The sequence below is a fragment of the Amycolatopsis sp. NPDC003865 genome, from assembly GCF_053605345.1.
Map to the genome: position 1 here is coordinate 1 of NZ_JBSGJA010000025.1, position 54,702 is coordinate 54,702.

A 54,702-nucleotide genomic window follows, 5' to 3' on the forward strand; every position below is an offset into this window, starting at 1 on the left:
GGCTACACACCTACAATCACCACCGCGGACACACCGCACTCGCAGGCCACCCACCCGCCAGCCGCGTCCCCAACCTCACAGGGCAATACACCTAGTCGGTGACCTGCAGCGTCCCCGCGACGCGGTCGAAGACGTCCTCCTGGCCCGACCTCTCCTGCTCGGCCGGGACGGTGACCGACAGGATCCACAGGCTCGACCCGGCCTGCACCATCTTCACGAACGTCACGCGCGTGCCCCCGCTGCCGTCGCTCTGGGGGAGCGCGCCGCCCTCGGCCAGGCGGTAGGTCAGCAGCACGCTCTTGTCCGGCTGGGGCCACGGCCCGTACAGCTCGAACGAGTTCTCCGGGTAGGCCTGCCGCAGCCAGTTCGTGTAGCTGTCGTAGCCGTCGGTCTGGTCGAAGTACTTCGCCAGCCGCTCCAGGCGCAGCGACCGGCGCCCGTCCGGGGAGACGTACTGGACGACCAGGCTCAGCCCGAACTTCGTGTTGTGCGGGGCGACGAACTTCTGCCAGCCCTCCGGCACGTCGAGGGCGTACTGGCCGCCGTCGTTGGTGAGGTAGCTGCCGTTGCCGGTCTGGTGGACCAGGGTCGGCGGCGGCACCTGCGTCGGCCCGTTCGACGGGGGCGCCGGCTCGGCGGCCGGGGGCAGCAGCGACTGCCCGCCGACCGTCCTGGCCAGCGCGAACCCGCCGCCCGCGGCCAGCAGGAACAGCAGGATCGCCACGGCGACGAGCACGGCCGTCGCCCGCGCGGTGCGCCGCCCGGCCCGCGGCGGCGCGACGAACAGCGTGGCCGGCTCCGGCGAACGCGACGGCGACGGCGACGGCGCGGGGGACGGCGGCGGCGCCGGCGGCCGCAGGAACGGCAGCGGACCGGGGTCCGTGGCGAGCTCGCTGCTCGACTCCTCGGACTTCTTCTCCGGCAGGACGGTCTTGATCACCTGCGTGTCGGTGGCGTCCGGCTGCGCGGACGTCTTCTTCCCGTCCGGGGTGCGGAACAGCTCGGGCCCGAACAGGTCGAGTGCCGTCTTCGACTGCAGCGGGTACAGCCGGTGCCGGACCTCGCGCAGGGTGATCCGGTCGCCGGGCTCCTTCTTCATCAACGCCGTGATGACGTCGGCCAGCGGGCCGGCCTTCGGCCTCGGCACCTTGCCGTTGACGACCTTGCCGACGGTTTCCAGCGGGTCGCCGTCGGCGTCGTACGGCGGGGCGCCCTCGACCGCGGCGAACAGCGTCGCGCCGAGGCCCCAGAGGTCGGCGGCCGGGACGACCGCGCCGCCGGAGGCGACTTCGGGCGCGATGTAGGCGGGGGAGCCGAGCATGATCCCGGTGCGGGTCATGGTCGCCTCGGAGACGTTGCGGGCGATGCCGAAGTCGGTCAGCTTGATCCGGCCGTCGCTGGCGACCAGGACGTTGCCCGGCTTGACGTCGCGGTGGGTGATGCCGGCGGCGTGCGCGGCCTCCAGCGCGGAGGCGACGGCGATGCCGACCGCGGCGGCCTGCTCGACGGTCAGCGGCCCGTGGTCGCGCAGGATGTGCGCGAGGCTGCGCGAGGGCAGCAGCTCCATCACCACGAACGGCTGGTCGTCCTCGCGGGCGACGTCGTGCAGGATGATCACGTTCGGGTGGGAGAGGACGGCGATCGCGCGGGCCTCGCGCAGCGTCCGCTCCCGCAGCTCGTCCGCCTGGGACGCCGGGATGCCCGGCGGCACCTTCATCTCCTTGACGGCCACCTGCCGGTGCAGGAACTCGTCGTAGGCGGACCAGACGGTGCCCATCGACCCGGAGCCGAGCACCGAACGCAGCCGGTAGCGACCGGCGACCACTCGTGTCTCTTCGCTGGAGGGGGGCACCCCCTGATTGTGTCGTACCCGAATCACCCCTGACTGCCTAGGGGCGCGACTAGAGTCACAGGTCGGACGCGGCCCGTGCCTCTACCATCACTGGGTATGACTGAAGTGGCCGGTCCGGAGTCAGTGCCGATCTCCGAACTCGACCTGGCGGCCGAGTTCCCCCAGGCGACGCACGAGCAGTGGCAGGAGCTCGTCGCCGGTGTCCTGCGCAAAAGCGGCAGGCTCCCCGAAGACCCCGCAGCCTTCACGGGTGCCCCGGAGAGCAAGCTCGTCACGCGGACCTACGACGGGATCGAGATCCAGCCGCTGTACACGGCCGAGGACGTGCCGGGCGACGCCGGCTTCCCCGGGCTGCCGCCCTACGTGCGCGGCGCCCGGCCGGAAGGCCAGGTCAGCACCGGCTGGGACGTCCGGGCCCGGTTCACCGGCGACGACACCCGCGAAGTCAACAAGGCGATCCTCGCCGACCTCGAAGGCGGTGTGACGTCGATCTGGCTCTCGGTGCCGCCCGCGTCGCTCGCCGACGCGCTCAACGAGGTCTACCTCGACCTGGCGCCGGTCGTCCTGGACGCGGGCGCCGCGTACGAAGAAGCCGCTTCGGAACTGCTGACGCTGTTCGACGAGCGCGAGATCCCGGCGAGCGAGGCCACCGCGGTGCTGGGCGCCGACCCGATCGGGCTCGCGGCGCGCACCGGCTCGCCCGCCGACCTCGGACCGGCCGCCGCGCTCGCCGCGCGTGTCGCCGCGAAGTACCCGAAGGTGCGCACGATCGTCGCCGACGGCCTGCCGTTCCACGAGGCCGGCGGGTCGGACGCGCAGGAGCTGGGCGCGCTGGTCGCCGCCGGCGTCGCCTACCTGCGTGCGTTGACGGACGCGGGGCTGGACGTCGAGGCCGCGGCCGGTCAGCTGGAGTTCCGGATCGCCGCGACCGCCGACCAGTTCTCGACGATCGCCAAGCTGCGCGCGGCCCGGCGCCTGTGGGCGCGCGTCGCCGAGGTCTGCGGCTTCTCCTCGCCGATGCGCCAGCACGCCGTGACGTCGCCGGCGATGCTGACCCGGCGCGACCCCTGGGTGAACATGCTGCGCACGACCGTCGCCTGCTTCGCCGCCGGCGTCGGCGGCGCGGACGCGGTCACCGTGCTGCCGTTCGACGCCGCGATCGGCAAGCCCGACGCCTTCTCCGCGCGGATCGCCCGCAACACCCACGCGGTGCTGCTGGAGGAGTCCAAGCTGGCCGGCGTGGTCGACCCGGCGGGCGGCTCCTGGTACGTCGAGAAGCTCACCGACGACCTCGCGCACGCGGCCTGGGCCGAGTTCACCGCCGTCGAGGGGGCCGGTGGCCTGGTCGCCGAGCTGTCCTCGGGTGCTCTCGCCGAGCGGCTGGCGGCCACGTGGGAGAAGCGCTCGAAGCGGATCGCCACCCGCCGCGACCCGCTCACCGGCGTCAGCGAGTTCCCGAACCTGACGGAGAAACCGGTGGTCCGGACGCCGGTCCAGTCCCCTGTGGACGGTGGGCTGCCGCGGCACCGGTACGCCGAAGGCTTCGAGGCGCTTCGTGACGCGTCGGACGCCTACCTCGCCGAGCACGGCGAGCGGCCGAAGATCTTCCTGGCCACGCTGGGCCCGGTCGCCGCGCACACCGCGCGGGCCGGGTTCGCCGCGAACCTGTTCCAGGCCGGCGGGATCGAGGCCGTCAACCCGGGCGCGACCGACGACCTGCCCGGCGCGTTCCGCGCGTCCGGCGCGAAGATCGCCTGTCTCTGCGGCACCGACGACGCCTACGCCGAGCACGCGGCCGAGGTCGCCGCGTCCCTCGGCGCCGAGTTCGTGGTGCTGGCGGGCAAGGGTACTTACGACGGAGTGGACGCCAACGTCTTCGCGGGCTGCGACGCCCTCGACGTCCTCAACGGCCTGCACGCCAAGCTGGGAGTCACCCGATGAGCATCCCGAACTTCGCCGGTCTCGACCTCGGCACGCCGACGCCGGGTGACCGCGACGCCTGGGCCAAGGCCGTCCAGGAAGCCACCGGCAAGGGCCCCGACGCCCTGGCCTGGGAGACGCCCGAGGGCATCGGCGTCAAGCCGGTCTACACCGCCGCCGACCTGTCCGATGTGGACTTCCTGGGCACGTACCCCGGCATCGCGCCGTTCCTGCGCGGCCCGTACCCGACCATGTACGTCAACCAGCCCTGGACCATCCGCCAGTACGCCGGGTTCTCCACGGCCGAGGAGTCCAACGCCTTCTACCGCCGCAACCTCGCCGCCGGGCAGAAGGGTCTGTCGGTCGCGTTCGACCTGGCGACCCACCGCGGCTACGACTCCGACCACCCGCGCGTCTCCGGCGACGTCGGCATGGCGGGCGTGGCGATCGACTCCATCTACGACATGCGGCAGCTCTTCGACGGCATCCCGCTCGACAAGATGTCGGTGTCGATGACGATGAACGGCGCCGTGCTGCCGGTGCTCGCGCTCTACGTCGTCGCGGCCGAGGAGCAGGGGGTGAAGCCGGAGCAGCTCGCAGGGACCATCCAGAACGACATCCTCAAGGAGTTCATGGTCCGCAACACCTACATCTACCCGCCGCAGCCGTCGATGCGGATCATCTCCGACATCTTCTCCTTCACTTCGCAGCACATGCCGAAGTACAACTCGATCTCCATCTCCGGCTACCACATGCAGGAAGCCGGGGCGACCGCCGACCTCGAGCTGGCATACACGCTCGCCGACGGCGTCGAGTACATCCGCTCGGGCGTCGACGCCGGGCTGAGCGTGGACAAGTTCGCGCCGCGGCTGTCGTTCTTCTGGGCCATCGGCATGAACTTCTTCATGGAGGTCGCGAAGCTGCGCGCGGCGCGCCTGCTGTGGGCGAAGCTGGTGAAGGGCTTCGACCCGAAGTCGCAGAAGTCGCTCTCGCTGCGCACGCACTCCCAGACGTCCGGCTGGTCGCTGACCGCGCAGGACGTCTACAACAACGTCGTGCGCACCTGCGTCGAGGCGATGGCCGCGACCCAGGGGCACACGCAGTCGCTGCACACCAACGCCCTCGACGAAGCCCTCGCGCTGCCGACGGACTTCTCCGCGCGGATCGCCCGCAACACGCAGCTGCTGCTGCAGCAGGAATCCGGCACCACGCGCGTGATCGACCCGTGGGGTGGCAGCGCGTTCGTCGAGAAGCTGACCTACGACCTCGCGCGCAAGGCGTGGGGCCACATCAGCGAGGTCGAGCAGGCCGGCGGCATGGCCAAGGCGATCGACGCGGGCATCCCGAAGCTGCGCATCGAGGAGGCCGCGGCCCGCACGCAGGCGCGCATCGACTCCGGCCGCCAGCCCGTCATCGGCGTGAACAAGTACCAGGTCACCGGCGACGAAGACATCGAAGTCCTCAAGGTCGACAACGCCGGGGTCCGCACGCAGCAGCTGGAGAAGCTGCGGCGGCTGCGCGAAGAGCGCGACGGGCGGGCGACCGAGGACGCCCTGCGGCGGCTCACCGAAGGCGCCGGCAACGGCGGCAACCTCCTGGAGCTGGCGATCGACGCGGCCCGGGCGAAGGCCACGGTCGGTGAGATCTCCGACGCGCTGGAGAAGATCTGGGGCCGCCACTCCGGGCAGATCCGGACGATTTCGGGCGTCTACCGCGAAGAGGTGGGTAAGTCGCAGAACGTCGAGCAGGCCCGTGAGCTGGTCGAGAAGTTCGCCGAGGAGGAGGGCCGCCGTCCCCGCATCCTCGTCGCGAAGATGGGCCAGGACGGCCACGACCGCGGCCAGAAGGTGATCGCCACCGGCTTCGCCGACATCGGCTTCGACGTCGACGTCGGCCCGCTGTTCTCCACCCCGGCCGAGGTCGCCCGCCAGGCGATCGAGGCGGACGTGCACGTCGTCGGCGTCTCGTCGCTGGCCGCCGGGCACCTCTCGCTGGTGCCCGCGCTGCGCCACGAGCTCGCCGAGCTGGGCCGCGAGGACATCATGGTCGTCGTCGGCGGCGTCATCCCGCCGGGCGACTACGCGGCACTGCGCGAAGCGGGCGCGGCCGCGATCTTCGGGCCCGGCACGGTGCTCGCGGACGCCGCCATCGACCTGCTCGGCCAGCTGACGGCGCAGGAGTCCTGACCCTTGCCGCGCAAGATCGACGTCACAGCCTACGCCAAGGGGGTGCTGGCGGGCGACCGCGGGACGCTGTCGAAGGCGATCACGCTGGTCGAGTCGCAGCGGGCGGACCACCGGGCGCTGGCGCAGGAGCTGCTGGTCGAGCTGCTGCCGTCGGCCGGCGGCTCGCGCCGCATCGGGATCACCGGCGTCCCCGGTGTCGGCAAGTCGACATTCATCGACCAGCTGGGCACCGACCTGACCGCGGCCGGCCACCGCGTCGCCGTGCTCGCGGTCGACCCGTCGTCGACGCGCACCGGCGGCTCGATCCTCGGCGACAAGACCCGCATGGCGCGCCTGGCGGTCGACGAACGGGCGTTCATCCGCCCGTCGCCGACGTCCGGGACGCTCGGCGGCGTCGCGCGCGCGACCCGCGAGACGATCGTGCTGATGGAAGCCGCGGGCTACGACACCGTCCTGGTCGAGACCGTCGGGGTGGGACAGTCCGAAGTGACCGTCGCGAACATGGTCGACTGCTTCCTGTTCCTGACCCTCGCCCGCACCGGCGACCAGCTCCAGGGCATCAAGAAGGGCGTGCTGGAGCTCGCCGACGTCATCGCCGTCAACAAGGCCGACGGCGACCACGAGCGGGACGCTCGCAAGGCCGCCAGGGAGCTCTCGGGCGCCCTGCGGATGATCTACGGGCCCGATGCGTCGTGGACCCCGCCGGTGCTGACCTGCAGCGGCCTGCACAACCTGCGTCTCGACGAGGTCTGGGGCGCGATCGAGAAGCACCGCGACACGCTGTCCGAGTCCGGCGAGCTCGACGCCCGCCGCCGGCAGCAGCAGGTCGACTGGACGTGGGCGATGGTCCGCGAACAACTGCTGAGTCGCCTGGCGGCGCATCCGGACGTGCGAACGGTCGTTCCCGACGTCGAACGGGCGGTGCGGGACGGTGAGCTGACGGCTACCCTCGGTGCTCAGCGGATCCTCGACGCGTTCAGTCCACCCGCTGGTGGCTGACGGGCGCGCGGTCCGCGGGCAGAATGCCTGGTGTCGGCGAAGGGATGACATGGCGAAACTGCGGGGTCTGGTCCTGGTCGGCGTGCTGGGCGCGGTGCTGTTCACCGCGTCGCCGGCGTCCGCCGGACCGGTGCGTCCGGCGTCCGTGACGGTCTCGGTGGCGCACGCGCCCGCCGCGCTCGTCCCGGTGCAGACCCAGCCGCCCGGCCCGGTCCTCGACCCGGCCCAGACCGACAAGGCGAACAGCGAGAAGACGAAGAACAAGCTGATCGCGGGCGTGGTCGCGGTCGCCCTGCTCGGCATCGTGATCTGGGGCAGGCGGATCCGCTCGAAGAAGGCCAAGGGATCCTGACGCGTTCGGCTTTGCCGAACTACTGCACGCCGTTCAACGCAGATCCGGTACCGGCCATCTAGGGCGGCCGTTTTCGAGGCGCGCGTTGCCGCCTGCATGGTGCACGATCGTCTGCAAATGCGTACGACAGATCGATCGGCACGTTGCGTGACCCCAGCCGCTGCCCGGGTTACCCGTGTTGCGGGAGGAGGTGCGGCGTGACGGTGCTGGATTCACGACCGGACGTTCCAGGCGACCCCCATGGGCGCATCATCAACCCCATGGAGGGGTCCGAAGCGCTCATTTCCGAAGCCGGCGTAAGCATGGCTCCCGTGGAGGACCTTGGTGCGGGCCGCGGCCCGTTCTGGCTCGACGACTGGCTGCGCGCCAACGCGACCGACGTGCTGGCCTGGCGCCGGCACATCCACGCCCACCCGGAGCTGTCGCGGCACGAGTTCGCGACCACCGAGCTGGTCGTCACGCTGCTGCGCTCGGTCGGGCTCAAGCCGTGGGTGCTGCCCGGCGGCACCGGTGTCGTCTGCGACATCGGCAGCGGCGAGCGGTGCGTGGCGCTGCGCGCGGACATGGACGCGCTGCCGCTCACCGAGGCGACCGGGCTGCCGTTCGCCTCGACCGTCGACGGCGCGGCCCACATGTGCGGCCACGACGCCCACACGGCGATCCTGCTGGGCGCCGCCCGCGCGCTGGCCGGCGCGCCGGAGCTGCCCGGCCGCGTCCGGCTGGTCTTCCAGCACGCCGAGGAGGTCATGCCCGGCGGCGCGCTGGACATGATCGCGGCGGGCGCGCTGGACGGCGTCGAGCGGATCTACGGCCTGCACGTCGACCCGCGGCTCGAGGTCGGCAAGGTCGGCATGCGCGTCGGCGCGCTGACGTCGGCGGCGGACCTGATCGAGCTGCGCCTGACCTCGCCGGGCGGGCACACGTCCCGGCCGCACCTGACGGCCGACCTGGTCCACGCGCTGGGCACGGTGATCACCGGGCTGCCGGCGCTGCTCTCGCGGCGGGTCGACCCGCGCTCGGGCACGGTCCTGGTGTGGGGCGCGGTCCACGCGGGCCAGGCGGCCAACGCGGTCCCCCAGGACGGCGTCCTGCGCGGGACCCTGCGCACCGCGGACCACGAGGTCTGGACGGCGCTGGAGCCGCTGGTGGCCTCGTCGGTCGAGTCGCTGCTGGCGCCCACGGGCGTCGGCTTCTCGCTGGACTACCGCCGCGGCGTCCCGCCGGTGGTGTCCGACCCGGACTCGACGGCCCTGATGCGCGCGGGCGCCGAAGCCGCGCTGGGCGAGGGCGCGGTCGCGCCGACGGAGCAGTCCTCCGGCGGCGAGGACTTCGGCTGGTACCTGGAGCACGTCCAGGGCGCGTTCGCCCGGCTGGGTGTCTGGCCCGGCGCGCCGGACCCCCAGTCCGACATCCACCGCCCGACCTTCGTCCTCGACGAGCGAGCCCTGCTGTGCGGGGTCCGGACCCTGGTCCACACCGCTTTGACCGCCCTCGCCTGAGCAGGGTTGTCCACAGCTTTCCCCAGTTGTCCACAGGCCGTGAACCGGCCCTTCCCCTGATCGGGGGAGGGCCGTTTTGCGTGTCCGCGATCATGGCGGCAAACTGGACGGCGGCCTGGCTCCCAGAGCCCGGTCTACCTGCTGTTTTCCTTGTAGCGCAACGTGAATCGCGCTCGCGTGACAGCGGCCGGAAACCGGCGCGCCAGCTCCGGCGCGCGTGATCACCGGGGTGCCCGTGCCATCCGGCAGGGGGCCGTGGTAGTGCTCAGGCGGCCGAGTTGTCCACAGGGTGTGGAGTCAGCCCGCGATGCCGGAACAGGGCCGGGTGCGCAGGTCGTCGACGTAGTCCGCCGGGGCTCCGGCCGCCTCCGCGGCGTCGGCGAGCACGCCCAGGTACCGCGCGGACGGGAGACCGCCCTCGTAGGCGTCCAGGACGTACAGCCAGGCCAGCGCCGAGCCGTCCATGGTCTGGACGCGCAGCCGGATCTTGTTGTGGATCCCGAGCTCGCCGCCTTCCCAGCGGTCCAGCCCGGTCTCGTCCAGCGACGTCACGTCGTACAACACGACGAAGACCCGGGAGCCCGGGTCCTCGACGATCGTCGCCAGGGCACCTTCCCAGCCGAGGTCCTCGCCGCCGAAGGTCAGGCGCCACCCCTCCAGCCAGCCGGTGCCGGCCATCGGAGAGTGCGGCGCGCGCTCCAGCATCTGGGCGGGCTCCATGTTCGATCCGTACGCGGCATACAACGGCACGCCGACAGCGTAGCGACACCTCGCTCACCCGAGTGGACGCACTCGCCGTGTTCGCCCACTTCGGTGTCCGGTCACCTTCGCCGCGTACGGTGAGAGCACCGCACGGACTGCCTTGAGGAGGACCCAGGTGACCAGGATCGTGATCATGGGCGGGGGCCCGGCCGGCTACGAAGCCGCGCTGGTCGCGGCCCAGCACGGAGCCGACGTCACGATCGTCGAGCGGGACGGCCTGGGCGGCGCGTGCGTGCTCTACGACTGCGTCCCCTCGAAGACGTTCATCGCCAGCTCCGGCGCGCTGGCGAAGATGCACGACCTCGGCGAGCTCGGCATCAACACCGACCTGGCCGACACCAGCGTCGACCTCCCGACCGTGCACGGCCGCGTGAAGGGCCTCGCGCTCGCCCAGTCCGCCGACATCCGCGCCCGCGTCCAGCGCGAAGGCGTCCGCGTCATCGCCGGCGAAGCCCGCTTCTGCGACGAAGAGCCCGGCCTGGCCACGCACAAGGTCGCCGTGACGACGGCCGAGGGCACCGAGAAGCTGCCCGCCGACGTCGTCCTGATCGCCACCGGGGCCACCCCGCGCGTCCTGCCCGGCGCGGTGCCCGACGGCGAGCGCATCCTCGACTGGCGCCAGCTCTACGAGCTCCAGGAGCTGCCCGAGCACCTCGCCGTGATCGGCTCGGGCGTCACCGGCGCCGAGTTCGCGTCCGCCTACACCGAGATGGGCGTCAAGGTCACCGTCGTCTCCAGCCGCGACCGCGTCCTCCCGCACGAGGACGCCGACGCCGCCGCGGTGCTCGAGGAGGTCTTCTCGCAGCGCGGCACGACCGTCGCGAAGCAGGCGCGCGCCGACCGCGTCGAGCGCACCGAAAAGGGCGTCGAGATCTTCCTCGCCGACGGCCGCGTGATCGAAGCCAGCCACGCGCTGATGACCGTCGGGTCGGTTCCCAACACCAAGGACATCGGCCTCGACAAGGTCGGCATCTCGCCCGGCCCCGGCGGGTTCATCACCGTCGACCGCGTTTCGCGCACCTCCGTTCCCGGGATCTACGCCGCAGGCGACTGCACCGGCGTGCTCATGCTGGCCTCGGTGGCGAGCATGCAGGGCCGCATCGCGATGTGGCACGCGCTGGGCGAGGGCGTCGCGCCGATCAAGCTCAAGACCGTCGCCGCCAACGTGTTCACCCACCCGGAGATCGCCACCGTCGGCATCAGCCAGCAGGCGATCGACTCCGGCGAGGTGCCCGCGCGCACCATCATGCTGCCCCTGGCCACCAACGCGCGCGCGAAGATGGAGGGCCTCCGCCGAGGCTTCGTGAAGCTGTTCTGCCGCCCCGCCACCGGCGTGGTCGTCGGTGGCGTCGTCGTGGCGCCGTCGGCGAGCGAGCTCATCCTCCCCATCGCGCTCGCCGTCCAGAACCAGCTCACCGTGGACCACCTGGCACTGACGTTCTCGGTGTACCCGTCGCTGTCGGGCTCGATCACCGAGGCCGGGCGGCAGCTCATGCGCCACGACGATCTGGACTAGCCCGGTAGGCAACCCGTCGCGCCCCGTCGCGTCTTGTCGGGTGTACGGCTGAAAGACGCGAAGGGTGCGAAGGTGCGCAAGACGGTGGTTTTCGTTGTGGCAGCGGTGATCGGGGCGACGACGCTGGCGGGTCCGGCGTCGGCGCAGCAGAGCACGGTCCCGGCTCCGAGCGGCGCTCCGGCCAAGGGCAGCGTCCAGCTCAACGTGAACACCGCGATCAACCAGACGCTCGTGGACAAGTACGTCCGGGACGCGCCGAACGTCGCGCTCGCGAAGTGCAGCGGCGCTTCGCCGGCGTTTTCCTCGCCGGCGCTGACGTTCTCCAACTACACGCCGGGCCCGTTCATGGGCACCGACGCGAACATCAGCGCGGACGCCGTCCTCAAGCCGGGCACCGCGGCCGGGACGTACCCGCTGACCGTCACCTGCGGCGACCAGACCTACAGCACGCAGTTCACCGTGCCCGCGCCGCAGGTTTCGAAGGTGCCCTCCGGTGCCGCGAAAGCCGGCGACGGCAGCATGGCAGGGTAATTCTTCTCTTTTCCCGAACCGCCCCGGAGATCTGCTCCGGGGCGGTTTTTTCTTTCTTCGGGCGCAACCTTGCGCAGGTAGCGGCGTCTTGAGGGTATAAGCAAGCGGACGGCGCCGAGGCAGGGGGAACTGCGACCGGCGCCGGAGGAATCGCTGTGCCGAACCATTCCACAGGGGAGAAAAGAATGAAGAAGACTGTCGTCGTCGCGGGTGCCGCCGCGGCTTTCCTCGCCCTCGCGCCCGGCGCGGCGCTCGCGAGCACGACCCCGGCCGCCACGCCGGAGCCGTCCTCGGAGCACGCGGGCGTGCCGAAGGCGTACCTCAGCGTGCAGCCGAAGGTCGCCCGCCCGGGCGGGAAGGTGGAGATCCGCCTCGGCTGCGCCGCCGAAAGCACGAGCGGCCTGGCTTCGCCGGCGCTCACCGTCAGCGCGCTGCGCCGCACCGGACCGCAGACCGACCCGGCGGTGGCGCCGGCCGCCGTCGCGACCGCGGTCGTGAAGCAGGTCAAGCCGGGCGTCTACCCGGTGTCGTTCTCCTGCGGCGGCGCGGAGATCACCGCGAAGTTCACCTTGCTGGGCACCTCGGCCGCCAAGCAGGTCACCAAGGTGCCGGCGGGCGCGCCGCAGACGGGCGGCACCGACGGGCCTGCCGGCAACCCCGGCCCGCTGGCGGCCGCGGCGGCCATGGGCGTGCTCGCGGTCGGCGGTGGCGGGCTCGTGCTGGCCCGGCGGGCCCGGCGCCGCTGACCCGGCGAGGGGGTAGCGTCCGGGCGACCCCCGATCGGGGTCGCCCGGACGTGTGAACACACGAGGGGGAGCACATGACCACGAGGACCACCGGCAGACGGGGGTACCTGATCGCGCTGATCGTGGCGCTGCTGGCCGCGCTGGTCGTGCTGGTGCTGACGCTCGGCGGCGATCCCGGGCCGTCGACCGCGCAACCACCGCCCGCGCAGCCCGTCGCGGTGAACCCGGAGCCCGCGGGCGCCGAGCCCGTCGCCGCGTTGCCGAAGTCCGACCCGGTGTCGATCGACATCCCGAAGATCGGCGCGCACTCGTCTTTGGTGCCGCTGGGTGTCAACGCGGACAACACGATCCAGGTGCCGCCGGTGACCACGCCGCTGCAGGCGGGCTGGTACACGTACGCGCCGACACCGGGCGAGGTCGGCCCGGCCGTCGTGCTCGGGCACGTCGACGGCAACCACCAGAAGGGCATCTTCTACCGGCTCAAGGAGCTGACCGCGGGCGACCGCGTCTCGATCGCGCGGAAGGACGGCACCACGGCGCTGTTCGAGGTGACGAAGGTGCACCAGGTGCCGAAGCAGGAGTTCGAGCACGAAGGCGTCTACGACGACACCGCGGGCCCCGAGCTGCGGCTGATCACCTGCGGCGGCGTCTTCGACCGGAGCGCGCACAACTACGTCGACAACATCGTGGTGTACGCCCGCCTCATCGGGGGTTGAGAGTCCTTCGGCCCTGGTTTTGTCGGTGGCGGGTGCCAGACTGTGTCGGCCGTCACCCGAGGCGGCGCAGGCGAGGGTTGGGAGACCAGATGTTGTTCCGGGACGAGCGGTGGCCTGACGGCACACCCAGCTGGGTGGACCTGATGGTGCCCGATCAGGCGAAAGCGGTGGCGTTCTACAGCGGACTGTTCGGCTGGGACGTGCAGACGGGCGGTGCGGAGACCGGCTTCTACGGCATGGCGGAGCTGCGCGGCCGGCCGGTCGCCGGCATCGGCCAGATCCCGCCGGGCCAGGACATGCCGCCGGTGTGGACGACGTACCTCTCGGTGTCCGACGTGGACAAGACGGCCGCGGCGATCACCGAGGCGGGCGGGCAGATCGTCATGCCGGTGATGGAGGTCATGAAGGAAGGCCGGATGGCGGTGGCGGCCGACCCGGCGGGCGCGGTGTTCGGGCTGTGGGAGCCGGGCCACCACCTGGGCACGCAGGTCACGGCGGCCCCGGGCACGCTGGCGTGGAACGAGTGCATGAGCCGCGACTACCCGGCGGCGAAGGCGTTCTACGAGCAGGTGTTCGGCTACGGCTTCCAGGACCTGTCGAACGACGACTTCACGTACGCGGTCCTGCTGGTCGACGGCCGCCCGGTAGGAGGGTTGGGTGCACTGCCGGACTCGGTGCCGGCGGAGGTGCCGTCGAACTGGTCGACGTACTTCTCGGTGGCGGACGCGGACGCGAGCGCGGCCCGCGTGGTTTCGCTCGGCGGGCGAGTGCTGGACCAGCCATTCGATTCGCCGTACGGACGCCAGGTGCGGGTGATGGACGACCAGGGGGTGCCGTTCCTGGTCATCGCGCCCAACGAGCAGTCGGGGAAGCCGGAGGGCTGGGAGGACTGAGGGAGGGAAGCGGGCCGGAGGCGTTTCGACGCCCCCGACCCGCCGGTCCTCAGTCCTCGTCCTCCACCCAGTCGAACGTCTTCGTCACCGCCTTCTTCCAGTTGCGGTACTCGCGCTCGCGGCGGGACTCGTCCATCGACGGGTCCCACTGCTTGTCCTGGGCCCAGTTGGTCCTGATGTCGTCCTCGGACTTCCAGAACCCGACCGCCAGCCCGGCCGCGTACGCCGCGCCCAGCGCCGTTGTCTCGTTGACCACCGGGCGGATCACCGGCACCCCGAGGATGTCCGCCTGGAACTGCATCAGCAGCTCGTTCACCACCATGCCGCCGTCGACCTTGAGGGCGCTGAGCTCGACACCCGAGTCGGCGTTCATCGCGTCGAGCACCTCGCGGGTCTGGAACGCCGTCGCCTCCAGCACCGCGCGGGCCAGGTGTCCCTTGTTGACGAACCGGGTGAGCCCGACGATCGCGCCGCGGGCGTCGGAACGCCAGTAAGGCGCGAACAGACCCGAGAACGCCGGGACGAAGTACGCGCCGCCGTTGTCCTCGACGGTGCGGGCGTGCTCCTCGATCTCGGCCGCGGTCGAGATCATGCCCAGGTTGTCGCGCAGCCACTGCACCAGCGACCCCGTCACCGCGATGGAACCTTCCAGCGCGTACACCGTGTCGTTCGAGCCGATCTTGTAGCAGACCGTCGTGAGCAGGCCGTTCTGCGACATCACCTTCTCGGTGCCGGTGTTGAGCAGCATGAAGTTGCCGGTGCCGTAGGTGTTCTTGGCCTCGCCGGGCGAAAGGCAGGCCTGGCCGAACGTCGCGGCCTGCTGGTCGCCCAGGATGCCCGCGATCGGCACGCCGGCCAGCGCGCCCTTCTCGCGGACCTTGCCGTACTCCTCCGACGACGACCGGATCTCCGGCAGCATCGACAGCGGGATGCCCATCTCGCCGGCGATGCCGGAGTCCCACTGGAGGGTGTCGAGGTCCATCAGCATCGTGCGCGACGCGTTGGTCGGGTCCGTGACGTGCACGCCGCCGTCGGGCCCGCCCGTCATGTTCCACAGCACCCAGGTGTCCATGTTGCCGAAGATCAAGTCACCGGCTTCGGCCTTCTCCCGCGCGCCTTCGACGTTGTCGAGGATCCACTTGACCTTCGGGCCCGAGAAGTACGTCGCGAGCGGGAGTCCCACCTTGTCGCGGTAGCGCTCCTGGCCGCCGCCGAGGTTGCCGAGCTCGGTGACGATCCGGTCGGTGCGGGTGTCCTGCCAGACGATGGCGTTGTACACCGGCTTGCCGGTCGTCTTGTCCCAGACGAGCGCGGTTTCGCGCTGGTTGGTGATGCCGACGGCGGCGATGTCCTTGGCGGTCAGGTCGGCCTTGGCGAGCGCGCCCGCCGCGACCCGGCGCGTGTTCTCCCAGATCTCCTCGGCGTTGTGCTCGACCCAGCCCGCCTTCGGGAAGATCTGCTCGTGCTCGCGCTGGTCGACCGAGACCACGCGGCCTTCGTGGTTGAAGATCATGCACCGGGTCGAAGTGGTGCCCTGGTCGATCGCGGCTACGTACGAAGTCATGTGTGCTCCAGGAATTCTCTCGGACGGGCGATCACTTCAGGTTGTGGACGAGGAGGTAGAGCAGCGCGGCGATGGCGCCACCGGCCAGCGGGCCGACGACCGGGATCCACGAGTAGCCCCAGTTGGCGTTGGCCTTGTTCTTGATCGGCAGCAGGAACGCGTAGGCGATGCGCGGACCGAGGTCGCGCGCCGGGTTGATGGCGTAGCCCGTCGGCCCGCCGAGCGAGGTACCGATCACGAGGACCACGAACGACATGCCCGCGTAGCCGAGGGCGGAGTTGCCGAAGTTCGGGGTGCCGCCGTCGCCGGCCGCGTAGACCGGGCTGAGCAGGATCCAGGCGACCAGCACGAAGGTGCCGATGATCTCGGTGACCAGGTTCCAGGCGGTGTTGGGGATCTGCGGCGCGGTGGAGAAGATGCCGAGCGTGTTCTCGGGCTCGGGGTGGTCGTCGAACTGGAGCTTGTAGGCGGCCCAGCAGAGCACGGCACCGAGGATGGCGCCGACCATCTGGCCGATGAAGTAGAACGGCACGTCGCCCCACGGCGTCTTGTCCGCGATCGCGAGGCCGAGGGTGACGGCGGGGTTCAGGTGGGCCCCGCTCGGGGCGGCGATGCTGGCGCCGGTGAAGACGGCGAACGCCCAGCCGAAGTTGATGAACAGGAAGCCCGCTTGGTGACCGTTGTTCTTCCGCAGGACGTGGTTCGCGACGACACCGTTGCCGAGCAGGATCAGCGCGGCCGTTCCCAGTATTTCCCAGACGATTATTGCCCCAGCACTCACCGCTGCACCTCCACACTGGACACTCTGCGCAGGGTCGATCACGGCGTGCCACGGCCCCGTTGCCGACCCACGTCCGCGCGACGTTACCGGGGTGGCGAAGATCATTCCAGGCACCGGGTAGCCGAACTTTTTCAAGATCCTCAGGAGTTACGCCACACGTGTCATCCGCGAACGGGCGGAGGATCACCGGGTCGTGCGATGCTGGAAGCCTCGCCTGCACGAGGAGGAATGTCACGTGGCGCAGCACGCAGCGGAGACGAACCCGGCTCGACTGGGCCCCGCCAAGCGGGAAGAGACCTGGCAGCGGCTCGGCAACGAGACCTTCGACCTCGTCGTCATCGGCGGCGGCGTGGTCGGCGCGGGCACGGCGCTCGACGCCGCGACGCGGGGCCTGCGCGTCGCGCTCGTCGAAGCGCGGGATCTCGCTTCCGGGACCTCGAGCCGGTCGAGCAAGCTCTTCCACGGGGGTCTGCGCTACCTGGAACAGCTCGAGTTCGGGCTGGTCCGCGAAGCACTCCGCGAGCGCGAGCTGATGTTGACGACCATCGCGCCGCACCTCGTCAAGCCGGTCAGCTTCCTCTACCCGCTGACGCACCGCGTGTGGGAACGGCCGTACACCGCGGCCGGCCTGCTCATGTACGACACGATGGGCGGCGCCCGCAGCGTCCCGGGCCAGAAGCACCTCACCCGCGCGGGCGCGCTGCGGATGGTGCCCGCTCTCAAGCGCTCGGCGCTGATCGGCGGCATCCGCTACTACGACGCGCAGTCCGACGACGCCCGCCACACCATGACGGTCGCGCGCACGGCGGCGCACTACGGCGCGGTCGTGCGGACCTCGACTCAGGTCGTCGGCTTCCTGCGGGAGGCCGACCGGGTGTCCGGCGTGCGCGTGCGCGACGTCGAGGACGGCCGCGAGACCGAGATCTCGGCGGCCGCGGTGATCAACTGCACCGGCGTCTGGACCGACGAGCTGCAGCGCCTGTCCGGCGGCCGTGGGCGGTTCCGCGTGCGCGCGAGCAAGGGCGTGCACATCGTCGTGCCGCGCGACCGGATCGTCTCGGAGTCGGGGATGATCCTGCGCACCGAGAAGTCGGTGCTGTTCGTGATCCCGTGGCGCAACCACTGGATCGTCGGGACGACGGACACGGACTGGAACCTGGACCTGGCGCACCCGGCGGCGACGAAGCACGACATCGACTACCTGCTGGAGCACGTCAACAGCGTCCTGGCGACGCCGCTGACGCACGACGACATCGAAGGCGTGTACGCGGGCCTTCGCCCGTTGCTGGCGGGGGAGAGCGAAGAGACGTCGAAGCTTTCCCGCGAGCACGCGGTGGCGCGCGTGGCGCCGGGCCTGGTCGCGATCGCGGGCGGCAAGTACACGACGTACCGGGTGATGGCGGCGGACGCGGTCGACGCGGCGGCGGTCGACCTGCCGGGCCGGTCGCAGCCGTCGATCACGGACAAGGTCCCCCTGCTGGGCGCGGACGGCTACCACGCGCTGGTCAACCAGGCCGACCACCTGGCCGCCGAGCACGGCCTGCACCCGTACCGGGTGCGGCACCTGCTGGACCGCTACGGCTCCCTGGTCAACGAGGTCCTGGCGACGGCGAGCGGCCGCCCGGAGCTGCTGAAGCCGATCGAGCACGCCCCGGACTACCTGGGCGTCGAGGTGGTGTACGCGGCTTCGCACGAGGGGGCGCTGCACCTGGAGGACGTCCTGGCCCGCCGGACGCGCATCTCGATCGAGTACGCCCACCGCGGCGTCGACTGCGCCGAGCAGGTGGCGACGCTGGTGGGTGACGTCCTCGGCTGGTCGCCCGAAACGGTGAAGCGCGAGATCGAGGTCTACAACGCCCGGGTGGAGGCGGAGCGGGAGTCCCAGTCCCAGCCGAACGACGAAGCGGCGGACGCCCTGAGGTCGGCGGCCCCGGAGGCCCGCGCGGGCATCGTGGAGCCGGTGAGCTGAGCGGCCGGTTCAGGACGTCCGGTGCCAGCGGATCAGCCGCTCGCCGGTCGGGGCGCGCTCGGCCTCCGGGCCCACCAGCGTGAACCCGCAGCGCTCCGCCACGATCGCCGACGCCGCGTTGCTCTCCTCGTACCGGTACGACACCTCGGTGAGCCCCAGCCCGCCGAAGCCGAAGCGCAGCGCCGCGCTCAACGCCGTGGTCGCGATGCCCTTGCCGCGCTCGGCGGGGTGGACCCAGATCGTCGCCTCGGCGTAGTCCGCGGACAGGTCCAGCTCGCGCAGCCCCACCTCGCCGACCAGCCGGCCCGACGTCGGTTCCGCGATCGCCCACGAGCAGCGCTCGTCGCCGGCCCACTGGGCCGCCCGCAGCGCCACGTACTCGGTCGCCTCGTCGAGGGTGCGCAGGCGGTAGTTCAGCACGTACTTGCGGTGCGTCGGATCGGCGAACGCCTCCATCAGCAGCGGGCGGTCGTCGAGGTGCCGGTCGGCGCGCAGCTGGCGCAGGTAGTACGTGCCCGCGTTGATCTCCACCGGTTCCACTCCGCCCAGCCTAGCCAGGCCGGGAGCAGGCCGCTCCCGGCCCGGTGATCAAGGCCGTCAGCGCAGCGAGTACCGCCACACGACCGGGCGGCCGCCGTACGTCGACGGATCCCGGTCGGACACCACGCCCGCGATCGTCCCGTCGTCACCCACCGTCTTCGCGTAGCCGGCGCCGAACCCGGCGAGGGGCAGCGCGCCCAGCGCCCGCCCGGCCAGCCACACCGACAGGGGCCCCAGCGGGCCGGTCGGGTCGGGCCGGGTGCCGTAGCCGACGATCAGGCCGAGTCGGTTGATCCCGAACGTCGTGCTCGACGACGGCAGGACTTCCGGCTGCCCGGGTGAGCGCCACCGCACGCCTTCGCCGCTGAGCCAGTCGGAAGCCCCGTAGTTGCCGGTGACCTGGCCGTTCCGGATGCCGGCCGCGTTGACGTACGCCGCACCCGGCGGGGCCGTGAGCTGCTCGAACACCCCGTCCCGCCAGACGAACGACTTCGGGAACGAGTTCACCAGCACCGCGCGGTCGTCGTCGATGTCCGCGGCGTACATGAACGGCTGTCCGGTGATCACGACCGGGTGCGCACGGTCCTCGGCGCGCCAGAGCAGCACCGCCCCCGAGCCGCCGCCGTTCGGCTGGGCGTTGGCGACCACGTCGCCGCGTTCGTTCAGCGCCACCGCGCCCAGGCTCGCCCAGTCGCCCGGCGCGAGCAGCATCTCGTATTCGCCGTGGTCGAGCAGGAAGGGCTGCGTCCGCGTGCCGAACTGGTCGATGGCCTGGCCGAGGATCGTGCCGGCGGAGTTCTCGTCCACGACTTCGCCGCCCGGGTAGTCCCCGGGGGCCGGGTGGACGGTGGGCCGGCCCTTCGCCCAGGTCACGACGTGGGACGTGCCGTCCAGCCAGAGGTTCCCCGCGTACCCGCCGTGGCTGTCGGTGCCGCGGACCCAGCCGCCGGCGTCCTCGAAGCCGGCCGGCAGTGCCAGCAGCTCGGCGTCCCAGTGGCCGATGGCGGCCTGCGCGGGCTGTGCGAGCGTGGTGACGAGCAGCGCCGCACCGATGGCGGCGGGCATTCCGGTGCTCAACTTCATCCGATCCTCCCCTGGTCGATGCCACCAGCACGCGTGACACCGGGGAGCGGTTTAGCCCGGGAGCGCCGGCACCTGCGCGCTCACCGCCGTGCCGTCGCCCGGGGTGCTCTCCACCGAAAGCGTCCCCGCGACCCGCTGGACGCGCCGGCGCATGGCCTCCAGGCCGAAGCCGGTCCCGTCGCCGCGGTCGCCCGGGCGGAAGCCCACGCCGTCGTCGACGACGTCGAGCAGCACCAGATCGTCCGAATAGGACAGTGTCAGCCCGATTCGCGACGCCTTCGCGTGCTTCTCCGCGTTCGCCAGCGCTTCCTGGGCGACGCGGTAGAGCGTCACCTCCAGCTCGGGCAGCAGGGGCCTGCTCTCGCCGGTCGTCTCGACGCGGACCGCGACACCGGACGTCTCGGCGACGCGGCGGCCCAGCTCGGAAAGCGCTTCCGGCAGCTGGGCCGCGTCCAGCGGTTCCGGCCGCAGCGCCTGGACGGCGCGACGCGCTTCGCCGAGGCTGTCGCGGGCCAGCTCTCGCACCCGCGCCAAGCGGCGGTCGCGGTCGGCGCCGTCGGCGGCCTGCAGCTGCGTGACGATCCCGGTCAGGCCCTGGGCGAGCGTGTCGTGGATTTCGCGGGCCAGCCGCTGCCGTTCGTCGAGCACGCCCGCTTCCCGCGCCCGCGCCACCAGCTGCGCGTGCAGGCTCGCGTTCTCCGCCAGCGCGGCCTCCAGCCGGACGTTCGCCTTCCGCCGCTGCTCGCTCTCCACCCCGACGAACCACGCCGCGTACAGCAGCGGCCCGGCCATCGACAGGACCAGCACCCAGGTCGGGCCGGGTGCGTCCGAGTTCGCGGCCAGCAGCGGCAGCGTCGCCGTCGCGGCCACCGCGAAGAACCCCCACCGCGCCGGGAAGAGCACGAAGGCGAGCGGATAGCCGAAGGACGCGAAGCCCATGAACGTGTCTTCGCGCGTCACCAGCAGCGTCGCCGCCGCCAGCACCCCGGCGTAGTAGCCCGCGGCGAGCCACGGGTGCGTCCGCCGGTGGCGGAACAGCGGGATCAGCAGCGGCACCCACAGCGCCGTCACCACGACCACCACGAGCGTCGCACCGCGGATCCCGGGCCCCCAGACCACGCACGCGGCGAGCGCGGCCAGGCCGACCCCGGTGAAGACCGGGCCCGCCAGCCGTTCGCCTCGGGCGTCCAGCGCGCCCGGAACCACGCCCATCACGGGGCCGATTCTCGCAGGCTCAGCGCCGGCGGCGGGCCCCGGCGAGCATCGCGATCACCAGCGGCAGCGCGACCGAGACGATCAGCAGCCGGCCGCGGGACAGGATGAGCACCACGATCGCCAGGACGATCGCGATCGGGACCGCGCCGCGCTGCAGGAACGTCACCAGCGGGCTGTCGCCGGACATCACCGGCACCTGGGGCGCGGTGGCGCCGTTGAGCAGGGCGCTCGGGCGCGGCGAAGGCAGGTCGTCGAACAGCGGCACGAGCTCGCTGACCCGTTTGGCCGCCGTGACCTTCGCGGACCGGGTCCCGTACTCGTCGATGTCGAGCCGCCCGCTGCGGACGTGCTCTTCGAGGACGTCCAGGGCGTCCTGGCGTTCGGCGTCGCTCAACCGCATGTCGCTCACGGCGGGCTCAGCGGTCCAGGCCACGCCGGTGGTCGCGGAACGAGTCGCGCAGCTCGCGCCGGCGCTCCCGGTCGCGCAGGTGCCGGTCGCGGCGGTCGCGGTGGTTCTGGTCGTGGTTCCAGTCGTGGCCCCACATCGACTTGCCGAACACGGTCAGCCCGATCGGGACGAAGATGATCGGCCAGGCCAGCGTGCCCGTGGCGATCAGCGCGATCGCGGCGATGAAGGCCAGCGGCACGATCGCGGCGAGGAACCGCTGCGGCGGCGACCACTGGTCGGGCGTCCGAGGCCCCGTGGGCGCGGGCGCGGCGGCCGGTTCCGGGGCCGCGACGGCCTGGGGGGCGTCTTCGTACTGGGGGTGCGGCGCGGGCAGGTCCGCGAAGATGTCGACGAGCTCGCCGCGCGTCTTGGCCGCGGTGATCCGCGCCGAGCGCTCGCCGTACTCGTCGATGTCGATCCGCCCCGCGCTCATGTGCTCACCGAGCGCGGCCAGCGCGGACTCGCGGTTCTGGTCGCTGATCCGCAGCTGCGGAGACGGGACTTCGGTCACGTAGTCGATGGTAGGCCGCCCCGGGGGCGGCCCACCACGACATCCGTAACGAACTGCGCTACTTGATCTCGAGCAGCTGTGTGCCCTGCGTCACGGCGGCGCCGACCTCGACCGAAAGGCCGGTGATCGTGCCCGCTTTGTGCGCGGTGACCGGGTTCTCCATCTTCATCGCCTCGAGGACGACGATCAGCTCGCCGGCTTCGACGGTCTGGCCCTCTTCGACGGCCACCTTGACGATGGTGCCCTGCATCGGCGCGGTGACGGCGTCGCCGCTCACCGCGGCCTTGCCGCCGCCGGCGCGCTTGCGCGGCTTCGCCTTGACGGCGGTGCCGCCCCCGCCGCCGCCTTCGAGCGCGAACCCGCCCGGCAGCGACACCTCGAGCCGTCGGCCGCCGACCTCGACGACGACGTTCTGCCGCGGCGACTCTTCGGGCGTCTCGACGTCCGGGGCCACGAACGGCTCGATCTTGTTGTCGAACTCCGTCTCGATCCAGCGCGTGTGCACGCTGAAGCCGTGCTCGTCGCCGATGAACGCGGGATCGTTCACGATCACGCGGTCGAACGGCAGCACGGTGGCCATGCCCTCGACGACCATCTCGTCGAGCGCCCGGCGGCTGCGCTCCAGTGCGTTGTTCCGGTCCGAGCCGGTGACGATCAGCTTCGCCAGCATCGAGTCGAACTGCCCGCCGATGACGCTGCCGGACTCGACACCGGAGTCGACGCGCACGCCCGGCCCGCTCGGCGCGACGAACTTCGTCACCGTGCCCGGGGCGGGCAGGAAACCGCGGCCGGCGTCCTCGCCGTTGATGCGGAACTCGATCGAGTGGCCGCGCGGCTCGGGGTCTTCGGTGATGCGCAGCTTCTCACCGCGCGCGATGCGGAACATCTCGCGCACCAGGTCCAGACCGGTGGTTTCCTCCGAAACCGGGTGCTCGACCTGCAGCCGCGTGTTGACCTCGAGGAAGGAGATCGTGCCGTCGGTCGCGACGAGGTACTCGACCGTGCCGGCGCCGTAGTAGCCGGCTTCCTTGCAGATCGCCTTCGCGGACTCGTGGATGCGCTTGCGCTGCTCGTCGCTCAGGAACGGCGCGGGCGCCTCTTCGACGAGCTTCTGGTGGCGGCGCTGCAGCGAGCAGTCGCGGGTGCCGACGACGATCGCGTTGCCGTGCATGTCGGCCAGCACCTGGGCCTCGACGTGCCGCGGCTTGTCCAGGTAGCGCTCGACGAAGCACTCGCCGCGGCCGAACGCGGCGACCGCCTCGCGGGTGGCCGACTCGAACAGCTCGGGGATCTCTTCGCGGGTACGCGCGACCTTCAGGCCGCGGCCACCGCCGCCGAACGCGGCCTTGATGGCCACCGGCAGGCCGTGCTCGTCGGCGAACGCGACGATCTCCCCGGCGTCCTTGACCGGCTCCTTCGTGCCCGGCACCAGCGGCGCGCCCGCGCGCATCGCGATGTGGCGGGCGGTGACCTTGTCGCCGAGGTCGCGGATGGCCTGCGGGCCCGGCCCGATCCAGGTCAGCCCGGCGTCGAGGACGGCCTGGGCGAAGTCCGCGTTCTCGGAGAGGAAGCCGTAGCCCGGGTGCACCGAGTCGGCGCCCGAGCGCTTGGCGGCGTCGAGGAGCTTCTCGATGTTCAGGTAGCTCTCAGCCGCTGTCGTGCCGCCGAGCGCGAACGCCTCGTCGGCCAGGCGCACGTGCGGTGCGTCGCGGTCCGGATCGGCGTACACCGCGACGCTGGCCAGCCCAGCGTCCTTGGCGGCTCTGATCACGCGTACCGCGATCTCGCCCCGGTTGGCGACCAGGATCTTGGTCACCGGACCACCGGTGGATTCGCCGACCTGCTCGGCCACCCCGCACCTCCTGCGTCCCGACAGCTGCATTGCTGACCGCTCTCGCGGTACGGGGAAGTCTACGGATATGGCGTCGGGAGTCCCTTGAGTGAGAGCTGAACCACGCTCAGACGTGGTGGCGCAGCTCCTGGGGCAGCGGCGAGTCGAGCACGATGACGTCGTACGGGTTCGCCGCGTGCACCTTCGGCAGGTGCTCGGTGTTCACCAGCACCCACGGCTGGTGCTCGCCGCAGCAGTCGATCAGCCGGTCCAGCGCGGTGAACGCGACCAGCGCGGTGCGGCCGTCGGGCGTGCGGCGCAGCTCGATCGACGCGCCTTCGGTCTCGGCGCTCGCCGGGCCGGTCGGCAGGTACAGGGCGGGGGGAAGGTTCGGGTTGGTCACCGGGACAACATAGACGGACACAGTCCGTTAACCCGGGTTGACCTGGTGGGGTGCACGGCCGGGGGATTTCGGCCACACCCCGCCGGGGCGCCGCCCACACACAGTCGCGAAGCGGCTTACGCTCTGTCTCATGCGGACTTCGGCAGCGCGGACGCCTCGGTCGGCGCTGCTCACCGCGGTGCTGGCGGCGATGGTGACGCTCGGCGCGATCGGCACGGTGTTCCTGCTGCGTCCGCGGCCCGAGGCGCCCTCCGGCGCGGCCGAGCCCGCGGCCGCCCCGGTGACCGCGGTCGCGACCTGCGGCGGCGGCCCGTGCCGCCAGCTCGCGGCGGTGACGGTCGGCGGGACGCCGGTCGTGCTGCTCGCCGACGCGGCGGGCGGGTCGGCGCGGGTGCGCGTCGGGACCGAGCCGGGGACGGTGTTCGAGCTGTCGATCGCCCAGCTGGGCGTCCGGCTGGACCAGAACTCGCTGCGCTGCATCGACGGCGCTGCCCCGACGTGCCTGGTCCGCGGCGACGTCGGCGACGAGGGCAAGGCGGCCTACGGCGAGCTGCTGGTGGCGAGCGGCGGCGTGTGGCGCGCGCCGGGCAAGCCGTACTTCGCGGACGCCGGGACGTTGTCGCTCTACGACGTCACGGCCGACGGCCGGCCCGACGTGATCGTGGTCCGCCACGACTGCCGCGGCGCGGATTCGGGCACGGCCCAGTGCGACGCGGCCCCGGTGCTGGGCCAGGTGTACGACGTGTCGGGCAAGCCGGTCGGCTGCACACGCCGGTACACCTCGCCGTCGGACCTGCGCGGCTGGCCGGACATCCGTCTGACGCGCGCCGACCTCCGCACCTGCCCCAGCTCCTGACCGGGTCAGGCGGGGGCGGGTTCCGTGTGGCGGGCCGCCGAGCCGTCGTCCGTCGTCTGCGGGCGGTCCGTCGCCGCGTTGAGGACCTCGTCGTCGAGCAGGCCCTCGCTGCGCGCCACGATCGTCGGGACCACGATCTGGCCGGCCACGTTCGTCGCCGTGCGCATCATGTCCATGATCGGGTTGACCGAGTAGATCAGCGCCAGGCCGAGCGCCACCTGCTTGGCGTCGAGGCCGATGAACGACGTCGTCAGCGTGAACGCCGTCAGCCAGCCGGTCGTGCCCGCCGTCGCCAGCGCGCCGACCACCGCGACCACCACGATGCCCGCGTACTGCCAGAAGTTCAGCGACACCCCGGCCAGGTTGGCGACGAAGATCGCCGCGATCGCCGGGAACACGGCCGCGCAGCCGTCCATCTTCGTCGCGCTGCCGAGCGGGGTCGCGAAGGCCGCGTACGCCGGCTGGACGCCGAGGTTGACCGCGGACTGGCGGGTCAGCGGCAGCGTCGCGGCCGAAGACTGCGAAGCGAACGCGAACTGGATCGCCGTGCCGGCCTTGGCGAAGAACTTCAGCGGGCTGACCTTCGCCACGAAGCGCAGCAGGATCGGGTAGACGACGAACAGCACGAGCAGGCAGCCGACGTACACCGCCAGCGTCGTGGAGAACAGCGGGCGGAACAGCGCGTCGCCGTAGTTGGAGACGGCCGCGCCGATCAGGCCGATGATGCCGATCGGGGCCAGCCGGACGATCCAGCCGAGGTAGCGCTGGATGATCTCGAACACGCTCGTCGTGAAGTCCACGAACGGCTTGGCCTTGTCACCCAGGCTGTACGCGGCCGCGCCGATCACCAGCGCGAGGAACAGCACCTGGAGGGTCTCGCCGTCGGTAAACGCTTTCAGGAAGTTCTCCGGCAGCAGCCCGTTGACGAAGGCGTCCCAGGAACCCCAGTGGTCGACGCTGGCCGCGGCCTTGTCGGCGTTCTTGGCGGTCGCCGTGACGCCGCCGAGGCCGCCGGAGCCGGGGTTGAAGATCCGGCCGACCGCGATGCCGATCAGCGACGCGATGAACGACGTGATCGCGAACCACAGGACGGTCTTGCCGCCGAGGCGGGCGGCGGTGCGGCCGCCGCCGAGCTTCCGCAGGCTGTTGATGCCGACCACGATCGCCGTGAAGACCAGCGGGATCACCGCGATCTGCAGCAGCGTGGTGAAGATGGTGCCGATCTGGTCGAGGAGATCGGTCAGCCAGCCGGCCTCGGTCTGCCGCGCGAGGACGCCCAGCAGGGCGCCGACGACGAGGGACCCGAGGACCGCGGCCGCGAACACCCGCGGCTTGGTGTATGTCCGTACAAAAGACACGGGGCTACTCCGGTGCTCGAAATTTTCCTGTCTTGCCTCGTCAGGAGAACGTTAGGCAAGGCGGGACTCTTCCGGATCGCCCGTTCGTGTGGCGCCTTTCTCAGGATGCGGAACGTCGCCAGAGATCCACGACACTCACGCCGACCTCGGCGAGCAGCCGGCGCGTCAGCGGGAGGCTGAGGCCGATGACGCTCGTGTGGCCGCCGTCGAGCCCGTCGACGAACCAGCCGCCCAGGCCGTCGATCGTGAACCCGCCCGCCACGCGCAGCGGCTCGCCGGTGGCGACGTAGGCGTCGATCTCCTCGGGGCTCGGCGTGCCGAACCGCACGGTGGTCGACTCCCAGCCGCTGGTCTCCTTCGCGCGCGTGCCGCCGTCGAGCCGGACGACCGCGTGCCCGGTGAGGAGTTCACCGGATGACCCGGCCATCGCGGCCCAGCGCTCCCGCGCGGTGTCCGGATCGGCCGGTTTGCCGACCATCCGCCCGCCGATGTTCAGCATCGAGTCGCAGGCGACGACGACGGCGTCCGGGTGGACCGCGGCGACCTGGTCGATGACCGCTTCGGCCTTGGCCGCGGCGAGGGCCGCGACGAGCTCCGACGGCGACGGGTCGGTCAGCGACGCGGCGACGGCGTCCTCGTCGACGCCGGAGACGAACACGGCCGGATCGAGGCCCGCGGAACGCAGGAGCGTGAGGCGGGCGGGGGACTGGGAGGCGAGGACGAACTGCACGGGGGTGAACGTACCCGGGCGCCCGTCGTGACCGAATTGTGACCGGCGCCACTTCGCAACGGAGTTAGTTTGTTGTGGCGCGCAACATATGGCACTGGATGCTCGGAGGTGACCGATGACGGTACGGGTGACGGGAACGTCAGCCACCAGGTCGCAGCCGCTGTGGTGGGCCAGGCTGCGGACCCCGAAGGGCCGCGAGGCCCTCCGCGCGGGCGCGGCGTCGACGCCGAAGACAGCGCGCTAGAGCCACCGCTCCCGCGGTCCGTACGAGCCTCCGGTCCCGACCACCGGAGGCTCGCACGGTTTTCCGGCCGCGAAGGGCCCGCTCGGGCGTAGCGAAAGGACCGCTCGCGCCCACCGAGAGCGCGAACGGTCCTCTCGCACCACCCAACCTCAGGCCGCGGCGGCCTCGGGCGCCGGCGCCGGGGACTGCCAGCGCGGCTTCACCTTCCGCAGCATCGCCGCCGAAAGCACGCCCAGCAGCAGCACGGCCATCGGCAGCAGCATCGTCACGCGGGCGGCGTCGGTCAGTCCACTGTGGACCGCCTCGGCCGCCAGCTTCCCGGCTTGCGCGGCGATGTCCGCCGGGAGACCCGGGATCGGCGCCGGGCCGCCGGCCGACCCGAACTCGCCGGTGCTCGCCGCCGCGTGGGCGATCCCTTCGGCGAACGGCGCCCGGTACTGCGCGGGAAGCTGCGAAGCCGCCTTCGCCGCCTCGTCCGCGATCGACGAACTGACCTGCGCCTGCAGCAGCACGCCGATCGCCGCGGAGCCGAGCACGCCGCCGACCTGGCGGGACGTGTTGAAGATGCCGGACGCGGTCCCGGCCAGCCGGGGTTCCACCGAGCCCATGGTCATGTTGCTCATCGGCGAGAAGATGCAGCCGATCCCCAAGCCGCACACCAGCAGCGCCGGGACGAAGCTCCACGGGCTGCTGTCCGGCGACGCCTGCAGCGCGATGATCCCCAGCCCGGCCGCCAGCGCCGCCAGGCCGAACATCACCAGGTACTTGCCGTTCACCTTGTCCGACAGGTTCCCGACGAACGGCGCCACGATCCCCGACAGCAGTGACATCGGCGCGGTCAGCAGACCCGCCATCGTCGGGCTGAGCCCGAGCACCGACTGGATGTAGATCACCAGCGGCAGGAACATGCCGGTCATCGCGAAGCCGACCGTCGTCGCCGTCAGCGTGCCCGCCGAGAAGTTGCGGTTCGCGAACACCTGCAGCGGCAGCAGCGGCTCGCGCTTGTTGTACCGCTGCCACACCAGGAACGCGATCAGCAGCAGCACGCCGGCGCCGATGATCTCGAACACCGTGATCCCGCCGAACACCGTGCCCCAGTCGTACTGCTGGCCGTTCTGGACGCCGAACACGATGCAGAGCAGCGCCGCGCTGGAGAGGAAGATGCCGAGCAGGTCGAACGAGTGCGAGTGCTTCGGCTGCCAGTCCGGCACCAGCACCAGCGTCATCCCGATGGCGATCACGCCGATCGGCACGTTGACGTAGAAGATCCACTCCCAGCCGAAGTGGTCGACGAGCACGCCGCCCAGCAGCGGGCCGGTGATCGTCGCCAGGCCGGCGACGCCGCCCCACATGCCCATCGCCGGGCCGCGCTTGGCCGGCGGGAACAGGTGCGTGATGAACGCCAGCGTCTGCGGCGTCATCAGCGCGGCGCCGAGCCCCTGCACCGCGCGCGCCGCGATCAGCATCTCGACGTTGCCGGACAGGCCGCACCACAGCGACGCGCCGGTGAACACGACCAGCCCGGCGAGGAACACCCGCTTCGGGCCGAAGCGGTCGCCGAGCCGGCTGGTGAACAGCATCGGCACGGCGTAGGTGAGCAGGTAGACGCTGATCACCCAGACGACGGAGTTCAGCCCGGCGTTCAGTTCGCGCAGCATGGTCGGGATCGCGATCGACACGATCGTCGTGTCGAGCAGGATCATGAAGAAGCCGAGGCACAGCGCGCCGAGCGCCGCCCACGGGTTAGCTTGTCTTGCGTTCATCGTCGTCTTCCCTGGTGATGAGCGTGAGCTGGGGTTGTTCGCAGTCCTGGAACGCGATCCGGCCGGACTGGAGGTCTTCGTGCAGGCGCTCGGTCCACTCGAGCTCGAACTTCCGCTGGTCGCACTTGTATCGCCAGTCGAGCCAGTAGATCGGCGGTGTGCGGTCCTCGGCGAGGCGCTCGAGCACGGCCTGGTCGGCCGCGACGGCGGCGCGCAGCCGCGTGATCCGGTGTTCGAGCTCGACCAGTGAGGTCTCCTTGCCGAGCTCGTCGATCACGGCGAGCCCGGACAGGTACGCGGGGAACTCCTCGACGAGGTCGCCGAGCAGCTCGCGACCGCGCTGGTTGAACTCGTCCAGGCCGGCCTGGGTCATGCCGTAGACGGTCCGCTCGGGGCGCTTGCCGTCGCGCTGGGTGTCGACGACCTCGACGAAACCGCCGCGCTGCAAGCGTTCCACGGTGTGGTAGAGCGAGCCGGCCTTCACGTTGACGCGCGCGCTGACGTACCGCTCGCGCATGAGTGAGGCCATCTCGTACGGGTGCATCGGCTTCTCGTGGAGCAGCTCCAGCACGGCGATGCCGAGCGGGGTCAGCTTGGCCGAGGCCATGATCGTTAGTCCCTTCGGATGACTCCAGGTCGGTTATTCCACGTGGACTATACGGCGCGGGGCACCGGCGGGTCCACTCCTGATGCGGTGATCGTGCGCACGCGTGGAGTAATGTGAATAGTTCGTGTCAAGAACTATGTATAGTAAGTTCGTAGCACGAACTACTACTGGGAGGAATCATGACTCACTTCGGCATCGGCGTGTCCACCGCCGTCTCCGCGGTGCCCGGCACCCTGGACCTCGCCGTCCAGGTCGACCGCGCCGGCCTCGACCTGCTCACCGTCTCCGATCACCCCTACCACGCCGACCGGCTCGACGCGTACGCCGAGATCGGTGTCCTGCTCGGGCGCACCGAACGGATCTCCGGCCTGGTCAGCGTCACCAACCTGCCGACGCGCCCGGCGCCGATGCTCGCGCGCACCATCACCAGCCTGTCCGCGCTCACCGGCGGCCGGATCGTGCTCGGCATGGGCGTGGGCGGGCTCTGGGACGACATCGCGCGGCTCGGGTTCCCCAAGCTGACCCCCGGCCAGGCCGTCCGGGCCTTCGAAGAGGGCATCCGGCTGGTCAAGATGCTCGGCGGCGGCGGCGATCCCGTCACCTTCGACGGCGAGTTCCACCAGGTCACCAACCTCGAGCCCGCCGCCGAAGAAATGCCGCCGGTGTGGACCGGGTCCGTCGGGCCGAAGTCCCTCGCCGTCACCGGGCGGGTCGCCGACGGGTGGATGCCCGGCCACGCCGCCGACTGGCTCAGCGAGCGCTTCCGCACCTCGCGCCCGCTGATCGACAAGGCCGCCGTCGACGCCGGGCGCGACCCCGCCGACATCGCCACCGTCTACAACTTCCCCGGCCGCATCACCGGCGCGCCGCTGCCGAAGACCCGCACCGAAGACGGCCGCTGGATCGGTGGCTCGCCGGACCAGTGGGTCGAGGAGCTGACCGGCGCGGTGCTGGAACACCACGCCGCCGGGTTCGTCCTCTTCGGCCCCGGCGGCAGCACGCCCGACGCCGTGTCCGCCGCGCGCTGGGCCGGGGAGATCGTGCCCGCCGTGCGGGAAGCCGTCGCGAAGTAGGCTGGCGCGATGGGGAAACACGGGGAGGACCTCGGCGTGGTGGCCGGGCTCGTGCGGGCGTCGTTCCTGGTGAACGCCGTCTACGCCGAGTCGGCCCGCGAGTACGGGCTGACCGTGCAGCAGGGTCAGCTGCTGTGCGTGCTGATGGGCCGGCCGTACGGCATGGGCGACCTCGGCGCGACGCTCGGCCTCGAGAAGTCCAGCCTGACGGGCCTGGCCGACCGGGCGGTCCGGCGCGGGCTCGTCCGCCGCGAGCCCGACCCGGACGACCGCCGCGCGGTGCAGGTCGTGCTGACGGAGGAGGGCCGCGAACTGGCGGAGGAGTTCTACGCGGCGACGTGCCGGCGCGTCGACGAGCTGGCGGCCGGCCTGCCCGCCCCGGACCGCGACCGCCTCGCGGCGCTGCTGGGGAGGATCGTCGCCGACAACGAGGCCCCGACTGTTTTCCTCGACGTCATCTGAACCCGACTTTCGTCGGGCCGCGGCCGGGTGACAGTGGGAGCGCCCAGGTTCCCTGTCGCCGAGGAGCACCATGAAGCGCCTCATCCCGTTCGCCGTCGCGGCGCTCGCCGCGGGTCTGCTCGCCGCACCCGCTCACGCGGCGACCGTCCACCGTGTCCTGTTCGACAACACGAAGGCCGAGACGGCGGGCAACGCCGACTGGATCGTCGGCACCTCGCAGCCCGACCCGACGGCGCAGAACTCCCTGCCGCAGAAGGAAACCGACTGGACCGGCGCGCTCTCGGCGTGGGGCGTCGCGCTGCAGAAGACCGGGCAGTACAGCATCAAGACGCTGCCGGCCGGCAACACCATCACCTACGGCACCGGCGGCGCGCTCGACCTCCAGAACTTCGACGAGTTCGTGCTGCCCGAGCCGAACGTCGTGCTGAGCGCGTCCGAAAAGACCGCCGTCATGCGGTTCGTCCAGAACGGTGGCGGGCTGTTCCTCATCTCCGACCACACCGGCAGCGACCGCAACAACGACGGCTGGGACTCCCCGGAGATCATCAACGACCTCGTGACGAACAACGGCGTCGACAACACCGACCCGTTCGGCTTCTCGGTCGACCTGAAGAACATCTCCAGCGACCACCCGGTGGCCATCAGCGACTCGGCGAACCCCGTGCTGAACGGCGCTTTCGGCACGGTGAGGCACAGCCTGATCGCCAACGGCACCACGTTCACCCTGAAGCCCGCGGACAACGCCTCGGTCAAGGGGCTCGCCTACCTGAGCACGTCGTCGCCGGGGAACTCCAACGCCTTCTTCGTGACCAGCACGTTCGGCTCGGGCCGCGTCGCGATCTGGGGCGACAGCTCGACGATCGACGACGGCACCGGCCAGTCCGGCAACACGCTCTACAACGGCTGGACGGACTCGACGGCCGACAACGCGGCCCTCGGCCTCAACGCGACCGCGTGGCTCGCGGGGAGCGGCACCACGACGCCGCCCGGCAACTGCACCGCCGGGCAGCTCCTCGCGAACCCCGGCTTCGAGTCGGGCGCCACCGCGTGGACGGCGTCGTCGGGCGTGATCGGCCAGCACGGCACCGACGAGCCGGCCCGCACCGGGACGTGGAGCGCCTGGCTCGACGGCTACGGCTCCGCGCACACCGACACCGTCAGCCAGACCGTGACGCTGCCGAGCGGGTGTTCGGCGTACACGTTCTCGTTCTGGCTGCACATCGACACGGCCGAGACGGGCACGACCGCGTACGACAAGCTGACCGTGAAGGCGGGCAGCACGACGTTGGCGACGTACAGCAACCTCAACGCGGCCGCCGGGTATCAGCAGCGAAGCTTCTCGTTGTCCGCGTACGCGGGGCAGTCCGTGACGCTCAGCTTCAGCGGCGTAGAAGGCTCACAGCTGCAGACGTCCTTCGTCGTCGACGACACCGCCGTCGCCGTGAGCTAGCTGGGGAAGCCCGAAGCGCGCCAAGCACCTTCGCCGGGGTGGAGCGGTCGACGCAGCGAAGCAGCGTGATCGCCCCACCACGACGTACGCGGCTTCGGCTTCTCCGGCGCCTTCGCGGCCGACGCCGCGGCGACGACCGCCGTCAGCGCCGCCAGCTCGGCGTCGCTCGGGTTGCCTCGGACCACCCGCAGCAGGGGCTTCTCGTCGCCGCTCACAGCGGGATGTTCCCGTGCTTCTTGGGCGGCAGCGACTCGCGCTTGTTGCGCAGCAGCGACAGCGCCCGCGCGACGTGCCCGCGGGTGTGCGCCGGCACGATCACCGAGTCGACGTAGCCGCGCTCGGCCGCCGCGTACGGGTTGAGCAGCGTGTCCTCGTACTCCTGGATCAGCTCGGCGCGCAGCGCGTCGACGTCCTTGCCCTCGTTGGCCGCGTTGGCCAGCGTCTTGCGGTGGACGATGTTGGCCGCGCCCTGGGCACCCATCACCGCGACCTGCGCGGTCGGCCACGCGAGGTTGATGTCGGCGCCGAGGTGCTTGGAGCCCATGACGTCGTACGCGCCGCCGTAGGCCTTGCGCGTGATGATCGTGACCAGCGGGACCGTGGCTTCGGCGTAGGCGTAGATCAGCTTCGCGCCGCGGCGGATGATGCCGTTCCACTCCTGGTCGGTGCCCGGGAGGAAGCCCGGGACGTCGACGAAGGTGAGCACCGGGATGTTGAACGCGTCGCAGGTGCGCACGAACCGCGCGGCCTTCTCGGAGGCGTCGATGTCGAGGCAGCCGGCGAACTGCGTCGGCTGGTTCGCGACGACGCCGACGCTCTGCGCGTCGACCCGGCCGAACCCGACCAGGATGTTCGGCGCGAACAGCTCGTGGACCTCGAGGAACTCGCCGTCGTCGAGGACGCGGGTGATGACCTCGTGCATGTCGTACGGGGTGTTCGGCGAGTCCGGGATGATCGTGTCGAGCTCGCGGTCGGAGTCGGTCACGTCGTCGAAGAACCCGGGTCGCTCGGCCGGCGGGTCGAACACCGGCGCGTCGGAAAGGTTGTTCTGCGGCAGGTAGGAGAGCAGTTCCTTGACGTAGGCGATGGCGTCTTCGTCGTCGGAACCGAGGTAGTGCGCGACGCCGGACTTCGTGTTGTGCGTGCGGCCGCCGCCGAGCTCCTCGAAGGTGACGTCCTCGCCGGTGACCGTCTTGACGACGTCCGGGCCGGTGATGAACATCTGCGAGGTCTCGTCGACCATCACGATGAAGTCGGTGAGGGCGGGGGAGTAGACGTGCCCGCCGGCGTTGGCGCCCATGATCAGCGAGATCTGCGGGATGACGCCGGACGCCTTGACGTTGCGGTTGAAGATCTCGCCGTAGAGGCCGAGCGAGACGACGCCTTCCTGGATGCGCGCGCCGCCGCCTTCGTTGATGCCGATGATCGGGCGGCCGGTCTTGATCGCCAGGTCCATGACCTTGACGATCTTCTCGCCGTAGACCTCGCCGAGGCTGCCGCCGAAGACGGTGACGTCCTGGCTGAAGACGCAGACCGGGCGGCCGTCGACGGTGCCGTAGCCGGTGACGACGCCGTCGCCGTAGGGCCGGTTCTTCTCCTGGCCGAAGTTGGTCGAGCGGTGCCGGGCGAGCTCGTCGAGCTCGACGAACGAGTTCTCGTCGAGGAGGAGTTCGATGCGTTCGCGGGCGGTTTTCTTGCCCTTGGCGTGCTGCTTCTCCACCGCCCGGGCCGAGCCCGCGTGCACCGCCTCGTCGTAACGGCGATACAGGTCGGCCAGCTTGCCGGCCGTGGTGTGGATGTCCGGTTCGTCCTCGGGCGGCGTCCCGAGCGGCTCCGTCGCACTGCTCATGGCACCGGAGCTTAACTACTTGTCGGTCACTTCGCGTGTGGCGTAGGCAACGTCCGAGCTCACGCCGAGGGCCGCACCAGGCCGGACTCGTAGGCCGCGATCACCAGCTGCGCCCGGTCCCGGGCCGCCAGTTTGTGCAGCAACCTGCCGATGTGGGTCTTCACCGTCGCGATCCCCAGGTGCAGCCGCGCCGCGATCTCGTCGTTCGACAACCCCCGCGCGATCAGGGCCAGTACCTCCTGCTCCCGCGCCGTCACCCCCTCCAGCCGCGCCACCGGGCCCGTCGGCAGCCGCGCGAACTCCGCCACCAGTCGCCGCGTCACCGAGGGCGCGAGCAGTGCGTCGCCCGCCGCCACGATCGAGATCGCCGCGAGCAGGTCCGCCGGCCGCGTGTCCTTCAGCAGGAACCCGCTCGCCCCCGCGCGCAGGGCCGCGTACACGTATTCGTCCAGGTCGAACGTCGTCAGCATCAGGACCCGGACGTCCGACGCGGCGCAGATCCGCCGGGTCGCCTCGATGCCGTCCATCGAGGGCATCCGCACGTCCATCAGCACGACGTCCGGGGTGAACCGGCGGGCCAGCGCGACCGCCTCGACGCCGTCGGACGCCTCGCCGACCACCTCCAGGCCCGGTGCGCTGTCGACCAGCACCCGGAAGCTCCCGCGCAGCAGCGCCTGGTCGTCGGCGATCAGGACGCGGGTCATCAGGCCACCGCCGTCTCGTAGGGCAGCCGCGCGAAGACGCGGAAGCCGACGTCGGCGGGCGCCGCGGAGAACTCGCCGCCGTAGACCGCGACGCGTTCGCGCATGCCGATCAGCCCGTGTCCCGGCGTCGCCGACCCGCCGCGGCCGTCGTCGCGGACCTCGATCGTCACCTCGCCGTCGGTCCCGGTGACGCGGATGTGGCACGTCGCCGCGCCCGCGTGCTTGACCACGTTGGTCAGCGCCTCCTGCACGATCCGGTACACCGACTGGCCGACCCCTCCGGGGAGCTCGTCGAGGCCGTCGACCGCGAGGTCGACGGCCGGGCCCGCCTGCTCCGCGCGTTCGGCGAGCGCGCGCAGGTCGTCGAGCGTCGGGGCGGGGGCCAGCGCCGGGACGCCGGTGCCGTCGCGCAGCACGCCGAGCATCCGCCGCAGCTCGGCCAGCGTCTCGCGGCTCGTGTCTTCGATGACGCGCAACGCTTCGCGCGCTTCGGCGGGCTGCTCCAGTGCGACGTGGTTGCCGACCGCGGCCTTCACCGCGATCAGGCTCATGCTGTGCGCGACGACGTCGTGCATCTCGCGCGCGATCCGCAGCCGTTCCGCGGAAACCGCTTCCCTGGCATGGTTTTCCCGTTCGGCCGCGGCGTATTCGCGGCGGCCGTGGACGGCGATGCCGAGCGCGAACCCGACGATCAGCGCCGACGCCCCGAAGTTCACCGTGGTCGCGACGCTCGGGTTCGGCACCGCGACGCCGAGCAGGCCGACCGCGAGCAGCCCGGCGGCGAACCCGATCCGCGACGCCCGGCTGCCCCGCGCCACGACGAACGTGTAGAGCGCGCACCCGGCCCCGACGACGGCGACCGCGAGCACGGGCCCGCCGATCGGGACGGCCGCCGCGGTCAGGACGAGGGCGAGCACGTACGCGGGCCGCGGCCACCAGCGCCGCAGCAGGATCGGGCTGACGCTCGTCAGCATGATCGTCCAGCCCAGCCACCCGGGCAGCCACGGCGGCAGCGCCCACGCCCCGGCGGCGAGGTTGCCGCCGGCCCCGAACGCCAGCACCACGACCGCGAGCGCGTCCAGCGCCACGCGAATTCGCATGAACCGAACGTAATGCGCACGCGGGCGCCGCGCGTCAACCCTGGGTCGGACGCTCCGCGTAGTGCTTCTTCACGGCCTCGACGTGGTCGGGTGTCCAGTCCGGCAGGTCGACGCCGTGCGTCGCGGCGAACAGCTTGTCGAGCTGCTCGTGCCGCCGCGCCAGCTGGGCGGGGACGTCGGCTTCCGGCGCTTCGGTGAACTCGACGCGGGTGCCGTCGAGGGGATCCTGGAGCACGTGCCAGCCGGGTTCGGCCGGGAGCAGCGCGCGGACTTCGCCGACCGGCTTCCACACGAGGTCGCGGCGGAAGCGGATCGTGCCGTCTTCGAGGACTTCGCCGTGGCCGAGGCCGAATTCGTCCACATAGGACGCCATCCGGGCGTGCCAGTTCGTCGGCCGCTCGGCGTCGCGGCCGGACAGCCGCGCGTCGAGGGCGTCGAGGCAGACGTCCCAGCCGGCGGCGGTGCGGCCCGCGGCCAGCTTCGCGATCGCCGGCTCGCCGCGGCCGAAGGTGTGCGTGAACTCCAGGAGGCTGCCGTCGCCGTCGGGGGTGATGAGCCAGCGCAGGGTGTCGTCGTTCCAGACGAAGGTGAACTCGCGCGGCGGGTCGGCCGTGACGACCCGGCCGGTCGTCGAGGTGTCCTCGCCGGGGAAGGTGAACCGGATGGCGCCGCCGTCACGCAGTTCGACGTCCACCTTCGCCGGGAACCAGTGCTCGAGTTCGGCCGGGTCCGTGATGGCGCGCCAGACCTGCTCGGGCGCGTGCTTGAGCCGGCGTTCCAGCCGGAGGGCGGGACGGTCCTCGTCGGTCAGCAGTGTCGCGGGCATGCCCGTATATAACCACCGAGGCATATACGGGTCAAGCACCGCGGACGGCGGCGACCGCCGCGGAGAGCTCCGGATCGCTCGCGGCCTTGTCCAGCGAAGTCCGCAGCACCGCGCAGTACGTCGGCTCGGTTTCGGCGTAGCGCTTGCGGCCGGCGTCGGTGATCACCGAGTAGACGCCGCGGCGGTCGTCTTCGCACAGGTCGCGGATGGTCAGCCCGGCGTCCTCGAGGCGCGCGCACATCCGGCTGACCGAGCTCTGGTTGAGCCCGATCGCCTCGGCGAGCTCCTGCATCCGCAGACCGCCACGCGGGCCTGCGACCAGCTTGCCGAGCGCGCGGTATTCGGACAGGCCGAGCCCGTGGCGCCGTTGCAGCGCCTTCCCCAGTTCCTGCTCGACGCGGGCGTGCAGCACGAGCATGCGTCCCCAGGACTGTTCGTCGACGGTCATTTCCCGCCCTCCTCTTGACGCCAGGATAGTCCATGGGCAGTATTTATATGTACATGCAAGTAACTGAGGGGATCGACGATGACCCGGAACTTCCTCTTCCTGGTCGGCGCGGCGCGCGCCGGCGGGAACACCGAGATGCTGGCCCGGCGGGCGGCGAAGGAGCTGCCTGGCGACGTCGAGCAGCGGTGGCTCCGGCTGCCCGAGCTGCCGCTGCCGCCGTTCGAGGACCGCCGCCACGGCGCCGGTTCGCACCCGGAGCCCGGCGAGAACGAGCAGCTGCTGATGGACGCGACCTTCGCGGCGACCGACATCGTGATCGTGTCGCCGGTGTACTGGTACTCGGTCGCGGCGAGCGTGAAGCTCTACCTGGACTACTGGTCCGGCTGGATGCGGCTGCCGGTCGAGTTCAAGCCGAAGATGCGCGGCAAGACGCTGTGGGGTGTGAGCGTCCTGAGCGAAACCGCGCGCGAGGCCCAGCCGCTGATCGGCACGCTGGAGCTGTGCGCGGAGTACCTGGCCATGGACTGGGGCGGGGTCCTGCTGGGCAACGGCAGCCGTCCCGGCGACGTGCTCCTGGACGCCGACGCGATGTCGGCGGCTTCGACGTTCTTCGCCGGAGTGCTCAACGAGCGTGCGGAGGTGCCGGTGTGACGCCGCGGCGCTTCGCGATGCCGGCCATGTTCTCCTCGCCCCAGTCGCCCAGCGGCAGCAGTGCGGTGTTCAGCCGCTGACCCAGGTCCGTCAGCGAGTACTCGACCTTGGGCGGGATCTCGTGGAAGACCTCGCGGTGCACGACTTCGTCGGCCTCGAGTTCGCGCAGCGCCTGGATGAGCATCTTCTCGCTGATCCCGGCCACCTTCCGCTTCAGCTCGCCGAACCGCAGCGGCTCGGCGTGCAGCGCCCAGAGGATCAGCGCCTTCCAGCGGCCGCCGACCACGTCGATCGCCGCGTCCAGCCCGCAGCGGTAGGTTCTCGCCAGCATGCAGGTTCCTTACGTTTTGGTGGGTACCTGACTTATTAGTCGGTACTTGTCCATCGTAAAGCGCCGGCAGCAGCATGATCGGCATGGGAGAAAGCAAGAAGCAGGTGGGCGTGCTCGGCCTGGGGCGGATGGGTGCCGCCCTCGCCGGGGCGCTGCTGGGGGCGGGCCACGACGTCGTGGTGTGGAACCGGTCGCCGCTCAAGGCGGGTCCGCTGGTGGATCGCGGCGCGCGGCTCGCGGCGACGCCCGCGGAAGTGGCCTCGGCGGACGTCGTCCTCAGCTGTCTGTCCACATACGACACTCAACAGCCGGTGCTGGAAGCCGCTTCGCCGAAGGTGCTGGTGAATCTGACGTCGGGGACGCCCGCGCAGGCTCGTTCGTCGGCCTCGTGGGCGTCCTCGCGGGGAATCGAATACGTGGACGGCGTGATCATGGCGGTCCCGCAAGGCATCGGGACCGCCGAAGCGCGGATCCTCTACTCGGGTTCCGCGGCGACGTTCGGTGCGCAGCGCGAGGTGCTGGAGGTGCTGGGAGAGCCGGTGTTCCTCGGCGAGGACGCCGGGATGGCGGCGCTGTACGACCTGGCGCTGCTGGGCATCATGTGGTCGACGATGGCCGGTTACCTGCACGCGCTGGCGCTGGTCGGCAGCGAGGGCGTGGCGCCGTCGGAGTTCACGCCGATGGCGCTGCCGTGGCTTTCGGCGGTCGGCGGGTTCCTGCCGGGGATCGGCGCGCAGGTGGCGAGCGGGGACTACTCGACCGACGTGTCGGCGCTGGACATCAACGCGGCCGGGCTCGGGCTCCTGGTCGAGACGAGCCGCGCCCAGGGCATCAACGCTGCGGTGCCCGCGGCGGTCCGGGAGTTGTTCGACCGCGCGGTGGCTTCGGGCCACGGCGAGCACGCGATCGCGAGTGTCATCGAGGAGATCCGGTGAGGTTTTCGGGCAAGAAGGCGGTCGTCACGGGCGGCACGCACGGAATGGGCCTGGCCGTGGTGCGAGCCCTGCTGGATGGCGGCGCGGAGGTCCTGGCGACCGGCCGGGACGTGTCGGGTCTGGACATCCCGGGGGCGCACTTGCTGTCGTCGGACGCTTCGTCGCTCGAGGACATCGACGCGCTGGCGGCGGTCGCTCTCGACCGGCTCGGAGCGGTGGACCTGGTGTTCATCAACGTCGGATTCGCCACGTTGACGCCGTACGAGGAGGCGACCCCGGAGATCTACGACCGGACGTTCGCCGTGAACGCGAAGGGCGCGTACTTCACGGCCCAGCGCCTGGCGGGACTGGTGCGGCCTGGCGGCTCGTTCGTGTTCACGACCTCGGTGGCGGCGGGCGCGGGAATCGCGGGAATGGGCCCGTATTCGGCGGCGAAGGCGGCGGTCAGATCATTCGCGCTGACGTACGCGGCGGAGCTGGCACCGCGCGGGATCCGGGTCAACGTGGTCAGCCCGGGATACACGGACACGCCGACGATGGGGGTGACGGGAGTGCCCGACGAGGTGCTGTCGGCATTCAAGGAGACAGGCGACGAGGTGACGCCGCTGAAGAGGCACGCAAGGGTGGAGGAGGTGGCGGCAGCGGTGCTGTTCTTGGCATTCGAGGCAACGTTCACAACGGGCGCGGACCTCCCGGTGGACGGGGGCCTGAGCCAGCGGCTCACGTTGCCGGCTTGAGTTCCGGCGCGGGCTCGGCGGACGGCTTGCCGAGCCCGCGCCGGGTTGCGCCTGCGCCGAGCTGGCTTGCGCCGGACTGGTCTCCGGCCAGGCTGGGCCGGGCCTGGCGGGGTTGGGTGCGGCTGGGCCGGGCCTGGCCGGGTTGGGTGCGGCGGGGTTGCGCCGGGCGGGGTTGGGCTGGGCCCGGCGGGGTTGGGCGCGGCTGGGTTGGGCCGGGCCTGATGGGGTGCCTCGGCCAGGCCGGGATGCCCCGAGCCGTGGTGGGCCGGTGCACTCGTCGTTCGCGCGGTGGCCTCCGGCGCGTCTCACTCTGACTGCGTCAGGTGGATCGCCAGGCCTGTCGCGCCTGGTGCGTGCTCTGGGCGCAGCACCAGGTCTTCGTCGTAGTCGCCGCCGTTCTGGGTGCGGAACGGGATCGGTTTCGTCGTCGCCAGGGTGCCCAGGCGCCTGCGCAGCCGGTCCCTCGCCTCGGCGAACTGCTCGTCCGGGACCCGGTCGGCGCCGTAGACCGGGACCGGCGGCAGGACCGACATGCCCGCGTAGAACAGCGTCCCGTGGTGCAGTGGCCACAAAACCTCGTCCAGCGCGCCGTTCACCCCGCGCGGGCCCATCGCCGGTTCGCGGGCTCCCGCGGTGAGCACCACCATCGCCCTCTTACCCGCGAGCCGGCCTTCGCCGTAGCGCGCTGTGCGGCCGTCTTCCCGGCGGACGCCGTAGGCGAAGCCCTTCACGAACACCCGGTCGAACCAGCCCTTCAGGATCGCGGGCAGGCCGTACCACCACAGCGGGAACTGCACGACGAGCGCGTCCGCCCAGTCGAGTTTCTCCTGCTCCGCCACGATGTCCGAGCTCAGTTCGCCCTTCGCGTGCGCGCGGGCCGACGTTGCTCCGACCACCAGCCGCTCGTCGCCGGCCTCGGTGCCGAAGTCGGTCGCGTCGACCACCGGGTTCCACTTCATCGCGTACAGGTCCGACTCGCGGACGTCGTGCCCGAGTTCGCGGAGCGTCCGGAGGCCGTCGTCGCGGAGGGCGCCGTTCAGCGAGTGCGGCTCGGGGTGCGCGAAAACCCACAACACGTTCATGACCTCGATGGTCACGCCGGCCGCCGCCTCGATCGAGTGGCCTGATAGCCAACATGTGCAAGAATCGAGCCATGGCCGAATTCGCGCACCCGGACCGTCACCACGTCGCCGTGCTGGTCAGGCACGGCATGCTCGTGATGGAACTGGGCATCGTCCACCGGCTCTTCGGGCAGGCGCGCTCGGCGTCGGGCGCGCCGCTGTACGAGGTCGTCACCTGCGCCCTCGAGCCGGGCCCGGTCCGCACCGACTCGGACTTCGCCATCCCGATCGACCGCGGGCCCGAGGTGCTGGCCGAGGCCGACACCGTGATCGTTCCCGCGTCACGGGCCGAGTACGAACCCCTCGCGCACGTGCTGACCCCGCCGCTTGCGGCCGCGCTGGACCGGATCCCGGCGGACGCGCGCATCGCGTCGATCTGCACCGGTGCGTTCGTGCTCGCCGCGGCCGGCCTCCTCGACGGCCGCCGCGCGACCACGCACTGGCGCTCCGCCGACGAGCTCCAGAACCGGTTCCCGGAGGTCGACGTCGACCCGCACGTCCTCTACACCGACGACGGCAACGTCCTGACCTCGGCGGGGGTCGCGTCGGGGATCGACCTGGTGCTGCACATGATCCGCCACGACCACGGCGCGGCGGTCGCCAACGAAGTCGCCCGCGGCACGGTGGTCTCCCCGCACCGCGAAGGCGGCCAAGCCCAGTTCGTCCGGCGGCCGGTGCCGGAGCCGCGCACGTCGTCGACGAAAGCCGCCCGTGCGTGGGCGCTGGAGAACCTGCACCGCCCGCTGACGTTGCGCGAGCTCGCCGCCCGCGAGGCGATGAGCACCCGGACGTTCACCCGCCGCTTCCGCGAGGAGGTCGGCATCTCGGCGCTGCAATGGCTGACGCAGCAACGGATCGAGCGCGCCCGCCAGCTGCTCGAGGAGTCGGACCTGCCGGTCGACCGCGTGGCGGCCGAAGCCGGTTTCGGCACGGCGGCGTCGCTGCGCCAGCACTTCCAGGCCGCGCTCGGGGTGTCGCCGAGCGCGTACCGGTCCACGTTCCGCGGCGAACTGGCGGCGCAGGCGAGCTGAACCGGGTACGAGGTCACCCCGCGGGGACGGCTCCGGGGCGAGGCAGTGCTTCGCCGATCTCTACGGCGGTTCGCACGAACCGCGCGATCCGCAGGTCCCGCGCACCTGCCGGCCAGGCGAGGGCGAGCGAGTACGGCGTCGCGTCGCCGACCGGCCGGTAGACGATGTCGGCCCGCCGGTGCCACTCCGCGAACGACACCGGCAGCAGCGCGATCGCCTGCCTGAGCGCGACCGTCTCCAGCAGCTGGGCGCCGTCGTGCACGACCGGTCCCGGGGTGACCGGGCGGCCGGTCACGTCCTGGCCCGCCCAGTAGGCCCGGTCCGCGGCCGACGCGTCCGGCCAGCACGGCGTCGGCCGCCCGGCGAAGTCCGCGCAGGTGAGTGCGGACCGGTCGGCCAGTTCGTGCCGGAAGGACAGCGCGGCGACGCGCGGCTCGGTGAACAGCACCTCGACGTCCAGGTCGCCGTGGTCGCCCGGGCAGCCGAGCAGGGCGAGGTCGGCCCGGCCGTCGCGCAGCATCTCCGCCTGCTCGCCGAACCCGCTGACCCGGATCTCGACCGGGCCCGGAAACCTGTCGGCGATCCGCCGCAGCAGTTCGGTGGCCACCCCGGGTTTCGCGGTGACGACGAGCGCCGGCGGCTGCTGGGCCACCCGGCGGGTGCGCCGGACCGCGTTCGCGACCGCGTCCAGCGCCTTCGCCGACTCCGTGAACAGGACGTTCCCGGCCGGCGTCAGCTCGACGTGCCGGCTGGTGCGTTCGAAGAGCTGGACGCCCAGCCGCCGCTCCAGCAACCGGATCGCGCGCGACAGCGGCGGCTGCGCCATCCCGAGCCGCTCGGCGGCGCGGGAGAAGTTCAGCTCCTCGGCGACCGCGCGGAAGTACCGCAGCTCACGGACCTCGACGTCGTCCATACCGCGAGGGTATCGCGGCGGAGTCGATCGGTCTTTCCCTTTCTTTTCGGCGGATGGTGGGCTTGGTGTCAAGAACTCCACAAAGGACGGACAGGGATGACGGAAAACCAGCGGAACAAGGAAGTCGTGCTCGCCTTTATTCGAACGGCCTTCACCGAGAAGCGCCCGGCCGACGCCTTCGCCGAGTACGTCGGCGAAAACTACGTGCAGCACAACCCGCATGCGCCGGCCGGCGCCGCCGCCTCGGCGGAGCACCTGGAGCGGTTCGTGGCCGGATTCCCGGAGCTGACGCTCGAGGTGCGCCGGGTGATCGCCGAGGACGACCTGGTGTGCACGCACGGCCTCATGCGCCTGACCCCCGGCTCGCGGGGGAGCGCGGTGGCGGACGTGATGCGGGTGCGGGACGGGCGGATCGTCGAGCACTGGGACGTGGTGCAGGACGTCCCGGAGGTGACGGCGAGCGGGAATCCGATGGTCTAGGTGCCGGCCGGTGGTGCGGGCGCGAGAGCTACGGCGCGATGCCGTCGAGGGTTGCCCGCACCACCGAGTCCACCGTTGGCGGGTCCAGGGGGCCGGTGTGCGGGAAGACCGCCGCCAGCACCGCGGCGTGGCAGTAGCCGACCAGCAGGGCCGCTGCCGCGTCCACTTCGGACTCCGGGCGCAGCCTGCCGAGGGCTCGCTCCTCCCGCAAGTACGCGAGCAGGCGGTCGCGCCAGTAACCCGATCGCTCGCTGATCTCCGCGAAGCGTTCCAGCACCCCCGGCTGGCCGAGCAAGCCGCTGAACGCCGGCACGATCACCTTGTGCAGTGCCAGGCCGAACTCCACGTGGCGGTGGAGGTTCTCCGCCACCGTGCCTTCGCCCGCCACCGGCAGGTCGCCCAGTTCCGCTTCCGTCGTGCGCACGTGCTCCAGCAAGGCCCGGGCCACCAGCTCCTCCTTGTCGGAGAAGTGGTTGTAGAGCACGCCGTCGGCGACGCCCGCCATGCGCGCGATCTCGCGCACGGTCATGCCGGCCGTCCCGTGCGTGGCGATCATCTTCTGGGCGGTCTCGACCAGCAGGTCGTGCAGCGACTGGCCGTCGCGCTGCGCCGCGGCTTTCCTCGGTGACATCACCGCCATCGTAAGGGCGTCACGACCTCCTTCCCGTGACCAGCCACGCCGTGCCGCGCAGGCGGACCGCGTCCGGGCCCGCGTACGGCGCCAGCGCTGCCGTCAGGGCTTCGGCCGCCTTGGCCGCGGTCTCGGCGTCGACCAGGCCCAGGTGGTGGCGGACCGGGCCCCAGTCGCCGATGAACCCGGCCGCGTCCGGGATGTCGCGCCCCCACACCTGATCGGCCTCGACGCGGGTGCACTCCACGTCCGAGAAGCCGGCTTCGGTGAGGACCGCCCTCGTGCGGTCCGGGTCCGCGAACGACGTCGGCCCGCTGCCGTCGGGGCCCGTGGGCTGCGGCAGGTACTCGGCGAGCGCGCCGAACACCCGGCCGAGGTCGGTGCCCGCCAGCGCGGTCATGCACAGGAACGCCAGCCGGCCGCCAGGGCTCAGGGCCCGCCGGACGTTGGCGAACGCCGCCACCGGGTCGGCGAAGAACATCACCCCGAACCGGCTGACCGCCAGGTCGAACCCGCCTTCGGCGAACGGGTACACCTGGACGTCCCCCTGCTCGAACGTCACGTTCGGCACTCCCGCCGCCCGCGCGGTCGCGAGCATCGGCCCGGACAGGTCGACCCCGGTCGCGGACCGGGCCCGCGCCGCCGCCAGCCGCGTCAGCTGGCCGTTGCCGCAGCCGATGTCCAGCACCCGGTCGCCCGGGCCCGCCAGGTCGAGCAGGTAGCCGTTGAACCCGCTGTTCACGGCGTCGTACCGGTCCGCGTGCGACGCCCAGTGCTCGCCCTCGTACCCGTTCCACGCCTCGGCCTGTGTGGTGTTGACGATCCCGGTCATCCCCATCTCCTCCGTTGTGAACACGCGTTCATGAACACTCGTTCATCGTCGCGGGAACCGCGGCGGCTGTCAAGGCATCGGCCACCCGGAGCCGGATGTCGGCCAGGTGGCAGATCTTCCGGCGCGGCAAGCGCGGAAGACTTCCCATCAGCGAGGCAAACCGCCTCCGACCAGCACAAAGGAGCTAGCAATGGCCGACGTCATCGCCAACATGTCCATGTCCCTCGACGGCTTCGTGGCCGACCCCGAGGACCGCATCGACCACCTGTTCGGGTGGTTCGGCAACGGCGACGTCGAGGTGCCGACCGCGGTCGAGTGGGCGACCTTCAAGACCTCCGAAGCCAGCGCGAAGATGCTGCGTGACGCCCTGGAGAACGTCGGCGCGCTGATCACCGGGCGCCGCCTGTTCAACCTCACCCAGGGCTGGGGTGGCATGCACCCGATGGGCGCGCCGGTCTTCGTCGTCACCCACGAGGCGCCCGCGGACTGGCCGCACCCCGACGCGCCGTTCACGTTCGTCACCGACGGGCTCGAAAGCGCCGTCGAGCAGGCGAAGAAGGTCGCCGGCGACAAGAACGTCGCCGTGGCGAGCACGACGATCGCGCAGCAGTGCCTCAACCTCGGCCTGCTCGACGGCATCCAGGTCGACCTGGTCCCGGTGCTGCTCGGCAAAGGCGTCCGGTTCTTCGACAACCTCGACGCCACCATCGCCCTGACCGGCCCCGAGGTCGTCGAGGGCACCGGCGTGACGCACCTGTCCTACCGGGTCAACCGAGGAGCGTGACGTGCAGCGCGGCCAGGCGGGCGGGGTCGGCGACCACTTCGTACGCCGCCACCCGCTCGCCTTCGACCGCCACGGCGAGCGCGAGCAGCAGCCGGCCGCGCGGCGCCACGACGACGCCGACCGCGCCGTCCACCAGGGCCGCTTCGGCGAAGTGCGCCCGTTTCCCGAACACCTGGGTCTCCTGGGCCACCGCGCGTGCCCCGCGCACCTCGAGGGCCGCGCCGACGGGCAACGCGGCCGCGTCGGCGCGGCGGACGACGTCGGGGGCCAGCACGTCCAGGAGCTCCTCGAGGTCGCCGCCGCGGGCCGCGGCGAGGAACGCGTCGACCACCCGGCGATGCCTCGCCAAGTCGGCCGGCGGCAGCGGCGAGGTGCCCCGGACCCGCTGCCGCGCGCGGCTCGCGAGCTTCTTCGCCGCGACCGGCGTGCGGTCCAGCACCGGCGCGATCCGCTCGAACGGCACCGCGAACAGGTCGTGCAGCACGAACGCGATCCGCTCGGCCGGGCCCAGCGCGTCCAGCACGACGAGCAGCGCGCGGCCCACCGAGTCGGCCAGCTCGACCTCGGCGGCCGGATCGGCGGCGGCCGCCGGCTCCGGCAGCAGCTTGACCGGATCCTCGCGACGGGCCTTCCGCGAGCGCAGGACGTCCAGGCAGACGCGCGAGACGACCGTTGTCAGCCAGGCCGCCAGGTTGTCGACCGAGCCGGCGCGGTTCAGGCGCAGCCAGGCTTCCTGAACGGCGTCGTCCGCCTCGGGCAGCGAGCCGAGCATCCGGAACGCCAGCCCGCGCAGCCTGCCGCGTTCCGCCTCGAACTCCCCGGCCAGCTCGTCCATCGGTCACCTTCCGCCCGCACCCACCGTCGCACTCCCGACGGATCCCGGCGACCAGAGGTGACCGATGAGCTTGCTGACCCCTGCCGACCTGGGCGCGTGGCGCCTGCCGAACCGCGTGGTGCTCGCCCCGACGACCCGCGCGCGCGTCCCGGGCGGCGTGCCCGGCGAGCAGCAGGCCGCCTACTACGCGCGGCGCGCCGGCGCCGGGCTGATCGTCACCGAGGGCACCTGGGTGAGCGAACGCGCCGTGGGATTCCCGGACGTGCCGGGCATCCACACCGGCGACCAGGTCGCCGGGTGGCGGCCGGTCACCGACGTCGCGCACGCGCTCGGCGCCCGGATCGTGGTGCAGCTGTGGCACACCGGCGCGGTGTCCCACCCGGACTTCCTCGGCGAACGGCCGGCCGGACCCTCGGCGGTCGACCCGCAGGAGACTGTGCACACCGCATCGGGCAGGCGCCCGACCGTCACCCCACGCGAGATGAGCACGGCCGACATCCGGGCTGTCGTCGCGGACTACGCCCACGCCGCGGAGAACGCGCGACGCGCCGGCTTCGACGGTGTCGAGGTGGCCGCCAACGGTGTGTACCTGCTCGCGCAGTTCCTGCACCCGCGGCTGAACCGCCGCACCGACGCCTACGGCAAGTCTCGGCGCACACTGCTGCTGGAGGTCGTCGACGCCGTGCGCGCGGCCGGAATCGCCGTCGGGGTACGGCTTTCGCCGTGGTGGACCGGCGGGCTGTTCACCGTGGACGAACCGCTGCGCGCCGAGTACGACGAGCTGGTGGCTTCACTCGATGTCGCTTACCTCCATCTCCGCGGGCCCGACACCGGACCGGATTTCGCCGGCTTCGCCAGGTATCGACGGCTCTTCCGCGGATCGCTGATCGTGAACAACGGCTTCGACCGCGGCTCCGGCGACGCCGTGGTCGAAGCCGGGATCGCCGACGCCGTTTCCTACGCCCGGCTCTTCATCGCGAACCCCGACCTCGTGACGCGGTTCGCGCTCGGCCTGCCGCTGGAAACCGCCGATCCCGCCACGTACTACGGCCTCGCCGCGGCGTCCCGGTAGCTACTCCGGGCACCACACGGCCAGCTCGCTGCCGCCGGGTTCGCGGAAGTGGAAGCGCCGGCCGCCGGGGAAGGCGAACGGCTCCTTCGTCACGTCCCCGCCGGCCGCTTCGACGGCGGCGCGGGCGGCCGCCAGGTCGTCCGTGCGGACCGTGACCAGCGGCGCGCGGGCCTGCTCGGCCGCGTCCGCCTGGAAGCCGAAGGTGACGCCGGCGGCCCGGACGTCGGTGTAGTCCGGGCCGTACGGCGTCACCTGCCAGCCGAAGGCGCGCGCGAAGAACTCGCCGGACGCGGTGGCCGACGTGGACGGGAACTCGACGAAGTCGACTTCGTACATGCCCCCGACGCTAGCGGCGACCACCGACAAAACCGCGCGAGCGAGCCCATGCCAGCCCGCCGAGCGCGGCGGCGGCCACTCCGATCACCAGGGCCACCCAGCCGCCGACGATCCCGTACCCGGTGCCCGGGCCGCCTTTGGCCGCGGCCACGACGACCACGCCGCCGGCCGCGGCGGCGGCTCCCGCGGCCAGTGCGACGACGGCTCCCCGGCCGCGGGTCACCGCCAGTACGCCGGCGACGACGCCGGCCAGCCCGACCGCCGCGGCGATCAAGGACCAGAGCCGGCCGGGCGTCAGGCCGTAGGTGGCGGCGGCGGCGAGGTGTTCGACGGACATGGCGTGCTCCCATCTTCGAGGTGCGGTGAGCATGTCCGCCGGACCCGCCGCGCGTCGTCGTGCGGACGCGGGCACTTCGCGCTGCCGCGGCCGTCGCAGGAACCGCCGGTGTACCGCGTCCGCAGTAGTCCGCGAATGCTCTTCACGCGGGATTCGCCGTCCGGAACACCCGGTTAAGGTGCGGGGATGCGGGTCGTGGACGGGGTGGTCGCCGCCGGGGTGGCGGCGGCGCTGCTGATCGCCGGGCTTTCCGCGCGGCACGTGCCCACGGACCTCGACGCGCTGGGGTACGCGCTCCTGGTGGCGGGCGGGCTGGCGCTGGTGGCGCGCCGCCGGGCGCCGGTCGTCGTGCTCGCGGTGACCGCGGCGTGCGCGCTGGGCTACCAGGCCGTCGGGTTCGAAGTGCCCGTCGTCGCCTACTTGTTCGCGGTGTACGCCGCCGTCCGGGCGGGACACCGCGTCGCCGCGGTGGTCGCTTCGGTGCTGATGCTGGGCGCGGTCCCGCTCGCGATACTGGCCACGGGATCGCACACCGCGGGCGAGGCGTTCACGCAGGCCCGCGACGTCCTCCAGCTGGCCTGGCTGATCGCCGCCGGCGCGGCGGGGGAGGCGCTGCGCCAGGCCGAGCGGCGCGCCGACGAAGCCGAACGGACCCGCGAGGAGACCGCGCGACGGCGGGCCGACGAGGAGCGGCTGCACATCGCGCGGGAGCTGCACGACTCGCTCACCCACCAGATCTCCGTCATCAAGCTGCAGGCCGAAGTGGCCGTCCACCTGGCCGCGAAGCGGGGCGAAGACGTGCCGGAAGCGTTGCTCGCGATCCGGGACGCGGGCCGTGACGCGGCGCGCGAACTGCGTGCGACGCTGGAGGCGCTGCGCGACGACGGCAAGAACCCGCCGCACGGGCTCGACGACGTCCCGGACCTGGTGGACCGGGCCCGCTCCGGCGGGCTCGACGCCCGGCTGACGATCGAAGGCCGTTGTGACGACGTGCCGGCGGCGGTCGGCCGGACCGCCTACCGGATCGTCCAGGAGTCGCTGACGAACGTCGCCCGGCACGCCGCCGCGGCCACCGCGTCGGTCCGGATCGACCACCGGCCCGGCACCCTGGTCGTCCGCGTCGACGACGACGGGAAGGCCACTGTGGACAGTGCGCCGGGCGTCGGGCTGACCGGGATGCGCGAGCGCGTCACGGCGCTCGGCGGGCGGCTCCACGCCGGGCCACGCAGCGAAGGCGGGTTCAGCGTCCGGGCGGAGCTTCCCGTGGACCACCCGGCATGATCCGCGTCCTGCTGGCCGACGACCAGCCCCTCATCCGCAGCGGGTTCCGGGCGCTGCTCGACGCCGAGGCCGACGTCGAGGTGGTGGCCGAGGCCGCCGACGGCGGCGAAGCCGTGACGCTCGCGCTGGAGCACCTGCCGGACGTCGTGCTCCTCGACGTCCGGATGCCGGGCGTCGACGGCCTCGAGGCGACCCGCCGCATCGCCGCCGACCCGGGGTTGTCCGCCGTGCACGTCGTCATCCTGACCAACTACGGCTTCGACGAGTACGTCTTCGAAGCGCTGCGCGCCGGCGCGGCGGGGTTCCTGGTGAAGGACATCCGGCCGGAGGACTTCCTGCACGCCGTGCGCGTCGCGGCCCGGGGCGACGCCCTGCTCGCGCCGTCGATCACGCGCAAGCTGATCGACCGGTACGTGACGCAGCCGCCGCTGCCCGGCGTGGCGCTGACCGAGCTGACCAACCGGGAACGGGAGGCGGTCGCGCTGGTCGCGCGGGGCCTGTCCAACGACGAGATCGCCGCGCGGATGGTGATCAGCCCGCTGACCGCGAAGACGCACGTCAACCGGGCGATGACGAAGCTGGGCGCGCGCGATCGGGCCCAGCTGGTCGTGTTCGCCTACGAGTCGGGGCTGGTGCCTCAGGCCGGACGGCCCGCGCCCGCGTAGTCGTCGCCCTTCGAGTGGTACGTGTGGATCTGGATCGCCTGGCCCTCGGTCGGCGCGTTGATCATCAGCCCGTTGCCCAGGTACAGCCCCACGTGGTGGATGCGCGTCGCCGGGCTGCCGTAGAACACCAGGTCGCCCAGGCGCGGTTCCTGCGTGGCCGGCACCGGCGGCAGGGCGCGGAACTGGCTGTCCGCCGTCCGCGGCAACGCCACCCCCGCGCTGTCATACGACGCCTTCGTCAGGCCCGAGCAGTCGAAGCCCGCCGCGCCCGCGTCCGGGCCGTTGCCGCCCCAGACGTACGGGAGGCCGAGCTGGCCCAGGGCGAACCGGGTCGCGCGGACGCGCGGTGAGGACGCCGACGCCGGGTCCAGCGACAGCGTCGCGTACAGCTGGGCCATGCCCAGGACGCGCTGGCGGAACAGCTCCGTCTCGCTGCCCGGGTGGTAGGCCGCGATCGCCTTCCACCAGCCCGGGCCCGCGCCGAGGTCCGTGCCGCCCGCGCACAGCGCACGACCGGCCGCGACCGGGGCTTCGCCGCCGTACTTCTTGGCCTGCGCCGCCGTCAGGCCCAGGAGGTTCCCGCCGCCGCGGCCGTGGTTGGACGCCGCCGCGCCGACGCCCGCCAGCGTGACCCACGAAAGGTGGCACGACGGGTCTTCGCTCCGCAGTGCCAGCTCGCCGTTCGCGTAGCCGATCAGCGCGTCCGCGGGGATGTCCAACGGCCCGGCGAGCTGGTCGGCCCACTGCTGCAGCGGGCTCTTGCCGCCCTGGCCGGACGCGCCCTGACCCGGCTCCTGCGCCTTCACCGGTGCGCTGACCTCGAGGACCGAGGGGCCCGACGCCGCGTCGCGCGCCACCGGGATCGCGGCCGCCGGGGCGGGCTCGGGCGACCGGTCGGCCAGCAGCCAGCCCGCGGTGACGAGACCCGCGACGAGCGGCAGCGCGACGAGGCCGCGCAGGGCCGCGCCGCGAGCCCAGGAGGTCGGCTTCGTCGTCACAGGGTCCAACTTAGAAGAGCGCACCTCTTAGTGAACGACTGAGTAGCTTGCACGTTAGGGGGACTCTCATATGGTGGACACTAGAATGGACAGCGGAGCGAAGCGACTCGGTTGAGGGCGGTGGCGGGGGCATGGATGGATGAGATCGACGCTGCCCGGCTGAGTGCGGCGCTCAAGGATCGGTACGCGAAGATCGACGTCGTCGAGCGCACCGGCTCCACCAACGCCGACCTGCGCAAAGCTCTCGAAGACGGAGTCGCCGACCGGACCGTTCTGCTGGCCGAGGAGCAGACCGCGGGCGTCGGCAGGAGGGCGCGTCAGTGGAGTTCGCCGAAGGGCGCCGGGCTGTACCTCAGCGTGGCGCTGCGGCCGGACGTCCCGTTCACGGCGCTGGGCTCACTCTCCGTCGTCGCCGGGCTCGCCGTCCGGGCGGCCGCTGCCTCCGTCGGGGTGGACGCCACGCTCAAATGGCCCAACGACGTCCTCTCCGGCGGCGCCAAGTGCGCCGGGATCCTCGCCGAGGCCGTCGCCGGGAACCCGCCGTCGATCGTGCTCGGCATCGGCCTCAACGTCCTGCCGCTCGGCGACGTCCAGCCGGGGCCGGGCGGCCTGCCCGCGACGTCGCTCGCCGAGCTGGGCGCCACGAACACCGACCGCACCGACGTCGCGATCGCGCTGCTCACCGAGTTCGACGAGCTGGAGAAGCGCTGGCGGCTCGCGGGCGGCGACCTCACCGAGGCGGGCCTGCTCGGCGACTACCGCGCCCACTGCGCGACCCTCGGCCAGGACGTCGAGGTCCAGCTGCCGGACGGCACGTCGCTCACCGGGCGCGCCGCCGACATCGACGCCGCCGGCCAGCTCCAGGTCGACATGGCAGGCGGCCAGCGGCACACCGTGTTCGCGGGTGACGTGGTGCACGTCCGCCCGGCCTGATTCTTCGGGGCGTTGCACTCACCGGCCGGGCGTCTCGCCGGTACGGTGAAGCGACATCGCCGCACCGACCTTGGGAGCGTCCGCCGTGGCTTATCCGGACGATTTGCTCAGCGAGCAAGAGCACGTCGTGGTGCACAGTCACCCGCACTTCAAGATGCTGATCTTCCCGACGCTCGCGTTCCTGGTCACCCTGGGCGCTGGCATCTGGCTGGCGATCCTCGCGAAGGACGCCGGCTCGCCGTGGAACACGGTGGGGCTGATCGCCATCGGGGTCGTGGCGCTCGTGCTGATCGTGTGGCTGTTCCTGGCACCGCTCGTCCGCTGGCGGACCACCCACTTCATCGTGACGACCGACCGCCTCATCGCCCGCGAGGGCGTGCTGAAGCGCACCGGCATCGACATCCCGATGGGCCGCATCAACAGCGTCCAGTTCGAGCACGGCCTGCTCGACCGGGTCTTCGGCTGCGGCACCCTGATCATCGAGTCGGCGTCCGACGAGCCGCTGCGGTTCGAGGACATCCCGCACGTCGAGAAGGTGCACACGGTGATCTACCGCGAGGTCAACGACAACCCGTACGACGACTACCGGCCGGGCGCCCAGCAGCCCCAGCGGACCGAGCCGTTGCCGCCTCAGGGCGGGCACCCGCCGCGCGGCGATCGTCGCCGCTGATGGGCACGCGCGAACTGGGCCTGCCGGAGCGGGTCCCCTCGGCGGGGGAGCTGCCGGAGCGGGTGACGATCTGGGAGGTCGGCCCGCGGGACGGCCTGCAGAACGAGAAGACGATCGTCCCGGTCGAGGTCAAGCTGGAGTTCCTCGACCGGCTCGCCGGCGCGGGCCTGACGACGCTGGAGGCGACCAGCTTCGTGCACCCGAAGTGGGTGCCGCAGCTGGCCGACGCCGAGCAGCTGCTCGCGGGGCTGGACCGCCGGGAGGGCGTCCGCTACCCCGTGCTGGTGCCGAACGAGAAGGGCCTGAACCGCGCCCTCGACGCGGGCGTCGAGCACATCGCGATCTTCGCCAGCGCGACGGAGACGTTCGCGCAGAAGAACCTCAACTCGTCGCTGGACGAGCAGTTCGCGATGTTCGAACCGGTCGTGACGCGGGCCCGGGAAGCCGGTCTGGACGTGCGCGGCTACCTCTCGATGTGCTTCGGCGACCCGTGGGAGGGCGCCGTGCCGGCCAAGCAGGTCGCCGACGCCGGCCGCCGCCTGCTCGACATGGGGTGCTCGCAGCTTTCGCTGGGCGACACCATCGGCGTCGCGACGGCGGGCCAGGTGGAAAACCTGATCGGCCTGTTCGGCGATGTCGGTACTTTGGCCGTGCACTTCCACGACACCTACGGTCAGGCTCTCGCCAACACGCTCGCGGCGCTCCGATGTGGAGTGTCGACTGTGGACTCTTCGGCGGGCGGGCTCGGCGGCTGCCCGTACGCCGAGTCGGCGACCGGGAACCTGGCCACCGAAGACCTGGTGTGGATGCTCGACGGGCTGGGTATCGCTCACGGAGCCGACCTGGACGCGCTGGTGGCGGCCAGCACGTGGATGGCGGGGCAGCTCGGCCGTCCGAGCCCGTCCCGCGTGGTCGCCGCGCTGAGCTGACCGCGCCCGCGCCCGCGCTAAGGGGGTGCGGTATCAAGGGGGACCGGCAGCACCGCGGCCGCGTCGAACACCACGTGCCCGCGGGCACCGACCGAGCCGGAGGATGGGTGTGACCGAGCCTTCCGAGGCGGGCTCCGAACCGGTCGAGGCCGACCTCGACACGGGGCCGATCCGGCTGCCCGGGTACGGGCTGACGGATTCCGGTGCCTTCGAGGAGGCGCCGACCCCGCCCTCGGGCAACCCCGCGGCGTGGCCGCACGCGGTGTCGCCGCTGCTGCCGCCGTTCCCGCTGCCACCGGCCCCGCCGGCCCCGGTGTCGGCTCCCGCACCGGTCGCGCCGCCACCGCCGGTCGCCGGGCCGCCGCTCAACGCCGGTGCGCCGGCGCCGCTGCCCCCGCTCGGGTCGCCGCGCA

General features: G+C 71.8%; 58 protein-coding genes (1 of these 58 only partly in view). 28 read left to right on the forward strand and 30 right to left on the reverse strand.

Annotated features, from left to right (window positions below):
* Positions 1–91 precede the first annotated feature (91 nt).
* Complete coding sequence (locus ACWEVP_RS40935; RefSeq protein WP_452068100.1) at positions 92–1,825, reverse strand: protein kinase domain-containing protein; 1,734 nt, start codon at positions 1,823–1,825, stop codon at positions 92–94.
* A 123-nt stretch (positions 1,826–1,948) separates the two neighbouring features.
* Here ACWEVP_RS40935 and ACWEVP_RS40940 point away from each other — a divergent pair, with 123 nt between their 5' ends.
* The 5 genes from ACWEVP_RS40940 (at position 1,949) to ACWEVP_RS40960 (ending at position 8,808) form a co-directional block, all read left to right on the forward strand.
* Entirely contained in the window at positions 1,949–3,793 is a 1,845-nt protein-coding gene (locus ACWEVP_RS40940) for a methylmalonyl-CoA mutase family protein (RefSeq protein ID WP_452067968.1), read from the forward strand.
* Complete coding sequence (gene scpA, locus ACWEVP_RS40945; RefSeq protein WP_452067969.1) at positions 3,790–5,958, forward strand: methylmalonyl-CoA mutase; 2,169 nt, start codon at positions 3,790–3,792, stop codon at positions 5,956–5,958. The genes ACWEVP_RS40940 and scpA overlap by 4 nt, the downstream gene beginning before the upstream one ends.
* Positions 5,959–5,961: 3 nt before the next feature.
* Positions 5,962–6,957: a methylmalonyl Co-A mutase-associated GTPase MeaB gene (meaB, locus tag ACWEVP_RS40950; RefSeq protein WP_452067970.1), complete on the forward strand. Its 996-nt coding sequence runs from the start codon at positions 5,962–5,964 to the stop codon at positions 6,955–6,957.
* A 49-nt stretch (positions 6,958–7,006) separates the two neighbouring features.
* Complete coding sequence (locus ACWEVP_RS40955) at positions 7,007–7,309, forward strand: hypothetical protein (protein WP_452067971.1); 303 nt, start codon at positions 7,007–7,009, stop codon at positions 7,307–7,309.
* A 197-nt stretch (positions 7,310–7,506) separates the two neighbouring features.
* Positions 7,507–8,808, forward strand: a complete 1,302-nt coding sequence (locus ACWEVP_RS40960) for an amidohydrolase (protein WP_452067972.1) — start codon at positions 7,507–7,509, stop codon at positions 8,806–8,808.
* 297 nt (positions 8,809–9,105) lie between these two features.
* On the opposite strand, the gene ACWEVP_RS40965 is transcribed toward ACWEVP_RS40960, so the two are convergent.
* Positions 9,106–9,558, reverse strand: coding sequence for a gamma-glutamylcyclotransferase (locus tag ACWEVP_RS40965; protein WP_452067973.1), 453 nt, complete (start codon positions 9,556–9,558; stop codon positions 9,106–9,108).
* Positions 9,559–9,685: 127 nt separating this feature from the next.
* On the opposite strand from ACWEVP_RS40965, the gene ACWEVP_RS40970 reads away from it, so the two are divergent.
* The 5 genes from ACWEVP_RS40970 (at position 9,686) to ACWEVP_RS40990 (ending at position 13,972) form a co-directional block, all read left to right on the forward strand.
* On the forward strand, positions 9,686–11,086 hold the full coding sequence (locus tag ACWEVP_RS40970) for an NAD(P)H-quinone dehydrogenase (RefSeq protein ID WP_452067974.1): 1,401 nt from the start codon (positions 9,686–9,688) through the stop codon (positions 11,084–11,086).
* A gap of 72 nt (positions 11,087–11,158) precedes the next feature.
* Positions 11,159–11,617 carry a hypothetical protein gene (locus tag ACWEVP_RS40975; RefSeq protein WP_452067975.1) on the forward strand — a complete coding sequence of 153 codons (459 nt, stop codon included), beginning with the start codon at positions 11,159–11,161 and terminating at the stop codon, positions 11,615–11,617.
* Positions 11,618–11,802: 185 nt separating this feature from the next.
* On the forward strand, positions 11,803–12,363 hold the full coding sequence (locus tag ACWEVP_RS40980) for a hypothetical protein (protein ID WP_452067976.1): 561 nt from the start codon (positions 11,803–11,805) through the stop codon (positions 12,361–12,363).
* Positions 12,364–12,437: 74 nt separating this feature from the next.
* Entirely contained in the window at positions 12,438–13,079 is a 642-nt protein-coding gene (locus ACWEVP_RS40985) for a class F sortase (RefSeq protein ID WP_452067977.1), read from the forward strand.
* A gap of 89 nt (positions 13,080–13,168) precedes the next feature.
* Entirely contained in the window at positions 13,169–13,972 is an 804-nt protein-coding gene (locus ACWEVP_RS40990) for a VOC family protein (protein ID WP_452067978.1), read from the forward strand.
* Positions 13,973–14,021: 49 nt separating this feature from the next.
* Here the strand turns inward: ACWEVP_RS40990 and glpK are convergent, their stop codons facing one another.
* Entirely contained in the window at positions 14,022–15,536 is a 1,515-nt protein-coding gene (gene glpK, locus ACWEVP_RS40995) for a glycerol kinase GlpK (protein WP_452067979.1), read from the reverse strand.
* Between the two features lie 31 nt (positions 15,537–15,567).
* Positions 15,568–16,317 (reverse strand): MIP/aquaporin family protein, encoded by a 750-nt coding sequence (locus ACWEVP_RS41000; RefSeq protein WP_452067980.1) that lies wholly within the window; start codon positions 16,315–16,317, stop codon positions 15,568–15,570.
* 235 nt (positions 16,318–16,552) lie between these two features.
* Here ACWEVP_RS41000 and ACWEVP_RS41005 point away from each other — a divergent pair, with 235 nt between their 5' ends.
* Positions 16,553–18,286, forward strand: coding sequence for a glycerol-3-phosphate dehydrogenase/oxidase (locus tag ACWEVP_RS41005; RefSeq protein WP_452067981.1), 1,734 nt, complete (start codon positions 16,553–16,555; stop codon positions 18,284–18,286).
* A 9-nt stretch (positions 18,287–18,295) separates the two neighbouring features.
* Here the strand turns inward: ACWEVP_RS41005 and ACWEVP_RS41010 are convergent, their stop codons facing one another.
* The 7 genes from ACWEVP_RS41010 to ACWEVP_RS41040 all read right to left on the reverse strand — a co-directional run bounded on the left by ACWEVP_RS41010 (position 18,296) and on the right by ACWEVP_RS41040 (position 24,317).
* A complete protein-coding gene (locus tag ACWEVP_RS41010; RefSeq protein ID WP_452067982.1) occupies positions 18,296–18,826 on the reverse strand; it encodes a GNAT family N-acetyltransferase in 531 nt (176 codons plus the stop codon).
* A 57-nt stretch (positions 18,827–18,883) separates the two neighbouring features.
* Positions 18,884–19,909, reverse strand: coding sequence for a hypothetical protein (locus ACWEVP_RS41015; RefSeq protein WP_452067983.1), 1,026 nt, complete (start codon positions 19,907–19,909; stop codon positions 18,884–18,886).
* Positions 19,910–19,960: 51 nt separating this feature from the next.
* A complete protein-coding gene (locus ACWEVP_RS41020) occupies positions 19,961–21,121 on the reverse strand; it encodes a sensor histidine kinase (protein WP_452068101.1) in 1,161 nt (386 codons plus the stop codon).
* Between the two features lie 22 nt (positions 21,122–21,143).
* Positions 21,144–21,533, reverse strand: a complete 390-nt coding sequence (locus ACWEVP_RS41025) for a DUF1707 SHOCT-like domain-containing protein (protein WP_436389890.1) — start codon at positions 21,531–21,533, stop codon at positions 21,144–21,146.
* A 7-nt stretch (positions 21,534–21,540) separates the two neighbouring features.
* Entirely contained in the window at positions 21,541–22,083 is a 543-nt protein-coding gene (locus tag ACWEVP_RS41030) for a DUF1707 SHOCT-like domain-containing protein (protein ID WP_452067984.1), read from the reverse strand.
* 58 nt (positions 22,084–22,141) lie between these two features.
* Entirely contained in the window at positions 22,142–23,935 is a 1,794-nt protein-coding gene (locus tag ACWEVP_RS41035; RefSeq protein WP_452067985.1) for an acetyl/propionyl/methylcrotonyl-CoA carboxylase subunit alpha, read from the reverse strand.
* Between the two features lie 106 nt (positions 23,936–24,041).
* Complete coding sequence (locus ACWEVP_RS41040; RefSeq protein ID WP_086673790.1) at positions 24,042–24,317, reverse strand: SAV_915 family protein; 276 nt, start codon at positions 24,315–24,317, stop codon at positions 24,042–24,044.
* A gap of 130 nt (positions 24,318–24,447) precedes the next feature.
* Here ACWEVP_RS41040 and ACWEVP_RS41045 point away from each other — a divergent pair, with 130 nt between their 5' ends.
* Positions 24,448–25,173, forward strand: coding sequence for a hypothetical protein (locus ACWEVP_RS41045; protein WP_452067986.1), 726 nt, complete (start codon positions 24,448–24,450; stop codon positions 25,171–25,173).
* Positions 25,174–25,178: 5 nt separating this feature from the next.
* Here the strand turns inward: ACWEVP_RS41045 and ACWEVP_RS41050 are convergent, their stop codons facing one another.
* From ACWEVP_RS41050 to ACWEVP_RS41065, 4 genes are all read right to left on the reverse strand, one after another.
* The gene (locus ACWEVP_RS41050; RefSeq protein ID WP_452067987.1) at positions 25,179–26,531 is read right to left on the reverse strand and encodes a dicarboxylate/amino acid:cation symporter; all 1,353 of its coding nucleotides are present in this window, start codon (positions 26,529–26,531) and stop codon (positions 25,179–25,181) included.
* Positions 26,532–26,631: 100 nt separating this feature from the next.
* Positions 26,632–27,261: a Maf family protein gene (locus ACWEVP_RS41055; RefSeq protein WP_452067988.1), complete on the reverse strand. Its 630-nt coding sequence runs from the start codon at positions 27,259–27,261 to the stop codon at positions 26,632–26,634.
* A gap of 393 nt (positions 27,262–27,654) precedes the next feature.
* On the reverse strand, positions 27,655–29,268 hold the full coding sequence (locus ACWEVP_RS41060; protein WP_452067989.1) for a DHA2 family efflux MFS transporter permease subunit: 1,614 nt from the start codon (positions 29,266–29,268) through the stop codon (positions 27,655–27,657).
* A complete protein-coding gene (locus ACWEVP_RS41065; protein WP_452067990.1) occupies positions 29,249–29,875 on the reverse strand; it encodes a PadR family transcriptional regulator in 627 nt (208 codons plus the stop codon). Before ACWEVP_RS41065 ends, ACWEVP_RS41060 begins: the two co-directional genes overlap by 20 nt.
* A gap of 179 nt (positions 29,876–30,054) precedes the next feature.
* Between ACWEVP_RS41065 and ACWEVP_RS41070 the strand changes: the two genes are divergently transcribed.
* The 3 genes from ACWEVP_RS41070 to ACWEVP_RS41080 all read left to right on the forward strand — a co-directional run bounded on the left by ACWEVP_RS41070 (position 30,055) and on the right by ACWEVP_RS41080 (position 32,860).
* Entirely contained in the window at positions 30,055–30,948 is an 894-nt protein-coding gene (locus tag ACWEVP_RS41070) for an LLM class flavin-dependent oxidoreductase (RefSeq protein WP_452067991.1), read from the forward strand.
* Positions 30,949–30,957: 9 nt separating this feature from the next.
* The gene (locus ACWEVP_RS41075; RefSeq protein WP_452067992.1) at positions 30,958–31,410 is read left to right on the forward strand and encodes a MarR family winged helix-turn-helix transcriptional regulator; all 453 of its coding nucleotides are present in this window, start codon (positions 30,958–30,960) and stop codon (positions 31,408–31,410) included.
* A 70-nt stretch (positions 31,411–31,480) separates the two neighbouring features.
* Positions 31,481–32,860 (forward strand): hypothetical protein, encoded by a 1,380-nt coding sequence (locus tag ACWEVP_RS41080; RefSeq protein WP_452067993.1) that lies wholly within the window; start codon positions 31,481–31,483, stop codon positions 32,858–32,860.
* Here the strand turns inward: ACWEVP_RS41080 and ACWEVP_RS41085 are convergent.
* From ACWEVP_RS41085 to ACWEVP_RS41110, 6 genes are read right to left on the reverse strand one after another with little or no spacing between them, the layout of a single operon-like run.
* A complete protein-coding gene (locus tag ACWEVP_RS41085; protein ID WP_452067994.1) occupies positions 32,857–33,075 on the reverse strand; it encodes an acyl-CoA carboxylase subunit epsilon in 219 nt (72 codons plus the stop codon). The genes ACWEVP_RS41080 and ACWEVP_RS41085 overlap by 4 nt on opposite strands.
* Positions 33,072–34,709 (reverse strand): acyl-CoA carboxylase subunit beta, encoded by a 1,638-nt coding sequence (locus tag ACWEVP_RS41090; protein WP_452067995.1) that lies wholly within the window; start codon positions 34,707–34,709, stop codon positions 33,072–33,074. The genes ACWEVP_RS41085 and ACWEVP_RS41090 overlap by 4 nt, the downstream gene beginning before the upstream one ends.
* 59 nt (positions 34,710–34,768) lie before the next feature.
* Positions 34,769–35,413 carry a response regulator gene (locus tag ACWEVP_RS41095; RefSeq protein ID WP_452067996.1) on the reverse strand — a complete coding sequence of 215 codons (645 nt, stop codon included), beginning with the start codon at positions 35,411–35,413 and terminating at the stop codon, positions 34,769–34,771.
* The gene (locus ACWEVP_RS41100; RefSeq protein ID WP_452067997.1) at positions 35,413–36,513 is read right to left on the reverse strand and encodes a sensor histidine kinase; all 1,101 of its coding nucleotides are present in this window, start codon (positions 36,511–36,513) and stop codon (positions 35,413–35,415) included. The genes ACWEVP_RS41095 and ACWEVP_RS41100 overlap by 1 nt, the downstream gene beginning before the upstream one ends.
* Before the next feature lie 34 nt (positions 36,514–36,547).
* Complete coding sequence (locus ACWEVP_RS41105) at positions 36,548–37,339, reverse strand: SRPBCC family protein (protein WP_452067998.1); 792 nt, start codon at positions 37,337–37,339, stop codon at positions 36,548–36,550.
* A 31-nt stretch (positions 37,340–37,370) separates the two neighbouring features.
* Complete coding sequence (locus ACWEVP_RS41110; RefSeq protein WP_452067999.1) at positions 37,371–37,787, reverse strand: MarR family winged helix-turn-helix transcriptional regulator; 417 nt, start codon at positions 37,785–37,787, stop codon at positions 37,371–37,373.
* Between the two features lie 78 nt (positions 37,788–37,865).
* Here ACWEVP_RS41110 and ACWEVP_RS41115 point away from each other — a divergent pair, with 78 nt between their 5' ends.
* Positions 37,866–38,438: an NAD(P)H-dependent oxidoreductase gene (locus ACWEVP_RS41115; protein ID WP_452068000.1), complete on the forward strand. Its 573-nt coding sequence runs from the start codon at positions 37,866–37,868 to the stop codon at positions 38,436–38,438.
* On the opposite strand, the gene ACWEVP_RS41120 is transcribed toward ACWEVP_RS41115, so the two are convergent.
* Complete coding sequence (locus ACWEVP_RS41120; protein WP_452068001.1) at positions 38,410–38,769, reverse strand: winged helix-turn-helix transcriptional regulator; 360 nt, start codon at positions 38,767–38,769, stop codon at positions 38,410–38,412. The two genes, ACWEVP_RS41115 and ACWEVP_RS41120, sit on opposite strands and share 29 nt — an antisense overlap.
* Positions 38,770–38,852: 83 nt before the next feature.
* Between ACWEVP_RS41120 and ACWEVP_RS41125 the strand changes: the two genes are divergently transcribed.
* The gene (locus ACWEVP_RS41125) at positions 38,853–39,704 is read left to right on the forward strand and encodes an NAD(P)-dependent oxidoreductase (RefSeq protein ID WP_452068002.1); all 852 of its coding nucleotides are present in this window, start codon (positions 38,853–38,855) and stop codon (positions 39,702–39,704) included.
* Positions 39,701–40,441, forward strand: coding sequence for an SDR family NAD(P)-dependent oxidoreductase (locus ACWEVP_RS41130; RefSeq protein ID WP_452068003.1), 741 nt, complete (start codon positions 39,701–39,703; stop codon positions 40,439–40,441). The genes ACWEVP_RS41125 and ACWEVP_RS41130 overlap by 4 nt, the downstream gene beginning before the upstream one ends.
* Before the next feature lie 305 nt (positions 40,442–40,746).
* On the opposite strand, the gene ACWEVP_RS41135 is transcribed toward ACWEVP_RS41130, so the two are convergent.
* A complete protein-coding gene (locus ACWEVP_RS41135; protein ID WP_452068004.1) occupies positions 40,747–41,523 on the reverse strand; it encodes an NAD(P)H-dependent oxidoreductase in 777 nt (258 codons plus the stop codon).
* 71 nt (positions 41,524–41,594) lie between these two features.
* On the opposite strand from ACWEVP_RS41135, the gene ACWEVP_RS41140 reads away from it, so the two are divergent.
* Complete coding sequence (locus ACWEVP_RS41140) at positions 41,595–42,593, forward strand: GlxA family transcriptional regulator (RefSeq protein WP_452068005.1); 999 nt, start codon at positions 41,595–41,597, stop codon at positions 42,591–42,593.
* 13 nt (positions 42,594–42,606) lie between these two features.
* On the opposite strand, the gene ACWEVP_RS41145 is transcribed toward ACWEVP_RS41140, so the two are convergent.
* A complete protein-coding gene (locus tag ACWEVP_RS41145) occupies positions 42,607–43,506 on the reverse strand; it encodes a LysR family transcriptional regulator (RefSeq protein ID WP_452068006.1) in 900 nt (299 codons plus the stop codon).
* Between the two features lie 96 nt (positions 43,507–43,602).
* Between ACWEVP_RS41145 and ACWEVP_RS41150 the strand changes: the two genes are divergently transcribed.
* Positions 43,603–43,986, forward strand: a complete 384-nt coding sequence (locus ACWEVP_RS41150) for a nuclear transport factor 2 family protein (protein ID WP_452068007.1) — start codon at positions 43,603–43,605, stop codon at positions 43,984–43,986.
* 28 nt (positions 43,987–44,014) lie between these two features.
* Here the strand turns inward: ACWEVP_RS41150 and ACWEVP_RS41155 are convergent, their stop codons facing one another.
* Together ACWEVP_RS41155 and ACWEVP_RS41160 are read right to left on the reverse strand one after the other, a co-directional pair.
* Complete coding sequence (locus ACWEVP_RS41155) at positions 44,015–44,626, reverse strand: TetR/AcrR family transcriptional regulator (RefSeq protein WP_452068008.1); 612 nt, start codon at positions 44,624–44,626, stop codon at positions 44,015–44,017.
* Positions 44,627–44,636: 10 nt separating this feature from the next.
* Positions 44,637–45,449, reverse strand: coding sequence for a class I SAM-dependent methyltransferase (locus ACWEVP_RS41160; protein WP_452068009.1), 813 nt, complete (start codon positions 45,447–45,449; stop codon positions 44,637–44,639).
* Between the two features lie 190 nt (positions 45,450–45,639).
* On the opposite strand from ACWEVP_RS41160, the gene ACWEVP_RS41165 reads away from it, so the two are divergent.
* Entirely contained in the window at positions 45,640–46,233 is a 594-nt protein-coding gene (locus ACWEVP_RS41165) for a dihydrofolate reductase family protein (RefSeq protein ID WP_452068010.1), read from the forward strand.
* Here ACWEVP_RS41165 and ACWEVP_RS41170 read toward each other — a convergent pair.
* The gene (locus tag ACWEVP_RS41170) at positions 46,217–47,068 is read right to left on the reverse strand and encodes a sigma-70 family RNA polymerase sigma factor (RefSeq protein ID WP_452068011.1); all 852 of its coding nucleotides are present in this window, start codon (positions 47,066–47,068) and stop codon (positions 46,217–46,219) included. The genes ACWEVP_RS41165 and ACWEVP_RS41170 overlap by 17 nt on opposite strands.
* Positions 47,069–47,132: 64 nt before the next feature.
* Here ACWEVP_RS41170 and ACWEVP_RS41175 point away from each other — a divergent pair, with 64 nt between their 5' ends.
* Positions 47,133–48,140: an oxidoreductase gene (locus ACWEVP_RS41175; protein ID WP_452068012.1), complete on the forward strand. Its 1,008-nt coding sequence runs from the start codon at positions 47,133–47,135 to the stop codon at positions 48,138–48,140.
* Here the strand turns inward: ACWEVP_RS41175 and ACWEVP_RS41180 are convergent, their stop codons facing one another.
* Together ACWEVP_RS41180 and ACWEVP_RS41185 are read right to left on the reverse strand one after the other, a co-directional pair.
* The gene (locus ACWEVP_RS41180) at positions 48,141–48,476 is read right to left on the reverse strand and encodes a VOC family protein (RefSeq protein WP_452068013.1); all 336 of its coding nucleotides are present in this window, start codon (positions 48,474–48,476) and stop codon (positions 48,141–48,143) included.
* 10 nt (positions 48,477–48,486) lie between these two features.
* A complete protein-coding gene (locus ACWEVP_RS41185) occupies positions 48,487–48,813 on the reverse strand; it encodes a DUF6223 family protein (protein WP_452068014.1) in 327 nt (108 codons plus the stop codon).
* A 186-nt stretch (positions 48,814–48,999) separates the two neighbouring features.
* Here ACWEVP_RS41185 and ACWEVP_RS41190 point away from each other — a divergent pair, with 186 nt between their 5' ends.
* Entirely contained in the window at positions 49,000–50,094 is a 1,095-nt protein-coding gene (locus ACWEVP_RS41190) for a sensor histidine kinase (RefSeq protein ID WP_452068015.1), read from the forward strand.
* On the forward strand, positions 50,091–50,759 hold the full coding sequence (locus ACWEVP_RS41195; RefSeq protein WP_452068016.1) for a response regulator: 669 nt from the start codon (positions 50,091–50,093) through the stop codon (positions 50,757–50,759). The genes ACWEVP_RS41190 and ACWEVP_RS41195 overlap by 4 nt, the downstream gene beginning before the upstream one ends.
* Here the strand turns inward: ACWEVP_RS41195 and ACWEVP_RS41200 are convergent.
* Positions 50,732–51,757 (reverse strand): C40 family peptidase, encoded by a 1,026-nt coding sequence (locus ACWEVP_RS41200; RefSeq protein ID WP_452068017.1) that lies wholly within the window; start codon positions 51,755–51,757, stop codon positions 50,732–50,734. The two genes, ACWEVP_RS41195 and ACWEVP_RS41200, sit on opposite strands and share 28 nt — an antisense overlap.
* 135 nt (positions 51,758–51,892) lie before the next feature.
* On the opposite strand from ACWEVP_RS41200, the gene ACWEVP_RS41205 reads away from it, so the two are divergent.
* The 4 genes from ACWEVP_RS41205 to ACWEVP_RS41220 all read left to right on the forward strand — a co-directional run.
* Positions 51,893–52,690, forward strand: coding sequence for a biotin--[acetyl-CoA-carboxylase] ligase (locus tag ACWEVP_RS41205; protein WP_452068018.1), 798 nt, complete (start codon positions 51,893–51,895; stop codon positions 52,688–52,690).
* A gap of 85 nt (positions 52,691–52,775) precedes the next feature.
* Positions 52,776–53,360: a PH domain-containing protein gene (locus ACWEVP_RS41210; RefSeq protein WP_452068019.1), complete on the forward strand. Its 585-nt coding sequence runs from the start codon at positions 52,776–52,778 to the stop codon at positions 53,358–53,360.
* A complete protein-coding gene (locus ACWEVP_RS41215) occupies positions 53,360–54,289 on the forward strand; it encodes a hydroxymethylglutaryl-CoA lyase (protein WP_452068020.1) in 930 nt (309 codons plus the stop codon). Before ACWEVP_RS41210 ends, ACWEVP_RS41215 begins: the two co-directional genes overlap by 1 nt.
* A 103-nt stretch (positions 54,290–54,392) precedes the next feature.
* Positions 54,393–54,702, forward strand: partial view of a TNT domain-containing protein gene (locus ACWEVP_RS41220; protein ID WP_452068021.1) — the 5' end (the start) only. Its footprint extends 662 nt past the window's final position; 310 of the gene's 972 nt are visible here — the first part of the coding sequence; its start codon is at positions 54,393–54,395; the stop codon falls past the right edge of the window.

Coding starts and splice junctions, on each gene's coding strand:
- ACWEVP_RS40940 (WP_452067968.1), top strand. CDS start 1,949: ATGACTGAAGTGGCCGGTCCGGAGTCAGTGCCGATCTCCGAACTCGAC.
- scpA (WP_452067969.1), top strand. CDS start 3,790: ATGAGCATCCCGAACTTCGCCGGTCTCGACCTCGGCACGCCGACGCCG.
- ACWEVP_RS40955 (WP_452067971.1), top strand. CDS start 7,007: ATGGCGAAACTGCGGGGTCTGGTCCTGGTCGGCGTGCTGGGCGCGGTG.
- ACWEVP_RS40980 (WP_452067976.1), top strand. CDS start 11,803: ATGAAGAAGACTGTCGTCGTCGCGGGTGCCGCCGCGGCTTTCCTCGCC.
- ACWEVP_RS40985 (WP_452067977.1), top strand. CDS start 12,438: ATGACCACGAGGACCACCGGCAGACGGGGGTACCTGATCGCGCTGATC.
- ACWEVP_RS40990 (WP_452067978.1), top strand. CDS start 13,169: ATGTTGTTCCGGGACGAGCGGTGGCCTGACGGCACACCCAGCTGGGTG.
- glpK (WP_452067979.1), bottom strand. CDS start 15,536: ATGACTTCGTACGTAGCCGCGATCGACCAGGGCACCACTTCGACCCGG.
- ACWEVP_RS41015 (WP_452067983.1), bottom strand. CDS start 19,909: ATGAAGTTGAGCACCGGAATGCCCGCCGCCATCGGTGCGGCGCTGCTC.
- ACWEVP_RS41020 (WP_452068101.1), bottom strand. CDS start 21,121: ATGGGCGTGGTTCCGGGCGCGCTGGACGCCCGAGGCGAACGGCTGGCG.
- ACWEVP_RS41045 (WP_452067986.1), top strand. CDS start 24,448: ATGCGGACTTCGGCAGCGCGGACGCCTCGGTCGGCGCTGCTCACCGCG.
- ACWEVP_RS41060 (WP_452067989.1), bottom strand. CDS start 29,268: ATGAACGCAAGACAAGCTAACCCGTGGGCGGCGCTCGGCGCGCTGTGC.
- ACWEVP_RS41065 (WP_452067990.1), bottom strand. CDS start 29,875: ATGGCCTCGGCCAAGCTGACCCCGCTCGGCATCGCCGTGCTGGAGCTG.
- ACWEVP_RS41070 (WP_452067991.1), top strand. CDS start 30,055: ATGACTCACTTCGGCATCGGCGTGTCCACCGCCGTCTCCGCGGTGCCC.
- ACWEVP_RS41075 (WP_452067992.1), top strand. CDS start 30,958: ATGGGGAAACACGGGGAGGACCTCGGCGTGGTGGCCGGGCTCGTGCGG.
- ACWEVP_RS41080 (WP_452067993.1), top strand. CDS start 31,481: ATGAAGCGCCTCATCCCGTTCGCCGTCGCGGCGCTCGCCGCGGGTCTG.
- ACWEVP_RS41090 (WP_452067995.1), bottom strand. CDS start 34,709: ATGAGCAGTGCGACGGAGCCGCTCGGGACGCCGCCCGAGGACGAACCG.
- ACWEVP_RS41095 (WP_452067996.1), bottom strand. CDS start 35,413: ATGACCCGCGTCCTGATCGCCGACGACCAGGCGCTGCTGCGCGGGAGC.
- ACWEVP_RS41100 (WP_452067997.1), bottom strand. CDS start 36,513: ATGCGAATTCGCGTGGCGCTGGACGCGCTCGCGGTCGTGGTGCTGGCG.
- ACWEVP_RS41105 (WP_452067998.1), bottom strand. CDS start 37,339: ATGCCCGCGACACTGCTGACCGACGAGGACCGTCCCGCCCTCCGGCTG.
- ACWEVP_RS41110 (WP_452067999.1), bottom strand. CDS start 37,787: ATGACCGTCGACGAACAGTCCTGGGGACGCATGCTCGTGCTGCACGCC.
- ACWEVP_RS41115 (WP_452068000.1), top strand. CDS start 37,866: ATGACCCGGAACTTCCTCTTCCTGGTCGGCGCGGCGCGCGCCGGCGGG.
- ACWEVP_RS41120 (WP_452068001.1), bottom strand. CDS start 38,769: ATGCTGGCGAGAACCTACCGCTGCGGGCTGGACGCGGCGATCGACGTG.
- ACWEVP_RS41125 (WP_452068002.1), top strand. CDS start 38,853: ATGGGAGAAAGCAAGAAGCAGGTGGGCGTGCTCGGCCTGGGGCGGATG.
- ACWEVP_RS41135 (WP_452068004.1), bottom strand. CDS start 41,523: ATGAACGTGTTGTGGGTTTTCGCGCACCCCGAGCCGCACTCGCTGAAC.
- ACWEVP_RS41140 (WP_452068005.1), top strand. CDS start 41,595: ATGGCCGAATTCGCGCACCCGGACCGTCACCACGTCGCCGTGCTGGTC.
- ACWEVP_RS41145 (WP_452068006.1), bottom strand. CDS start 43,506: ATGGACGACGTCGAGGTCCGTGAGCTGCGGTACTTCCGCGCGGTCGCC.
- ACWEVP_RS41150 (WP_452068007.1), top strand. CDS start 43,603: ATGACGGAAAACCAGCGGAACAAGGAAGTCGTGCTCGCCTTTATTCGA.
- ACWEVP_RS41155 (WP_452068008.1), bottom strand. CDS start 44,626: ATGGCGGTGATGTCACCGAGGAAAGCCGCGGCGCAGCGCGACGGCCAG.
- ACWEVP_RS41160 (WP_452068009.1), bottom strand. CDS start 45,449: ATGACCGGGATCGTCAACACCACACAGGCCGAGGCGTGGAACGGGTAC.
- ACWEVP_RS41165 (WP_452068010.1), top strand. CDS start 45,640: ATGGCCGACGTCATCGCCAACATGTCCATGTCCCTCGACGGCTTCGTG.
- ACWEVP_RS41170 (WP_452068011.1), bottom strand. CDS start 47,068: ATGGACGAGCTGGCCGGGGAGTTCGAGGCGGAACGCGGCAGGCTGCGC.
- ACWEVP_RS41175 (WP_452068012.1), top strand. CDS start 47,133: ATGAGCTTGCTGACCCCTGCCGACCTGGGCGCGTGGCGCCTGCCGAAC.
- ACWEVP_RS41180 (WP_452068013.1), bottom strand. CDS start 48,476: ATGTACGAAGTCGACTTCGTCGAGTTCCCGTCCACGTCGGCCACCGCG.
- ACWEVP_RS41185 (WP_452068014.1), bottom strand. CDS start 48,813: ATGTCCGTCGAACACCTCGCCGCCGCCGCCACCTACGGCCTGACGCCC.
- ACWEVP_RS41190 (WP_452068015.1), top strand. CDS start 49,000: ATGCGGGTCGTGGACGGGGTGGTCGCCGCCGGGGTGGCGGCGGCGCTG.
- ACWEVP_RS41195 (WP_452068016.1), top strand. CDS start 50,091: ATGATCCGCGTCCTGCTGGCCGACGACCAGCCCCTCATCCGCAGCGGG.
- ACWEVP_RS41205 (WP_452068018.1), top strand. CDS start 51,893: ATGGATGAGATCGACGCTGCCCGGCTGAGTGCGGCGCTCAAGGATCGG.
- ACWEVP_RS41215 (WP_452068020.1), top strand. CDS start 53,360: ATGGGCACGCGCGAACTGGGCCTGCCGGAGCGGGTCCCCTCGGCGGGG.